Here is a 57671-nt window from a genome sequence, read left to right on the forward strand (position 1 = left end):
GCTCGATGATATTTCCGCGCAGTTACAAGGAATCTCTAAGCAGATCGCCAGACTGCAAGACGATACGAAAACCGCATTTAAGCGAGCAAGCTTCGATATCGTAGTACAGCCTCTTCAAGCGTTGATGGATGCGAACGATACGCTGAAGGACGACTATAGGCGGCTGTTTGTAGCGCTTGCTGGTGATAACGACCGAGACGTCGACAAGGCGCTGGACCAAATTCAAAAGGACCTCGAGATGGTAAGTAAGGGCCCAGAAACGTGGCACAATCATCTGATCGGAACTGTCGGAACCAGCGTGATCGTAGCCGCCAGCGGCATCGCGAGCGACAACCCTGAGTTCTACACGCAGAAGTCCGCTCAGACGTTCCAGGATACGTGGGACCTCTTCGATGCGCAACAGGCGATGACGCTCTTTTATTACATCGAATATCTTAATGCGACGACGGAACGAGACAGCGATCGGCCAGAAGGCAATCAGCCAGCCGCTGTGCTCGACACGATTAGAACGTATTTGCACCATCGGCAACAGCAATTGATACTCTTGCGCGGTCAGAAGCGTAATGTGACGCAAGTCATGACGCTTTCGATCAGCGGCAATCCGCGAATGTTGCACGGCTCGTTCTCGGGGCCGGCGCTTCCCCCGGATACGATTGTGGCGCTGAAACCGCCGTATACGATGTGGTCGCTCCAGCTGACCGGTCCCACGGCGCAGGGCAGCTCGACGTATGAAATTTTCTGCTCGAGCCGGCAAGACGTCATGCGGTTTCAGAACCCGGAGCGAGATTCGGTGCGAGCCGTATTTGAGAACACAAACCAACTCCAGATTGACGGCCTGTTGTTTGAAAGGCCCGTCGGCAAGCAATTCGAGGATCTGGTAACCGCGGCAAAAGGCACAAACGACGGATTCTACAAGACGCTGGGAGACTTAGGGTTTGTATTTCCGGCGGGCGCTGGAAGTATCTGGACGCTTCCGACAACCGACGAGTCCGATGAGTACCTCCGCATTACGCCGAACTCGAAGTTCGAGTGCCTGGCGAGCAGCACGACCGACGACATCCGTCGTTCGGGAATATTTTTCAGCGGTAACAATCTTTACCATGAGAACGCTCCGCCGGAGACTCCATGTACCGATCCGAATGCCTGGGGTCTTTCGATTTACTACCATGCCACCCAAGGCCAATACTTTTACACTTAATGCCGATGATCGACTTCAATGCCCTAACGGCGATCGGCTCCATCGTCTCCGCCGGCGTTCTGTTGATCGGCGGCGCGGTCGCCGTGTACCAGCTGCGAGAAACGCGGCGCGCCGCTCAATTCGATGGAACGCAGCGCATACTCGATCGCTTCCTCGAGCGCGACTTCAATCGCGCGCTTCGCTTCGTGATCAACGAGCTTCCGGAGCGGCTGCGCAACCCGGAATATGCGGGCGAGCTCGAACACGCGCGCGGGTGGGATCTCGATCCAGACCGCCATCCCGAGCTGATCGTCTTAACGCGGCTTGAGGAGGCGGGCATCTATCTTCGGCATCGATTGTTGTTGGGAGAAGCGCTGCTGGACTTCGACGCCATCCTCATTCTGCAGAGTTGGGAGCATCTCAAAGACGTCGTCGATCTCATGCGCAAGTCGCATAGAAATCCGAATGTTTGGAGTAACGCTGAATATCTATACGAGCGTGCGCGCGCGGTACGCTCAAAATGACGGAACGTATAGTTGAGGCAGGTGCGGTGTATGAAAGCAATCATCGAGGCTGCAGCTCGATGACGCATCATCAACATTCGTCGCCATTCGTAACGATCGTGTTGAGCGGTACGTACGTCGAAGTGAACGACACGGTGCCCGAATTGTGCCGCGATGGGGCGGTCGTGGTTCACCAAGCCGGGGAGGAGCATGCCGACCGGTTCGCGTGCCATACGCGTTGTCTCAACGTCGAACTGCCGAACGGTTTGGCCGCGCTGGCGCCGGACCAAACCTCAGCGCTCGGGTCGTCGACGGTTCGGGAGGCCGCGCGGCGTATCGTTACGGCTTTTCACCGAGATCAGTCGTCGCTGCAGACGGCGGTGCAGCATCTTCGCGTCGCGATAGAGTCGTCCGGCGCGGAGCGAATGGAACCGCCGCCTTGGCTGCAACGCGTTTTCGACGAATTCCCCTGGACCGAGGCTGTCCCGCTGCGAGAAGCGGCTGCGCTTGCTGGGCTGCATGAGACGCACTTCAGTCGCGCATTCCGTCAGCACACAGGCATCACCGCCAACGAATATCGGGCGCGGGCGCGCGTTCGCTATGCGTCGCAACTGCTGCTCGGGACTACGTCGGCAATCTCCCGGGTGGCTGCGAACGCCGGGCTATCGGATCAGAGCCACCTGACTCGTCTGTTTAGCGAAAGGCTAGGCGTCTCGCCGGCAGCCTACCGCCGGACCTTCGCGCGCTGAGCCCTGGGCCGACCTGCGATTAGGATTCGTTCTGTCTGGTGACGTGCGCGGCGAGTTGTGCGCGAGTCGTGAACGCAAGCTTGGCGTAGATCGACGTAACGTATTTCTCGATGGTTTTTTCGCGAACACCGAGCTGTTCTGCGATCCGGCGATTGGTAAGGCCGCGCGCAATCAAGTTCGCGACCTCGAGTTCGCGCGTGGAAAGTTGGCCCTTCGCAGTTCGAACGGCAGTCGACGGCGCGCTATGCAGCTCTAGGCGGCGGACGTCGCGCGCGCTCCCACATCGGCGAAAGATCTCAAGCGCCGCGTTCCCGTCTCCCGATCGTTCGAGCGACAGCGCCTCGTGGATCGGCCAGCCAAGCTCGCGATAACGTTCGGCCGCAGCCACACCGTCGCCGGAAAGCAGCGCCAGACACGCTTGCGCGATGCTTGCGCCGGGTCGAGCGGCCGCGACGGTGCAGTGTTCCAGTAGTTTCGATTGTTGTGACGGCGTCGCGTGCTGCGAAGCTAACGGCCAAAAGTGTACGACGGCAAATGGATGTTGTTCCGCCGCGAGGGATTCGTCCAGAAGAGCGCTTGCCTCAGCCTTTCGTCCCAACGAAAATAACAATAACGCACGCATACCTCTGAATGCCGATATTGCCGGTCCCATGCCGGCCTCTTCAAGCGCCGTCTCGAACTCTTTCTCGAGCAGCCGCTGCGCCAGAGCGTCTTGGCCGAGCGCAAGCGCCACCGCCGACGCTCCTATCGCTAACTCGATTCGGACGACAAATAGGCCGGACTGCTCGAGCGCCGCATCGATGCACGAACGCGCTGCGGCAAGCCGGCCGCGAGCGCCAAGAATGCACGCCTTCACGGCATTCGCGAACGCGAGCGCCCGAAATAAGCCGAACTCGTTGTCGATGGCGATCGCGGCATCCACAGCGCGCCCGCCCGCGTCGCTCTCGGCAAGGAGAATTGAGGTGCTCGCGATCGAGTGCAGCATCTGCGAGCGCATGAGCGGATACGTTTCCGGATTTCGCCGCTCGAGTGCATCGGCGGCGCGCCTCCAGCCGGGCACGTCGAGCGCGTGTTCGCTGGTGAAAAGTTGCGCAAGCCAATACACCTGATGGGTAAACGCATCGAGTTGCTGCGGATCGCGAATCTTCTCGAGCGCTCGCGTGGCCAAATCGAAATTGTCGCCGGCCGTCGCAATTCGGGCGAGGTTGGCGTTCACGCGATCGGCCGCCTCGCGCGGCAAATCGGCGCCGTAGGTTGCATCGTACGCGATAAGCCGTGCGAGCGCTTCCCGAATGTGGCCGCCGTTGGCTTCCTCTGCGGCGGCGCGCGTCAGCGCCGCCGAAGCGCCGCTATAATCGTGGCGATCGAGCAGCAGATCGTGTTGCGCTAAGAATGCCGGTACCGCGCGGCCAAAATCGCTTTGCTGCAGCCAAGCCTCACCGCTTTTCCCGAACAAACGAATCCGCATATCATCGTCTGTGGCCACTTCGAGTGCGCGCTCGAAATACGTCGCGGCTTGCGCGGCGGCCCGAACGCCGAGTGCGGCATCACCCGCGCATTCGCTATACTCCAACGTACGTTCGCGAAGATCTGCGCGCCACGCATGATAGGCAAGCGCATCGACGTCCGGTTGCGATTCGAGTTCGAGTAGCTCTACGATGCTTGCGTGCATCGAGCGTACGGTTTCGGTTGGAAGTTCCCCGTAGACGATCTGCCGCACGAGTGCGTGCCGGAAGTGCAAGTGTTTCGGAGCGGAGTCTTCGAGCAGCACGCCGAGATCTTGTAGGCGCTGCAACGCCTGCATCACTCGGTCCGAAGCCTGACCCGTTGCCGCGGCGAGGGTGGTTGCTGCAAAGCGCTGACCTAGCACTGCGGCGTAGTCAAGGACCTGACGGTCGGAAACGTTCAAGTGCGCCACGCGTTGCAGCGTCAGTCCTCGAATCGAAATCGGCATCGGAGCTGCGAGGCCGCCGCGCTCGATTTCAACGGCATGCTTGAGCATTTCTTCGATGAAGAACGGGTTGCCGTCGCAGCCGGCAACGACATCGCGGAGCCGATCCGGTGACAACGCAAACGCACCATCAAGCGCATCCTCGATAAGCGCCCGCACATCGTGATCGGCGAGCGGCTCGAGCCTGACGCTTCGAACGGTATGCTCGCGAAGCAATCGTGCCAGCGGTGCGAACAGCCGGTGCTCCGGGCGAATGTCGTCGTCCCGATAGGTGCCTACCAGTAGTAAACGCGTCGTTCCGATCCGCGGAGCGAGATGACAGAGTAGTTCGAGTGTCGCCGAATCGGCCCAATGTAGGTCTTCAAGCACGACGACGATCGCACGTTTCTCGGCAACCGCTTCGATGAATCGCGTGACACCGGTAAAGAGCTCTGCTTTTTCCACGCGAGCGCTCATGGGCACCGCGAAACCGGCTGCGGTTAACGCATCCGGAACGAGCGCTCCAAGCGCGCGGTGTACGATGGGCTGTGCCGCTCCAATAACGCTCGGCGAAGCGGCGACCAATGTTTCGAGCACCGAACGAAACGGCCCAAAGGGTCGCGGCGCATCCTCCAACGCCTCGCCTGCGGCGCGAAGCGGTGCGCGGCCACCGCGCAGTGTCGCGGTAAACTCCGCGAGCAGCCGGGTCTTCCCGATGCCCGCTTCGCCGCCGACGAGCACGAACGACCCGTGCCGGCTGGAAAGCGCGCGGCGGGCCTCGTGTAACAGTTGCAACTCCAGATCCCGCCCGACGATGCGTCGGCTGGAGATGCGCGGGGCGATCATTGATCCTGCGCATTCGCGGGTGGCCGACGTTTACCGCTGGCTTATTCCAGCGCGAGATACGAGTTTGCGCGTTCTGCGTTTCCGGCCGAACTCCAATGATGCGCCAGTAGTTCGGGAGAGGTTTTCACTTCGGCTAGCCGTTCGAGCGTTGCCGCAATCTTGGCATGCAGTGCGCGGGCGAGCCTCGGGTCGAGCCCGTCGCGAATCGCGGACCGGTAGAGGCCGTGCGCAAAGCGGTAGCGCCCTTTATCCGGCGACTCGCAAACCAGCAGCCCACAACGACAGGCGCGTCCCAGTTCGCGCGACACGATCCTCGTACTGCATCTGCAGCACGCAGCGAGAATGTTCGCATCGAAGCGGTATCCGAGGAGCGCGGCGCACTCGATGAGCCGCCGCACTCACGGGCCAAATGCGATGCCGGCCGGCAAGGTTAAGCCTTTTGTGATTGTGGTAAGCGGCTTGCCCTTATACGGAGACGCGTATTCGAAAATCTCGCTCATGCCATACAATCCGACGAACAGATTCTGCTTCGGATCGAATGCGATGCCGTAGGGCTCCGTACCCGAGCCCGTAACGATCGTCTGCACGGGTGCTCCGGTGTACGGCGCCGCGAAGACTTGCATCTCGTCAGTATAGAAGCTATCCACGTAGAGTTTATTGTTGGAAAAGGCCAGACCGGTCGGGCCGTTGAGGTAACCGCTGCCGATCGTAGCGATCGGTGCATTCGTGTAGGGCGGTGCGTATTCGGTCACGGTATTCGTAGATTGATTCGTAACGAAGAGGTCGCATTTGGTATCGAATGCCAGACCATCCGGACTGCCGATCCCCTTTGTGATGGCGATCTTGGGCTTTCCAGTATAAGGTGGTGCGAGTTCTACGACTTGGTTGCCGCGGAGATCGGCGACAAAAAGATTGTTGTGTGCGTCGAGCGCGATACCGTACGCTGCCTGGAACGCCGCTTTGGTTTCGGCGATCGGTTTGCCGGTGTAGGGGGCCTTAAACTCCAACACGCTGTTCGTGCCGGTTTGCGTCACGAAAAGATTTTTCTTGCTATCGAACGCGACGGCGACTGCGTATTGCACGGAAGCGAGCATCTTCGGCGCACTCTTATACGGGGGTGAAAACTCGAGCACATGACTCGACAGATCGTTGGCGGCAAACAAGTTGGTTGCAGTCTTCGGCGTGGGCTTGCAAACGGCGCCGGCATCGGGCGTCACGCCTGAAACCGGGCCATTGGCGCTGTTCGGCATTCGGGGTACCGTGCCGGGTGCCGAACAGCCGGCCAGATATGCCGCTATGACGAGCGTGAACAGCTTCCGAATCATCGAGTCCCTCCTCAGGTTGCGAGCACCACGAGCACTCGTCACTAAGGACCATACAAGAACGCGGCGCTTTCTAGTATTGGGGGAACCCCCACGCTAAGAATCTTCAAGACGCCGGGGGCGCGGTGGCATATACTTGTGGGATGCTTGCCCTGATCGCCGCTGCCACGATCTCGTGTAATCCGGGAGTCCTGTTCTCGCAGGTCGCCGCCGCGACGGGCGGCGCAGCGTGGAAATCCGTCGGGGAAGTCTCGGCAGTCGGGAACCTGCGCAGCTCGGGCCTGAACGGCACAGCCGCGTTCCACGACGACATGCGGGGTGGCCGATATACGAATCGTCAGACGTTGTCCGTCGCGGGTGAAACGCTCGAAGTGTACGACGGGCAAACCGACTGGGTCCGCGACATCTCCGGCGGCGTGCACGCCTATGATGCGTGGTATCCGCGCGCGCTCGCAGTGACACAAGCCTACCTCACGCGGCGCGCATATCTCGCTTCTAACCCGCAGGGGACGTTTTCGTGCGTCGGCACCGGATCGAGCGGCAGCGACACGACCCAACTCGTGCGAGTGCAGCCGCCTGGCGCTATTCCGGCCACACTGGCAATCAACAACCGAACGCATCTCGTCGAGTCGATCGCGATCCGAGCGCCGATCGAGACCGATATCACGACGTTCGCCGATTATCGTCAGGTCGGCCGGCTGGTGCTGCCGTTTGCGATCTCCCACGCAAGCTCGTTCGAACCAGAAAACGGCGATCGTACCGACGTAACGCGCTACACGGTCAGCGTCAACGCAACCGCGTCCGACTTTCAAAAACCGCGTGAAATCGATAACGCGAGAACGCTCGCGAATGCAAATTCAACTACGGTGCCAGTGGCACTCGAAGGCCGCCAACTGCTCGTTTGGGCGTCGATCAACGGCCGCGCGCCGATGCCGTTTATCCTCGACACCGGTGGTCACGCGATTCTCGATACCGCTGCAGCCAAAATTCTCGGCGTGCGGGGCTTCGGCGCGGGCGTCAGCGGAGGCGCGGGCTCCGGAACGATCGGACTGCAATATGCGCGCGTTCGTAGCATGCGCATCGGCAACGCAGAGCTACTCGACCAACCGATGTTGGTGATTCCGTACCCGTACGATTTCTACGAGCGCGGCAAGCGCGTTCCGCTCGCCGGAATACTCGGGCTTGAGTGGTTCGAACGCTATGCGGCTCGTATCGACTACGCCAAGCGCAATCTTACGCTGACGCCACTTGCGAATTTCACGTTCCGCGGAGCGGCGACTCGTGTACCCATTCGCTTCCAACAAGACATGCCGTTGGCGAATGCGGCTGCTGATGGCAACAATGGATGGTTCGGCGTCGACACCGGCAACGCCGGACTGCTGATCCTGTACGGCGATTATCTGCGGCGAACCGGACTGTTTGCGAAATACACGCCCGGTGCGACGATCAAGGGGAGCGGCACGGGCGGCTCCAACAGCGGCACGATTCAAACGCTGTCCAGTTTCGGAATTGGCGGCAGCAATATCCGCAGTCTCAAAGCGGACTTCACGCAGATGAAGACCGGCTCGTTTTCGTCGTGGACGGAGGCCGGCGATCTCGGTCTGACGGTGCTCTCGCACTTCACACCGACGTTCGATTATGCGAATGGGACGCTGTATCTCGAACCGGTGGCGCACCCGCTCGACATCCCGCCGAACCGCTCAGGAATCGCATTTACGAAGAATCAGTCGAGCACGATCGACGTCGAAGCGGTTCGCCCGAACTCGCCCGCCACAGTGGCCGGAATCGTGGCTGGCGATACAATCACGGCAGTCAACGGCAGAAGCGCGAGCGAATTCTCAAGCGCAGATTTTCTCGACCTCGTCACCGCGCCAGCGGGAAGTGTCGTTCGGCTGACCATTCGGCGCGGTGCGAACACTCGCGCGGTCGAACTAACGTTGCGCCACCCCTGAGGCTTTTCATAAAGCCTAAAGGCTTGCATATATTAGCCTTTATGCTATACTAGATTCATGCTCGATACTCGCGACCCGAAGCTTTTTGGAAGTTCAACACGCACCCGCACACTGCTGGCGATCGCCCTCCTGAAGGGTACTTACGTTCAGGAGATCGCCGGCATGCTCGGTGTTTCTACGCCGACGATATTCAAAATAGTTGAAGAGCTTGAGGCCGGAGAAATCATCATTTCGAAGTATGTGGGGCGGACCCGGACGCTTTCGCTTAACCCGCGAATGTTCGGCATCGGAGACCTAGAGAAGTTCTTGGAAAAGTATGCGAAGAGCACCGATATGGAGCAGCGCCTGTCGCAAATTCGACGTCGCCCTCGCCGCCGATCGAAAGCGATCTAAGTGCCAATCACCGATCGCTCGACCTTGGAGGACGTCTGCTACGAAGTTTGCACTGCCTTGTACAATGCTGCTACAACCGTCGTTCTGACGGGCGGCAGCGCAGCAACCGTTTACGCACCTGAATCGTATCAGTCGCCGCGACGCCGATTTCATCACTTGGCTACGAAGTTCGGGGAGGCGTCTACCACCATCGGTTTAACAAATTTACTTTAGAATTTCCGCGCGGCCCACTGCAAATCGCTGATGAAGTGATTACACGCTGGAAAACGCTACACCGCGGTGCTCAGCTATTGCATATACTTTCACCAACGGACTGCGTGCGGGATCGCCTCCTGTGGTTTTATACCGAAAACGATCGTAGCGCTTTGTCTGCCGCCGTAGGTGTCGCCTCTCGAGAACGTGTTGACTTGGAAGCCATCAGGGATTGGAGCGCCGCTATGGGCAACACTGCCGAGTTTACGATTTTTCGCCAACGGTTAAGGTGAAGGGAGCCGGTTTCAATTTGTCCACGCACGATGTGTCGGGCTCGCGATCCGGAGCGGCGTAGAACGAATCAACAACCGCGCGGGCGCACGGCGACCAGGCGGAGACGGAGTGCCCGACGCCTGGTATGCTGATGATCGTCGAGTGCGATAACCGCGTTGCCGCGGCCTTTGCCCACGCTAGCGACGTCAACGTGTCGAACGTTCCGGAAATGAGCAGCGTCGGAATACTGCTCGCGACAGGTTGGCGCATCGCCATCGGTGCCGTCGGCACGTTCCATACGCCGCAGTCTTCATTGACGTACGCCCAACTGCCGACAGCTTCACGTTGGATTGACGCAGGGTAGTTGGGGAACGCGCCTCGCCCGGCGGCCGCGAGCCCCTCTTGCGTCGCGAACGGATAGTCTTCACGGCACGTAACGCCGAATGTTAACCCGTCGCCGAGTGCGACGGCACCCGGATGATACTCCGGCGCTCGACCCGCCCGATGCAGCGCGACCGTTTCGATTGCATCGTGCTGCCCGGCAGCCAGACCACCAATCGTAGCGGGCGCGGCCGCAAGCGTTTGCAAACCGTAGGTTTGGTTGCGCAACCAGTCGATGAGCGCACCGCCGTCGATCACGACGGGGACGTTCTTCTTTGTGTAAGGGTCGACGATGGTTGGCAGGAGTGGATGTGCTTCGAGCTTGTTCACCAGTGCAGTAAACGTTCGTTCGAGATGCGGATGGGCCGCATTGCACGCGGTCTGCGCAGCGCAGGCGTTGAAGAGATTCTGGAAGCCGTAGCGCGCATTCCACCAGTTTCCGGGAACCGTGTAGGTTGCTGGCACGACCGAATCCATGACGACGCTGCGGATGCCCTCGGGGTGCGCGCGCATGAGCGTTTGCGCCATGTACGTGCCGTAGGAATTCGCGAATACGTTCCACTCAGAAATGCCGAGCACTTTGCGCAGGTCGGCGAGATCGTCGGCGCTTTCGCTCGAATTATACGCGCTGAGATCCGCGCCGGTCGCGATAAGCTCGTTGCGACAGGTTCGCGTCGCAGCGACATGCGCACGCTCTGTCGCCTCCGAATAGTAGCGCATGCCAAGAAGCTTTTGGGTAAAGGCGTTCGTCGCCGCACAGATCAGCGCCGGCTTCGACGACCACGTGCCGCGCTGACTCACGAGCCAAATGTCGCGGTCGCGGAGAAAGGGCGCTTTGATAATCTGGTCTGCCTCGAGCTGGGCGATGTCGCCCGGTCCGCCTTCGAGATAGAGAATCGGGTCCGGTTGTTTTTCCGCCGAGCGAGCGCTGATTTTTGTAATCATGAGTTGGATCGTACGGCCGTTCTGCTTCGAGCGGTTCTCGGGCACTACGAGATAGCCGCATGTCGCACGATCGAGCCAATCTATGCCCGCAATTTTTGGGCACGTTGTAGGCGTGTAGCGCGGGACCGCTGCGGGTGCCGCCGCAGCGCGCGAAACGACCGGTCCCGAGATGAACGATGCGAGGATGAGAGCCAATACGAGCAGAGGCCGGCGCAAGAAGTGCCGGCCTCTATGGTCGTCGCCTTGAAAGAGCGCGACGACTATTTACCTTTTGCCGTATTGCATGTTGCGGTGCCGCCCGATTGTGAGGTCATCGAAAACTCGATCGACGGATACTTCAGTTTCGTCACTTTCTTGGGCGCTTTCGTGAAGAACAGATTGTTCGTCTCACCGGTCGTGCCGCTATTGGACGGACAGGCGGGCGCCTTCTTGGAGCCGTCAACTGCCTGGATGTTTACGGAGATCTTCGATCCCGAATTGAACGTCGCTGCATCTCCACCGCCGTTACCGATGATGTTGAATTCGGCGCCTTGCCAGTGTTGCGACAGATCGGTGATGCCGTCGCCTTGCACGTTCTTCATGCCATACGCGTTCGTACCGACCGTTATATAGATGCTATCGCCGCTCGTGTCCGCATCGCCGGTCAAGACCGCGCTGCCGATCTGCGTGACGTTGATGTTGGGAAGATACACGCCAAACGGACTATTCTGCACGCAACCGATGCCAAGGTTTTGCCATCCTTTGTTCGGTGGGCAACTGCTGAAGCCGGATCGAGTCGTGGCGACGAGCCAATCCTGAATGAACAGCGCTCCCTCTTCGGTGCCCGGAGGGTTTTCATACACGAATTGCGACCAGCCGACGCAGTTCGAAAGCGTTCCGCATTGGGCCGTCGTGAAGAAGTTCGAGTTCAGCTGCATCGTGTACGAGTCTTGCTGTCCACCGCTGACCACGCTCGTCACGCCTTTGACTTTCGGGAACGCGCCGATCGCCGATGAAATGATGTTCGGCGTGGCGTCGAGTGTGAAGTCGTTGCCGTCGCCAACGCTTTGTCCCAGATGTGGCTTGCGGGAACGCGGAACTGGATACCAATTGCGCGGCGGCGTCCCGCAGGCAATACGGCTCCACTGGTTAGACGGATATGTCGCCTTGAAGCAGCCCGCGCTGGGCAGTTTGTTAAGGGCGAGCGAGTCATGCCAGGCGTCCATCGTACCTGCGATGGCCGCGGGATTGGTAACCGCACTCGCGTTGGTTCCGGCTGCCGGTAATGATTGCGTCGAGCTGGAGCACGCCGATAATGCAGCTGAAAGAACCGCTATGGCGGTTAGTCGTGGAAGATTCACTTCATCGAACCTCTCAAAAGGCACTCTTGCAATGGGGATTAAGGGATACGTCGCATGGGGATGCCTCACCTCGTCCCGCGAATCGGTTGCGTCGATCGGGCATTTCAGAGATACGGGATCGAGCGGCTCGCTTGGTTTGTGCCACTGAGTTTATAAGAACGCCTTGTTGCGCTCGTCCAAAGATGCGAACAAAAGTTGTCCCACTTCAACAGGGTTTTTACGAGTTACGTGGCCATGCTTGACGACTCGGGCAGGCTCTCTGCGTCGCTTTGACCGCGATGGTTCTCCGGCACATCGAAAACGTAGGAACGACCGTGCAATCCGGTTAAGCGTATTCGCCTACTCCTTACGATTCAAGGGGGATTTCATGCGCACGACGTTATCTTTTTTTGCGATCGGAGCCGGGCTGCTTGCATCGACTGCTTGCTCTCCAACCGTTTCGACACCAATGGGTGCTTCGCAGGCTCAATCGTCGATACTCGGTTCAAGCGCGGTTCCAAGGCCATCGGCCACCGCACTCGAGCATCCCAGCCGTGGAGCAAAGCCGCTCGGCTGGATGCAGAAGGGCGCTCCGTCATCGGTCATCTACGTCGCCGCCGGCAACCGAGTGATGGTGTACCCGGAGAATGGTTCCAACCCGCCGGCCGTTGGATCGATTACGAACCACGTAGCTAACGCGTGGGGGTTGTTCGTAGACGGGAGACGGAACCTGTACGTCGCCAATAACAAATCGATATCGGCGTATCACCCGCGTGCGTTGACCCCGTTTATCGTCTATTCCGATCCAGATCGCCCGATGTACGTTGTACTCGATCACGCGGGCCGGCTCTACGCCGCCAACCATAATGGAACCGTCACCGAATATCCGCCGCATCAAACCAAACCAGATCGTACGTTGCAGACCCCCGGAGTGGAAGCCGACGGAATCAATTTAGACACTGCAAATAATCTATACGTAGCGTATCGTGGCGGTTCGACAAGCGGTAGCATTGAAGAGTTTGCGCCGAATTCTACTCAAGGCCGTATTCTTGGCATGCAGCTTGTCGCACCCCAAGGCCTACAGCTCGACCGCGCCGGCAACATTCTCGTCGTGGAGACCGAAAGCAAGCAAGTCGTAGACATATTTCCGCCCGGAAGTACATCACCGTCCCAGGTCCTGTCAGAAGATTTTGGTGTCGAGCAAATCGTTCTTCGTGAAGGCGAAGACAATATGTACATTTCGAATTGGGCCTACGGTAGCGACGTCTACATCAGTCACTATCCTCCAGGCGAGTTCCAATCGAAAATCGACGCCAATTTAAATTATGTTCAGGGGATGGCGCTGAGTAACGAAGAGCGTTGAGTACGAACGAAGCACGGCTTGCTGGTGTCAAGGACCCGCGCTCTTCTCGCTGAAACAGCGGCCTATGAATGAAGATGTCGCAAGTAAGGTTGCCGAGCTGTTACAGCAGGTCGGCGAGACGCATCATATCGTGTTCTCCGATACCGAGGGCAACGATGACGACTGGGCGACCTTCTACTCGGATTGGCTGTTAACGCACTCCGAGCTACCGAAGCTGCTGGGTCACCGGCCCGTCCGCAGTCATCTCACGCACGATCTCGTCGAACTCGACGAGCTGTACAGCGCACAGCACCCGAGCGACCCGTGGCCGGCGTGGTACGCACAGCGCCTTATCGCAAAATACGCCTAACTGACGTTAAGCCGGGACCGGCGAAGCCGGCGACTCGTACAGATTGATCAAATCGTTGACGCGCCTGAGCGGTTCGGTGGCGAGGTCACGCATCGCGAATAACGGGCAGTGGAATCGAACTTCTCGTAACGCGGTACGCGAGCGGATCGCGGTCTTGTACGCGTTGACCGGGTCGCCGACACTGTTGTACGCGATGCTTAGGTCCGCAAGATCGACGCCCTCGATCTCCAGCGCTGCCCAATGCCAAAATGTGGTAGAGCGCCGGGCTAATGCGGCGTATCTGTCCGCGGCTGCTTTGCACCATCTGATCTGCCCGCTAGTGTCATCCGCGCGATACGCTGCACCGCAGCGTGCCTGGAAATCATGCGGCGTCTGCGCATTGGCTCCCGTGCTCGCGAGTGCGAGCAGTAACATCAGAACGCAAAACAACCGCATGCGCTTAATTATCGCTTGGTCGTCTGCCAAGCGTCTGGCAGGACGAATCGCGGTTATGCGTTAGCCAGCGGCTTCGATGAGGAATGCGCGGCCGTAGCGCCGGCCGAGTCGAAACGTTTCTTCCTCCGCGAGAAGAATGCGTTCGGTCAGGCCGTTGGGTGCGCGCGGAAGCCACGTCAGCATGAGATTGCAAAACGCGACGATGCCGGATGCCGCTTCGAGCACGGCGCCGTTGACGGCTTCCGGCCCGCGCGACACCATTACGTAACTGCTATACAGATCGCCGTGCAGCACTTTGCTGGCCGAGGCGTAGCGTCGAGCCGCATCGTCGCCGAGTCCGATGCGAATCATATCCGAGATCCGGACTTTGTTGAATGGCTGCTTTCCGGCCGCCCCTCGGGCTTCGGGCGTTAGCTCCGCATACTTACGGCGGGCGTGGCTGATTTGATGAATCAGCGCCGTGCGTTGTTCGGTCGTTGTGGCTTCGTTTTCGATCAAGACTTGCAGATGTTCGACCTTCGCGTACCACAGCGCGTGCTCGGGCTCATGCATGAAGTAGCTCGCACGCCCGTAGTATTCGATCGCAGCGCGTTCCAGAACTAACACCGCGCCGGTTGCGTCGTGATTGAGCAGCGTCACCATGCCGAAGGTGGCTTCCGACAGACACCGTCCGAGATTCAGCAGGATCACGCGCTGCGCTTCGGCGGTTTCGTCGCCGCCTTGGGCATTTTGCAACCAGTGGTAGCACTCGGCGAGAAGCGCGTTGCACACGTTGATGTGGCGCATGACGCCGATGTCGACGCTCTGATGCACCGGCACGCCGCAGGGCGGACGCGCGGCAGTTTTCGGGGGCAACTTGCGTCGCTGCATCGTCCTCGCTCCTCGGCTTAAAACTGCGCTAGCCCTAGCGTAAACGCTACGGTTGTCATGGACCAGGGGCACGCCAACCGTCCGGCAGCGCTGAAGGGCATAGTTAGGTCCGGCCGCTACCTACCCTGCTGGGTCTAGGAGCGTTCTAAGCAGATTATTATAATCCGAGGAGATTGTTACAATGTCCGAAGCGCTGTACTCGTCGCAGGCTCGGCGGAGGGCGACCTGCCGAGTTCACCGGAGGCGAGCCGGGTGGAAGTCGATCAGGGCTATTTAAAGATTAGCGTCGTTCGGTTTCTGCGCGGCGGCACGGCTTAACCGGTTCATGAACGTCGTAAAGATCAGCCCCGCGAGCGACAGCAGTGCGACGGCGATACCCGAGATCGAGGCGGCATCCATTCTCGTCGCCTGAAGATCCGGATCGACGACGATTCTTATCGGCTTCTCGATGTGCATAATTTGCGCTGCGCCAGGCAGCCGGAGTGTCCCGGAAGCGAGCAACACCAACATTCCATCGTGTTGCGGAACGACGATCCAGCTCCACTTCACAAAGCACGGATTATTATCGTCGATCGCGGGCTCCGTCGATGATGTGATGCCGACGCTCACGATGTGAAGTTGGGTCTGCTTCACAGCCTCGTGCAGCTTCGGATCGCATTGGTTGGTCTTCATGCCGGCGTCTTGCAGTTTGGCATCCAGAACGAACGCGCTTCCCACGAGTGCATGTTTGCCGGCGATGCTGTTCTCATTAAACGCAGAAAACAGTAAGCGCGGCGTCACGCGCGCTTCAGTATACTGCTCGTCTTGAAACTCGCGCGCTAGTTTCTGGGACTGGTGAAGCGCGCGATTCGAATCGACGTATACGCTCACCCAGTGTGCGCTCGCCATCGCTAAGATCAGCAACACTGCGAACGCACCCATGTAGTCGAGCACGCGTCCCGTGCGCCGCCGCAACTCGTAAATCCGCAACTGCGAAGGGTCGACGACGTGCTTTGCAACCTGCCGGCGCAGTTCGCTCGAAACGACGTAATAAACGACGGTCGCAACGGCGAACGCTACGATCACGAACCAAAAGACGAGCAGCATCGTCGACGGCATGGCAAAACCTCGACTGGAAAAATAGGTCTAGTAGTCTCTCCACAGGATCGCGGCGACCGTTCCCTCATCTTGGAACACGTTGGTGATGTCGAGGATCTCTTTGATGGGAATGTTGTTAATCGTCAATTCGAACGTTAGGTGGCGGCCGCTCTTCGTATTGATGTATCCGCCGAGCGCTTGCGCTTTCAGTTCCATGCCGCCGGTCGGTCCCGCGCCGACATAGGTTCCGGTCTTGGCGTGAACCTTTGCGAGAGCGCCGGCCAACGTCGGGTCCTTCGTGAAATCTTTGACGAAGGCCAGCGAACCATCGACGCCCAGGCTCGGCAGCGCATCTTCGAACGCTGCTGCAGCCGGACTCTTCGCCAGCTCCTCGAGCATCGTCGTCACCGCGATATTGGTGGCGGTCGTTTCGCCGCCGCCGCTACCGTCGATGAAGTGGTATTGATCCGCGTTGACGTTCCAATGCGCGGCCAAATCCTTGCGCTCCCATGCGAGTGCGGCCGGCATCGAATTCGCGCCATACTTCGTTCCAAGCAGAACCAGGCTCGTGTCGGCGCCGATGTTGTAGCTGATCTTCAACACGAACTTCGCGTCTTGTCCGTACCGCATGCCGGTGAGCTGCGCGACGCGATTCGCGACGCGGTACGATCCCCACGCCGGGAGCAGCGCAACGGGATTCTGTTGTACCGTCGGTGCTGCGACCGTCACGCCGGCCGCGCGAAGTTGTTCGATCAACACCGTGCGCGCGTAGTTCGACGGCTGCACGATGCGCACGGTCTGCACCAGCGTCGGCTTTCCCGTCAGGGGCGGTTTGAAGTCGCTGGGCAGCGACCCGGTAATCGTCGAGGCGCAGGCGGGATTGCCGATGCACGACGGCAGCTCGGGATCGATCTTGAGCGTGTCTTTGCTGTTGGCCGCTCCGACACGCAGCTTGTTTACGATTTGCAGCGCCGACGAAACCGGTCGCGAGGTCAGGTTCGCGGTCGCACCAGTCTTGCCGCCGGGAACGATCGTCATGTCGACCACGTCGTCGTTCACGAAAATCGGGCGCACGTTGAACTGATCGCGGAAGAACCACGGTTTGAAAAGGCGGTCGTCGATCACGACGTTGCCGGCGACCCGCTTGATGCCGGCCGCTCGAATCGCCTGCGCGAGGCGCGCGTAGCCCGCGAGCGGATTGGGCTTGGTGAGGATGGCGTTGCCGAGGCCATCGGCTTCGTTGTGATCCCAGTCGCTAACGGCGATCGTGCCGTCGGGATTCAAACGGCCGCCCATCGTTAAATCGCCGGACGCGACAACGATGAGGTTGCCATGCAGCACGCCGCCGCCATCGATCGTTCCGGTACGATAGATCGGCGTGTCGTAGGTATGGTTCGGCCCGACCGCGTTGAGCAGTTGGCCGATGCTGAACACTTTGCGCACCGATCCGATGTAGAACTTGCGCTGCGAGTTGAGGTCGATCAGGACCTTATCACCGTCCATCACGCGCAGTCCCCAAACGCCGCCTTTGTAGCGCGCCTTATCCAAGACCGCCTGAATGTTGGAAGGGACGGCGGTCGCAGACGTGTCTTGTGCAACGACCGTCGAGCGCGGCGTTAGCGCCGCACCAACAGCACCAGCGAGAGCGAGCGAAATAGCTACGTAACGAAATCGCGCATGACCAATCATTTACCAAGCACCTCCGACACTCGCGGGTTCGTTAGCATGGTTGGCTTGCCTGCTTGCGAAGGGTGGGTCGTCGGGCGACTCGAATTCACGCGTCCCGATTGCGAGGTCAAGTATTTGCCGTACGCCGACCCAGAGAAGTCTTTTGACGCCGCCGTCAATCATTTGTTCCGGCACTTAGCCGACGCTTCGGCGCTGCGCAAAAATCCGCTTACCTCAGCGTTTTTCACGGGTGCGAAAACGAAAACTGGCGACGCCGGTGCGTTGTTTGCCATTCGAAATCGGATCGCTTGTGAAGCCGATGCGTGTTGCTCGGATGCTGCGATTACCGGCTCCGGCGAAGGCGCCCGCCGGCAACGAGCGATCATCCAAGCCATTCTTTCCGGCGACGACATCGCGCCGGTCGCCAAACGCCTACAGCTTTCGCGCCGGCAATACTATCGCGAACGACATGCGATCTGTTCGCACATCGCGCAGCGTATGCGCCCGGCCAAGGACACGTCTTCGCGCATCTCCGCATACGACTCGAAGCAGTTGTTATTCAATCGCGCTTCCGCATTTTGCGATCAAGGACTCGGCACGCGTGCGGTTGCGCTTCTCGACCATGCTTGGACGGGTTTTTCTCCAGGTCACGGACGGTTAACGGCCGGCCTCGAACTTGCCGACGCGCTGATCGTCGCCGGCCAACTGCCGCGCGCACGAAAACTGCTAGATCGCAGCGCTGTCGACATCGAAACAAGCGCCGGCGACGAATGGACGGCGCTATCGGAACGCGCTGCACTCGTTGAGGCGCGCTACGCCCTCGCGCTTGGCTCGGATGCTACCGCTGCCGCAGCGCTCGAAGAGCTAGTAAACCGTCAGACGCACGCGCAACGGGTCGATGACCTCGCGCTCGACGCGCTCGTCGAATCCGGACTGTTGCACTGCGCGAACGCGCGTTTTTCGCCGGCCCGCAAAACATTGGGTCGCGCCAATGTCGTTGCATCGAAGATCCAAAACCTGGCTCCGCACCGCCGCGTGTCGCTTGCGCTGCTGAACGCCTATTGCGCTGAGGATTTAGCCGACGAATATCGAGGATCGTATCAGCGCTTCTCGTCGGCGCTCGAACTCAGCATCGCCAACGCGTCGGTACGCGGAGCGCTCGAATCGACGATCGGCCTGATGGGCTATTACGGCTCGGTCGGCCGCAACGATGAGATGTTGACGATGGCGGAGCGTGCTTTAGAACTTGCGCGCGCGACGGAGGGTCAGCGCTATTTAGTCTTCGCCGCGGCGTGGATCGCGACGACGCTTTTGAAAACGCCGTATTGGCAAGCCGCCGATCCGCTCGTCTTCGAAGCCGAACGCATCGCGCTACCCGGTACGCTGCACTGGACGTTCTTGAAGGAGGCACAGGCCGATTTCTTCGCCCACACCGCGCGCTACGCGAACGCCGAGCAATCGTTCGCAGAGGCCGGCAAAGCCGCGTCGACCTTGCAAAACAAGAAGTGGCAGGCGATCGTATTGCGCGATTCAGGACTCATGCTGAAACGGATCGGAAGCCTCGAGAGCGCCGACTCGATGCGGCGTGCCGTCGAACTTGCGGAGAGCGCCGCCGGTGCGTGGACGCTCTCGCTGACGTATCGAGCCGCCTCGGAAGTTCTGCCCGAAGCGCGACCAGCGCGTCAAAAACAGAAAGTGACAACGGCTGCCGCGGTGCAACGCAAGCGCAGCCCCGGTCTTTCGTTGCTTGGAGGCGTCGCTCGGTAACGTAAGCGCCGCTTTGTGCCACGCCGCTCTCCGTTGTGCCATGCACTTCGAAGGGGCGGCTTTTTTTATACGACGAAGGCGCGATTCGTACCGACTTCGCCATGACGTATTTGGGAGAACGACATGCTGCTTCGAATCAAATTTGCACTTCTCGCCGGCATTCTGCTCGGATCGACCGCGCTAACGGTAGACGCGCGCGGCGGCACATTGCGGAACGGCGAGCAACTCCGGCACAGCTGGATCTCGCAAAAAGAGTACGCACGAGCGAAATCGAGCGGCTTGCTGTTCGTCTCGGATTTCGGCAATCACGTCGTCGACATATTCGCAGCCAAGAACCCGAAGCTACCCATCGGCCAGGTGCAAGGGTTGTTGAGCCAACCGGCGGCGCTCGCAGTCGATAAATCCGATAATTTGTACGTCTACGATGAACGTGGGGGTTACATTCTTGAGTTTAAACCTCCGTATACGGGTCCATATGTAAAGAGGTTTTCGGGTTTTTGGGGACCAGCCCCGAGCATCACCGTCGACTCCAGCGGAACGCTGTATATCGCCGCATCGCTCAACCAAGTGTACGAGTTTCCGCACGGCCAAACGAACGGCAAGGGCATCAACCTGCCGGTAGCGCCGAACGGCGTCACGCTCGATTCGAGCGGGAACCTCGTCTGCACGTATAACGCCGCGGGCGCCGCCGGTGTATTCCAGCTAACAAAGGCTTCGCGCATTCCTACGAATTTGCTCATTCCGCTCGAGGCAAGCAGCGCCGACATTGCGTTCGACAACAGCGGCAACTTAGTCGTTGAGGACTCGGATGGAGCGTATATTAACGTCTATCCGCCGGGTTCAACGAAACCGTCCAAGACGTTCGATGACGGTTTTACAAATCCGAACCACATGGTTTTCGATTCGAGCCGGCAACATCTGTACGTTTCCGATTACGGCAATAACACGGTAAAAGTTATCGCGTATCCGTCTGGGACGGTGCAGTCACAGCTCACCGGTTTTGTTAACGCGACAGGCGTGGCCGTAAGCCCGGCTGCGATCCCGTAGCTCGATCGTAAGGAGAGAATAAACATGCGCTTCTTGACACCGCGAGCTCATGCGCTCGCCGCGGTCACCCTTATCGCTCTCGCCAGTGGTTGCGCCGGCCGAGCATCGCAGTTCGCGCCTTCCGTACAAAGCGCGGGGGCCGTCGCAACGAGCCGAGTGCCGCAGCGACTGCAGCGATACGTCCGCAACGGCCTCGTGTCGTTAGTCCCGCTCGACATCCGACGGCCATCGCCACCGAGTGGAATGCGCTTTAAGAGCCCAGGACACAACGATGCCGCCGAAGTTGCGTGGGTATCCGGCTTTGAGTTTCCGTCGCTGATCGGGGAGTTTACTATTCCCAACAAAAATAACGACGGTCCGATCTGTCAAACGCCGGGCGTGAGCGCCGTCAATAGCCTCGGTACCGACGCAAGCGGCAACCTGTGGGTTCCGGCGGGCAACAACGGGCCTCCGACCGGCTCGACGCAGCAGTTTACGTGCAGCGGTGGAGTCGGGCTCAGCATTCCCGATCCGTACGGCCAGCCCGGAGACGTCACCTTCGATAGTAAAGGCGACATAATCGTCGGGAACACCATCGACTACGCGCCCTTCAACGGCGGTTACTACATAGTTGCCGGAACGGCGAATATCTACAGCGCGAGCGGAGTACTGATCGGTGGGTTTTCCGACCCGTCATTCTCTGCACCGCATCCGCCGGGGTTCGATAACTTTAACGAGCTTATCGGCGTCGCGGTCGATGCGCACGATAACTGCTACGTCTCTCATTACGATTTGACGGGCGCAGGCGAAGTCGTCGAGTTTCCAAGCTGCAAGCCCGCAAACAAGGGCAAAATTCTCGCCGGTCCGCACCCGTGGTCGCCGGGTAAGCCCCAATTCGACGCGGCGGGCAACCTCGTGATTACGGATTTTGCCACGGCGGACTTCTACCACGAAGAATATGTGAGCATTTACGCCCCACCGTACGACAAGCCGGCGACGAAGACGTTTAAGCTTATTGGCGCATCTATCTCGTGCCCGCTTAGTTCGGATCAAAAAAGCCTATACTGTGCGAACGTTTACCTCGGGAGCGTCGACGTGTACTCATACCCCGCCGGTAAATATCAGTATAGCTTCAATAAGGGTCTGCAAACGTACGGCGCGACGGGCATCGCACTGGCGCCGGCCGGTTCGAAATAACCGCGAGTCTTGGACGATGTCACTCGACGCGAGTTTCTTCGCGGCACTATTCTTGGCGGAGGGGCGCTCTTGCTATCAAGTGCAGTCGCGGTCGCGGCGGATTCGCGCGTGGAGATTCTGCTCGACGAACCGATCGGGCGGATCTCGCCAAACCTCTACGGGCACTTCGCTGAAAACCTCGGCGGCGTCATCTACGATGGCATTTGGGTTGGAAGAGACTCGAAAATTGCCAACGTCGCTGGCGTGCGCCGGGCGTTAATCGAGCAAATGCGCAGCATCAAGGCGCCAATCGTGCGGTTTCCGGGCGGATGCTTCGCCGACAGCTATGATTGGCGCGACGGCATCGGGCCGCCCGAGCAGCGCCCGCGGCGCACCAACTTCTGGGCGTCGCAGTTGCCGGCCGGCGCGCCGCGCGATCAGCGCTACGATCCCAATCAGTTCGGTACCAATGAGTTCGTCGATTTCTGCCGCGCTACCGGGAGCCAACCATATCTAGCAGCCAACGTGCGCAGCCTTCCGGCTGAAGAGTTCGGCCATTGGGTGGAATACTGCAACGCGCCGGCCGGCAGCACGACGCTTGCCGATGCGCGCGGTTCACAGGGCGATGCCGCGCCGTTCGGCGTGCGCTATTGGGGGGTTGGGAACGAGCCGTGGGGTTGTGGCGGCACGTTCACCCCGGCAGAGTACGCCGAAGAGTTTTGCCGCTACGTCGCGGCCGTTCCCGAGTCCACGTCGCCGCTTTCGTTGGTGGCGTCGGGTCCCGATAAGGACGATTGGAATTGGACGTCCGGATTTTTCGACGCGGTCGCGCGACGCGGTCAAAGTGAGTTCGGCGCGATCTTCGGCTTCGCGTTGCACTACTACACCTGGAATCTGAGCCGTGGCCGTACGCAAGACTTTGTCGACGGCAAAGGCGATGCAGTAGCGTTCGACGCTGTCGATTGGTACGAGTTGCTGCGCCAGGGCGACCGGATGGAGACGCTGATCGACCGGCACTGGCAGATCATGGGCGAGACCGATCGGCAGCACGTTGTAAAGCTGGTGGTCGACGAGTGGGGCACGTGGTATCGCCCCGGCAGCTCGCCGACGCCCGAAAATCTCTTCGAACAGACGCCGACGCTGCGCGACGCGGTGTACAGCGCGATGACCCTCGACACGTTCAATCGCAACGCCGATAAAGTCGCTATGGCGAATTGCGCGCAGCTCGTCAACTGTCTCAACAGCCTGTACCTTGCGCACGAGGATCGGTTTTGCGTAACCCCGGTCGGCCACGTGTTCGCGATGTACGCCGACCATCAAGATGGCCAAGCCGTCCGAGCGATCTTCTCGGCGCCACGGGTCGCGTACGAGCGCGATGGCTCGGCCGCTTCATTTTGGGGGTTAAACGGTTCGGCCTCACTGCACGGAAAAACCGTCATACTGACCGTTACAAACCCACATATCAGCGTGGCGCGCGAAGCGACCGTCCGTATCCGCGGCGCGAACGTATCGAGCGCCGAGATGTCGGTGCTTACACACGCCGACATGCACGCCCACAATAGTTTTGACGATCCGAATAGCATCGTTCCCGCCGCTTCGACTGCGGCAGTATCCGGAAGCGAAGTCACCGCAATGTTTCCACCCGCGTCGGTTACAAAGCTGACGCTCCAGTTGGCATGAGCACCAGTTGCATCATAGGGAGAATATCGGCATGAACATTTCATTTGTAACGCGTTCGATTGTCGCAGTTTCTGCGAGCGCCGGACTGCTCGCGGGATGCAGCGGAGGGGCATCCGTTCCGAATGGTGCTGGTTCGAGCGTATCGGGAAGCAGCATCGATTCTAAGGCTCAGCGGCCGAATTTTTCGGTGCTGCGAACCGGAATGGTGGTGCAGCATCTCGACCGCAGCCCATCGCGGATGGCGAAGGGTGCGGCTTCGAAGACGTTGCTCTACATTTCCGACGTGGGCACGGGCACGGTTCAGGTTTTTACGTATCCGAAGGGTACCAATGTCGGCACGATCACGGGGTTCGGCTATCCGCAGGGCGTTTGTTCCGATTCGTCGGGAAACGTTTATGTTGCGGACGCCGGCTCGTCTCAGGTTTTCGAATACGCCCATGGTGGAACTGCGCCGATAGCGGTGTTGCCCGATCCGGGCGAATTCCCGGCGAGCTGTGCCGTCGATCCGAGCACCGGCAACCTCGCGGTGTCGAACCTGTTGTCGTCGACGCAGTTCGAGATCGGCAGCATCGCGATCTATCCCGCGGGTAGCACGACTCCGACCATTTACACCGATCCGGATTACGCCCGCGAGTATTTCCTCGCATACGATAACGCGAGCAACTTATACGTCGATGGCGTCGATTCTAGGACAGCCGCGTTTCGATATGCGGAGATGGCACCCAATGGCACGTTTACGGAGATCCCGATTAAAGGCGCAAAGCTCACGTTTCCTGGCGGCGTGCAAGTCGTAGGGAAGAACGTTGCCGTCGGCGATCAAGACGGTGCGTTGTGGGGAACGCCGGACGTGTATACCGTCTCGTCGAGCGGCAAGGTCGTGGCGCGTTCGACGCTGGCAACATCGAATGGAGGCCGGGTCGGCGATCTCATAGAGTTTACGTTGACGCCGGCGAATTCGCCCAAGCAGATCATCGCGCCGGACGGCATCGGCGCCGCGGCGTACGTGAACGCGTGGCCGAAAGGCACGTACGGTTCGAGCATCAGCGGCGGTTTGGTGAATCCGTTGGGAACCGCACTGAGCGCACCACCAAAGAAGTAGCAAGGCTTGCGCTATTCAGCGCAGTCGCCTGAATATTGGAAGGCACGGCTATTGCGGTCGTGCCTTCTTGCGTTTGCCTGCTCTCGAAGGCTGAGGCGGCGAGAACGCCTAACGCCTAGACGCTATGCGCAGTTTTTCAAAGTTAGCGATATTCATTGCTTCCCTAGCGCTCGCAGCTGGTGGATGTAGTTCCGGGAACTCCAGTCTGCCCACGACGACAGTGCCGCCGGCTTCAGATCAGGGAAGCCGTCATCAGCAGTCATGGATGCTACGTGGAGCATCGGCTGAAGACTTATTGTATATCATGGATCCAGGAACTGGGGGTATCGACGTCTATTCGGACACACCACCCAAGTACAAGCTGGTAGGATTTCTTTCACCTCCGAACGGCTACAATTATCTTTGCATCAACCGCGCGCAAGATATTTTTGCTACCGCCGGCTATTCCGTCGTGGAATACAAACACGGTGCGACCTCGCCGCTTCGCATTCTGGGGGGACTGCCTTCGGGAGCAAATAGCTGCGCAGTGGACCCGGTGACCGGCACCTTGGCCCTTCCAAACTATAGCCAAGCAGTCACGTTCTTCAAAAAGAACAGTGGACGACATACAAACATACCTGTCCCAAAACCGTATGCACTTGGCGGTAAATGCGCCTATGACGGGAGCGGAAATCTCTTCGTGGGAGCGCTCATCGGGTCTCCGTCCGCAACGTTCGCTTTGCTGGAAATTCCTCACAACAGTAAGCAGTTTGTCGAAATTAAGTTAGACGAACCGTTGGATACTGATATTAGTGGTGGAATCGTGTGGGACGGGAAGTACCTCGATATTGCTGATTCCAAGCAAGACATCATCTACCAGTTCGCCATCGCGGGAAACGAGGGGTCGCTTAAGGCAAAGATCGTTCCGCAAAAGTCGTACGATATAACCGGTTTCTTCGTCGAAGGAACGACGCTCGTCGTTTCCGCTTTTAACACGCCTACTACATCTTTTCCGCGGACCGGTGGAATAGTCAACTTCTACGACTATCCTGCGGGAGGCAAGAAGACCGGCGTAATCCGCGGAGTCGGCTATCCTTATGGTGTTGTCGTGAGCCTTGCGAAAACCAAGGATCCCGGGCGCTGACTGGGTCTGCGCTGGGATTAGCGGTCGAGCGTAGAACGGTCGCTCCATGAACTGGAGCGTTAGAGTCTTTCTGTTGCCTGCGCTATTCCTCGGTGCGACTGCGATCGCTGCGGCACAGCCCGCCCCGCTCGTCCACCATCAGGTGTCGTCGAACGCCGCCGCACAGGCGGCCTTCGATCGCGGACTACTGGATTATTACGCCTACAATCCCGAGGCGGCGGAGCATGAGTTTTACACTGCGTCCGACCTGGATCCGAAGTCGGCGATGGCGTGGTGGGGCATCGCGCTGAGCAACGCGCCGAATCTGAACGTTCCGGCCAACGGCGATCGCAATAATCAGGCCCGGGAAGCTATGCTGATGGCAAAGGATCTCGAAGCCACCGCCACCCCGGAAGACCGAATGCTGATCGACGCGGCCGCGCTTCGCTTCGCTCCGAAGACGAAGCTCGCTCCGTCGGCATTGTTGATTGGGTACCGCGATGCGTTGGCAAAAGTAGCGAAGGCGTATCCGGACGATCCGGACGTAGCTGCATTGTATGCCGAAGCAGCGTTGTATGTCGCGGCCGGCGATCGGCCCGGCGACGTCGATACGTGGGCGGCGCCTAAGATGGCGGCCTACGAGGGAAAGTTCGCCGCGTTACTGCCGCTGTTTCAGGCAGATCTCGCGAAGTTTCCGAACAACCCCGGCTTGTTGCACTTTTACATTCACACGGCGCAGTTTGCCGCCGATTCGAAGGCAGCCGTCGGCGCCGCGACAACCCTCGCAAGCTTCGGCCTCCCGTCGGAAGATTCGCACTTGACGCATATGCCGGGACACACGTTCTTCGACACCGGCATGTACACGCAAGCCCTCGACGTCGGCCAACGTTCCGTCGCGATGGATTACGCCGACTTCGATTGCTGTCATCCGGGATACTATAGCGGTCCGCGTTACTATCACTCGCACAACGTCGAGTTCTTGATCTACGCGCTGATTCAAAACGGTCGCGCGGCAGATACCGTGGCCGTCGCGCAGCGCGCGAACGATCCGGATTTGCTGGTACCGGCACTGATAGCGGCCGGCGATTGGAACGCGATTCTCGCGCTTCCATATGTGAAGGCCAACGGGCGGGTGATGACGTTTGCTCGAGCCCTTGCGTTGGCGAAGCTCGGCAAGGTGGCTGAAGCCCAAGCGGCAGTCGGTAAAATGCCGGTGGTACCCAAGTCGGAGCCTTCTCGATATGGGATCGCAACGGCAATGCGTTCGATAGTTCAGGCTCAGATTGCAATCGACTTGCACAAGAATGCCGCGGCGCTATTACTGCTCGAGGCCGCCTCGACCGATGCGGCGCGCGCGGATCGCCTACAGGGAGTTACCGAGATGCCAACGCTGTATTACTATTCTCCGCACTTGGCGCTCGCTGATCTCGCGATGAAAATGAACAACATCGACGTCGCCCGCGCCGCACTCAACGTCGAGCTTCAGGAAAGCCCCAAGTCGCCGGCCGCAACCGCAGCGTTGGCAAAACTGAACGGAGCATGATAAGCTAGCCCTGTAGGGCGAGTCAGCCTCAGTTGGGGGTTTCATGACTGTATTGATCGGTGTAATGGTCATTTGCGCCGTAACCGGCATCGTCTTGGCGATCTTGGTCGGCAGACTCGGTTCGGCCCTCACACAGCCCGGCCAATCTGGCATGCAAGCCCTAAGCTTCGAGTTTGCGGGTCTTAAAATATCGGCAGGCACAACGCTTGTCAGCCTGTATCTGCTCTGCGCTGCATGTATCTTGGTCGTTCCGCTCTACATCCTGTATCAGGACGGACCGTTGAAAGACCAGCAGGTTATTCTAACCGGCTCGTTTGCGCAGGCAAATCCGCTCTGCGTCCACCCGGAAGAGATCGTCGTTGCCAACAGACGCTTCTTTATTCCGATCCATCTCGCCTTACAAGACCAGCACTTTTTGGTGCAAGCTTCGGATAACAGTTTTCTGTCGGAAAATATCGATGTTACGACGGTTCCGCAAAATTCGCAGCTTACCGTGCGTGCCAACGGCGAGACCATTTATAGCGGAGGCTATACGAGCGGAAATTCGATCGATATCCAAAACCCCATCGCTCTTATCGATTCGAAAAGTGTCGCCAAGCTCGTCGATCAGCCGCAGACCGGCGGCGTCTCGCAGGCATTATCAAATGTGCAAGCGCCGCCTGGCTTAGAAACGGCCGCACATTGAAACGGCGAATCATCGTGCGCATGCGAGCATCGTATATGTTGGTAGTTGCCTTCGCAATGTTCCTCGCGCTGAGCGCCTTGGCTCAAGCTGAAACGTTGTCATTTTTCGGGCAAGCATTTTCAACCAGCGGTTCCGCGGTGACCGGCCTCAAGGCCTACCTCTATGGCGAAACAGGATCCAAGTGGTTCGGTCCGTCCATCAGCGATTCAAACGGACGTTTTTCGTTCTTCGGCCTCGCAAGTGGAAAATATCTACTTCGGATCTACGTAAACGGCAACAAGAGCCCGGCATTTCAACAAGAAGTGAGCGTTCCCGGGAAAATCAGTCTCCACATCAGTCCCGACAAACTTGAACCCAGTGGCGTACAACACTGAACTGATTAGCATCACATGACGCCGCAAGCGCCATTTTTCGTGTTGGCGCCGGTCCGTCCCGATGCCGTCGACGATCTGCTCGCCCTGCTGGAAACGATGAACCTCGAACCTGGCCGTGCGAATCCACACGACCCGCTCGTTCCGTTTGCCGACTTCGAGCGGCTGCACTTTGCACGCTTTTGCATTGTTCGCGACGACACCGTCGGCGACGTCGCCGTTTACGGTATGACGCCCGAGGTCTATCCGCCGTACCTGGCATTCGTTGGCGACGTCGACGGCGGCGAAGAAGCGTTTCTTCGCGAATTGGTGGAGCGCGCGACACCAGGCCTAGTGAAAATCTTTTCGCACTGCGAGAACTTCGACGGCACAACCAGCCTCTTCGAATGGATGAAGTCCCATGCGGCTCCTTCGTCGGCGTGGTATGCCAACTGGAAGGGGCGTACGATGCTGCAGATTCGAGAAGAAGCGGCATTACGCATGGCGATGGAGCGATATCTCGATGAAAATGCGGACTCCGTCGCGCCCGCCACACCGCTCGAGCTGCACGCGATGTTGCGGCGGTATGTCAGCGACGAAATTGCTGCCGCCCGCTTAACGATGACGCCGGAACCGCCAACGCATTTTGGCTGGTGGCTTTCGAATGCCGTCGCCGCCGTGTTACCGATCCTCATCGCCATCGTGCTTTCGCCGGTTCTTGCGGTGCTGGCGGTCGTGCTGCTGGTGCTCGTGCGAATCCGCGAAACGACCGATCCGGTGATCTGCCCGCAAGTAGATCCGGCGCACCGCGCGACCATCGCCGTAACGGAAGATCGCGACGTCACCAACGCATTTTGTGCCGTCGGGCCGGTCAAGCCCGGAATGGTTCGCCGCATCGCGAGCGTTGCCGGTTTTTTCATGTTAAACTACGCTTCGCGGCACGTCTTCACGCGAGGCCGCCTCGGGCGCGTTCGAACGATTCACTTCGCGCGCTGGGTGTGGCTCGATAATAAGCGCCGGCAAGCCTTTATGAGTAACTACGATGGAAGTCTCGAAAGCTACATGGACGATTTTATCAACAAAGCGGGATTCGGTCTCAACTTCGTCTTCAGCAACGGAATCGGCTATCCCAAGACGCGCTGGCTCGTTGCTGACGGATGTAAGGACGAGCAGAAGTTCAAGAATCTCCTCTACAGGCATCAGTGCTACACGCAGGTTTGGTACAACGGTCATTCCGGATTAACGACCGTAGACTTACAGCGCAACGCCGAAATTCGCGCGGGTCTAGAAGCGCCTGCCCTTACCGCCGCGCAAGCTCGACAATGGGTCGCGTTGCTATGAATTCGCACGTCGAAGGCGTCGACTTCGCCGACATTCAAGGCATCGTGCGGTTCGCTCACGGGCACTTAAAAGGCGCGTCGTACCTCTTGTTAACAGTGAAGGACGCACAGTCGGCGCGCGCGTGGCTGCGCGACGCTCCGATCACCGACGCCGTCGAGACGTCGCCGCTTGCATCGAGCGCAATGCACGTAGCCTTCACCGCGTCCGGACTTCGCGCGATCGGCGTGCCGGAGGCCGCGGTCGCACAATTTTCGCCGGAATTTCTCTCCGGTGTCGCCGGCGAGGATAACCGGTCGCGCCGCCTCGGCGACGTCGCTGCCAATGCGCCGCACTATTGGACCTGGGGAACCTTCGATCGCGAGCCGCACGTCCTCGTAGCGTTGTTTGCTGCGCCGGAAGCGCTCGATGCGTTTTTGGAAAAAGTGGGACGCCGCTGTGGGATCGAGCGTTCGAGTCGATCGCCGAGCTGAGCACATCGGATCTCCACGGCTTCGAGCAGTTTGGTTTTACCGACGGAATCAGCCAGCCGCAAATCGACTGGCAACAGCAGCGCGAGTTGCGCGGCGATAAACCGGCTTACGGCAACCTCATTGCGCTCGGGGAAGTGTTGCTCGGGTATCGCAACGAGTACGATCGTTACACCGATCGCCCGCTCTTGAGCAGCGGTGGCGTCAACGATCTGCTGCCGCCGGCCGAAGACGATGCGTCGAAGCGCGATCTCGGCCGCAACGGAACCTATCTGGTCCTACGCGATCTCCTTCAAGACGTACGCGCGTTTTGGTCGTTTGCCAAGACCGAAACCATCGCTAGTGCGTTTGTCGGGCGCACGCCAAAAGGCGACCCGTTGGTGCAGGCAGGCACCGATCAAAACGATTTCACGTTCGCACAGGATCCCGACGGAACGCGCTGTCCGTTCGGCGCGCACATTCGCCGCGCCAATCCGCGCAACGGAGACTTTCCCTCCGTTCCGACCGGCCCAATCGCGACGTTGCTCGCGATGCTTGGATTTGGAAAGCAACGCTTTCACGACGATATCACGTCGTCGGTGCGCTTTCATCGGATCGTGCGCCGCGGTCGCGAGTACGGCCCGCCGCTCGCGTCCGCGGACGCAACGTTGCCGGCGCCGCCGGACGATCCGGCGCGCGGTTTGCGTTTCGTCTGTCTCAACGCGAACATCGGCCGTCAATTCGAATTCCTACAGAGCGCGTGGTTCGCAAGCTCGAAGTTCAACGGGCTGGCCGGCGAGTCCGATCCGCTATTGGGTAATCGCGAACCAGGCCCGAATGGGGAATCGACCGATGCGTTCGTGATGAACCGCGCGGATGCGGCGCCGGCGCGGCTAACCGGCGTACCGCAGTTCGTCACCGTCACGGGGGGCGCGTATTTCTTTCTGCCAGGCCTGAGCGCGCTGCGCTACATTAGCCAATCCGCATGAGGTTCGACTAGCCCGCATTATAAGAAAGGATCCTTGACGAATGCCGTCCGTCGTTCTAGTTCATGGATACAGCGAAACATCGCTTGGTGCGTACCAGCATATTCCCGAGCTTCTGAGCGCCGCCGGATTCGATACCATCGTGTTGTCGGCATTCGATTCGCTCGACGATTTCGTAACGATCGACGACCTCGCGGGAGCGCTCGAGATGCGCGTCGCCGACCTCGAAGCAACAGGGTTCGACGTTCGGAGCGCGGCGTTCGTCTGCCATTCCACCGGGGCGCTCGTCGTGCGGCGCTGGATCTTGAATCGCCGCGCCGCCGCCGCAACGCCGGACGTGGCGGTGCTGCCGCAACGAATCGTCACCATGGCCGGAGCGAACCACGGATCGAGCCTTGCGGAGATCGGTAAAACGCCGATCGGCTATCTGCAGAAGCTGCTCTTCAGTCACGTGCTTTCGGTCGGCAAAGGCGTGCTCACCGATCTGGAATACGGCAGTGACTTTCTCTGGCGCCTCAACGATGAGTGGCTGACCGCCTGGAACGACGCGCAGCATCCGCTGCATGCGCAGATGCTGGCCTTCAGTCTGGGCGGCGACTGCATCGGCAACGATAAAGCGATGAAACTCTTTTGGGCAACGTGCGAGAGCGGAAGCGATAACACGGTGCGTATCAGCGGAGCGAATTTAAACTACACGTTCTTGGATGCGGACCCCAGTGTGAATCCGCCGAAGATCCAGCCGCGCTTTCTTAATCGACTCGTTCCGCATCTGATTCTGCATCGTTATTCGCACTTCGATAGCGACACCGGGGTTCTTCACGCGACCGCCGCGGGCGACGTAGCGTTTACGGCGCTGTTGACCGCACTGCAAACGGTCGCAGCCGATTACGATGACCTGGCGCAGCGATGGGCGGCACGTAACCTGGCGTGGACGAACGGCAATCCAAACGATGCGAATTCGACCGTGGTTTTTGGATTGAAGGATCAGGTCGGCCGCCCGATCGCCGACTGCATGATCGCCTTTTGGGACGAGCAAGACATTCAAGGCGATCCGCGCAACGTAACGTTGGCGCCGTCACAGCCGGCGGGCGCCGAGTTCGTGGCACCGGCAGCGGAAACCGCGGCCGAGGCGGCGACGCGTCAGCAAGTGATCGATGCGTCGCTCAGTTCGTCGGACGCAATTCTCGATCACTCGCCGATTCACAACGACGTCGCCGTCGGATCGTATTCGTTTTACCTCAACTATCCGAAGTGGTGTGGCCCCGATGGTCAACGCCATCACGCGGTCTACATCGAGGCGGTCAGCGAGAGCCAGTATATCGATTACAAGGCGACCATCTATCGGCCGTCGGTCGACATCAACCGCCTCATCCAGGCGAATCAGTTTACCTATGTGCGCGTGACGCTCAGTCGCGACTCCGACAACGAGTATGCGATGTACAAGTGGGATCCGGCCCTCGATGCCGCGGCGCGCAAAGCTGCCGTGTGGCGTCCGTTTCCGACGCTCCCCTCGGGGGTGCCGCGCCGGCCCACCTAAAGGTCGGCGTCCTTACGAAAGATGCGCAACGGATGTCGGCCGATGGGCATTCGTGAATCGCCGAAATCCAAAAATAGCAAATTGCGCGCTTAGGGGTGTCCTAACGTGCGATTGAGGAACGTTCGAACGTACCACAGCGCGATGCGGTCGTGAAAGCCGGTGGGAACTTCTTCGAAGGCGTGATCGGCCCACGGCAGCTCGATATAGGTGACGCTGACGCCATCGCTCCGCAATGTGTCGCGCAAGTAGCGCTCGCCGCGAACGGAGGCGATGTGATCTCGCGCACCCGCGATCATGAGGATTGGCGGCATACCCGAATGCACGATATATCGCGGCGACGCACTGCGATAACACGCGGGCTGTTGCTCCGGAGTTCCTCCGCACAGATCGAGTAGAACGTGGCGGATGTCGATCACATCCGGCTGGGACGGTTGCTCGTACGCGATCCGAAGATCCACCGGGCTTTCATACGTGATTGCGGCGCTGATGCGATGCGGGCGCAGAGCCGCCGCTATGATCGCTAACTGCGCGCCGGACGAATGTCCGAGCACCGCGATGCGTCCCGCCGGCAGTGTATCGATCTCGTGAAGAATCGCTTCGCGTTGCGCCGGCCATCGCGCGCCAGGCGCGTGCGGATAATCGAGCGCAATGACCCGATAGCCCCAGGATTCGATAATCGCGTCGAACTGTGCGTCGTGCCGCGGCGAACCATGTTCCCACGCGCCTCCGTAGATGTCGAGCACGGTCGGTGCTCCCGGCTTAGCGGTGGATTCACTCGCGCTACCGGATGGCGAGAGAAACGCTGCCAACGGAACGTGCGGTCCCCTGAGCAGATACGCGATCGGAGGGTCGAGGCTACACAACATTGCCGCAAGCGATATGATGACCGCTGCCGGTCGCGTCGCGTCACGTGATCGTAGCGCCAAGAACAGGACGATCGCGCTGAAGACGGTCAAGACCGGCCACAACTCGGTGCCCGCGACCGTCAGAATGAATAACGGGAGGATCGGGCCTGGAATCGCGATCCAAATTGCCAGGAAAAATACGGCTAACGCGAGCGCAAACGGCACGAAGCGAAGCACGCTCGAATTTTTGCGCATGAAGTGCGATATGCTACCATGCCGGTCTGCAGCCACCTGTCGCGAAGGGCTGCCTGACCGCCTCAGACCCGGAGGCGCAACGTCTCACCCGGCGCGGTAATCAACACTACTCCGTGCGTAGGATGGGCCGCGACGTACAGATGCAAGTCGACGTATGAGGTTCCACTTGCTGCGATCGTCACCGGTACATGGCCAACCGCACAAAGGCGGGCGCTGCAGAACGTCGCCGTCCAACCGGGCGGAGGCTGCGCCGCAACGGTAACGGACGATCCGGCGGGCCCGGACACCGCCACCCGATAGGCGTGCATTCCACCCACCGGCGCCAGCGTAGCCGCGAGAACGAGCGCGATCATCGCTCCGCCACGAGCGCGTCAACCGTCGCGGCGACATCGGCATCCTGGCCCTCGCCGATCACCGTCTTTCGAAGCTTCCCATGACGATCGAAGATCAGCTGCGTCGGTCAATACTGAACGCCGTACGCATTCCACAGCTTCTGGTCGTTGTCGATCGCAACCGGCCACGAGATCTGTTGCGCCCCGAGTGCCTGAACAACATTCGCCCGTACGTGTTCGGACGGCATCTCCGGAGTATGAATACCCACAAGGAGCAGATCGTTCGCGGAGTAGCGCGCGCGCAGCGAACGCAGTGCCGGAACGACGTGCTTGCAGTTAATACAATCGAACGTGAAGACGTCGACAACGACGACTTTCCCGGCGTACGAGGCGGCGGGCGGCCGCGGACCGATCCACTGCGAGGCGCCGACCAGCGGAGCGAAGGCGCTTTGCGCCAGCAGAACGACGGAAAGCAAAAGGTTCATATCAGTAGTACGATGTCGCTGCGCGTTCGGATGAGTGGGATCATCCGTTCGTTCCCAAAGGCAACGTCGTGATGCTCGCGACCGCGGCGCTGGCGAGGCGACGCTCTCATGGCGGAGCTGAATCATCTACGCTTCACTGGAGCTGCTCATGCCGACGAGCATGTTTTTCGTAACCGTGCAACCGGGTTACGCGCGGAGCAGCATGTCTTCTTCAAGTGACTTCTAATCTGGATGCAAAAATAGTCGAGGAAACATCATCTCGGCATCGTGCGCCGGGAATCGTAGCGATACGGGGCCTTTCGGAGTGTCCGAGCCGAGTAGGCCGGCGGCGATAGCCTCGTTAAGGACGCGTCGAGCCGTTCTTTCGGGGAGCCCCGTGATTCGCGGCGTGTCGCCACGCTCGAATTCGCCGCGTATCGCGGCTTCCTCGAGCAATCGACCCGTTTCAGGTTTGAAGCGCGCATCTCGCTCTGCCCACAAGCGAAGGCGATTCGCTAAGCTGTCGAGTTCGAACAGTCCGGTCATGAACGTCAGTTGATCGAGGCTCACTTCCAAAAACCAAATCGTAAATTCCGTCAAAGCGCGAAGCGAGAGATTGCCTCTGCCATCCAGATCGTTTTCTCGTGGGGAGTCGGCAAAATCCATCATGCGGTTGTATTGTGACCGATCCCCAAGCCCCCGTGCTAATCCCCTTGAAATGGACCATAGCCCGTGCGCCGCTATGTTCGCGGGGTACGCCATTGCGTGACTCATGAGACGGCTCACACGCCCGTTACCGTCCGGGAACGGGTGAATGTAATTAAATCGATGATGCGCGGCGGGAATTGCTAAAATGAACGTCGCCATACCGGCGCCGTCTAGGCGATACCTCTCAGTAAAATAGCGCATGAAATTCTCGACGTACGGACCCGACGGTGGCTGATGACGCCCGACCGCAACGTCTTGGGCCGATTCGCTTCGAAACTTGCCCGGTTTCATTACATATCGACCGTCACGCCCACGAACGTCCAGCATTTCGATCGGCTGTTCACGATAGAACTCGGCGTGAAGCCAACGGATAAAATCCAGCGAGGTGGGATTCGGTAACGATCCGTCAGAGGCGAGTTGGTCAATGCGAGCCTGCACTCGAACGTGGGCCGCGGCTTCGAGCTGAAGCTTCCGACGCGCTTCATCGGCATCCAGGTCTCCGGCCAAGGCCTTCACGATCTCGGCTGGTTTGGTATTATGTCCCTCGATAAGGTTGCTGTAATACGCGTTCATAATTCGGACGAGTTGCGCTAGACTTGCGGCCGTTCTAGGGTGGAGCGATCCAGCCAGATGCGACGAACGTGCCGAGATCGCCGCAACCAAGTCGGCGACCTGCGGTGGGATCGATTCGAGAGAGGCCGGCTCGATGCGTTGCGGGCTTTCGAGGCTCACTTTGGCCGATCCGTCACAGTCCATTTCACTCTGATTTTACGGCGAAATACTCTGTTTTTCCGCCCGAGTTGGCCGATTCTTTGGCCGATCTGCAGAGTTCGGAGCGGATGGCCTCATTGAAAGAGCTTCAGACTGGCGGAACGTTGCGGTAGGATTCCCAGATGCGGACGGTCATGATGCCGACGGAGCGTCCGATGCTCTCGCGCAACGCTTTATCGGCAAGCCATTCGCGCCGTTTGGGGTCGCTCGAAAGCTGCGCGATGATCCCGAGTGGTGCCAGCAGTTCTTTGCGCGATGGGTCGTTCAGAAACTCGTTCCAGCCGTCCGGGTTGAGGTCCATCGCTTGGCAAAAGCCTTGCTGCCAGTTGATCAGCTCATCGTCCGTCTCATCGCTGGTGGCGAGTCGAAGCGTTACTTCGTCGAAGGAATCGCGTTGCTCCAGCAGTTGCTGTGCGACCTCGTTGTGGGCGCTCATCACGATTTGCGCGGCGGCGTTCAACGCTTCGAGCGATTGGCTTTTTACGGAAAGAAAACGCGGCAACCATGCCGACGGCATCGTCATCGGACCAGACACGACCGCTGAAAAAAAACCGTGGGCGTAGGCCGAATCGGGTTCGACGGGCGACGCGGAGCGCGACGTCGCCGCAGTTCGTTGCGGGCGCCTGCTGCCGGCCTCGTGACGTTCGAGCTCGTCGTAGATCCATTCGAGATTACGCCGCCGGCTCGGACGGCTTTCACGGTTGATGTCGGCCGCCAACGCTTCGAGAAGCATGGTTAGTTCGTCTTCGGAAGCCGAGATGGTGATACTCCCGCTTTTGTACGCGGCCGAATACATCGCGCGCAGTTCGCCCGGCCCGTACGAAAGGAGGTCGCCAGAAATCCAAGACCCGTATTCCTGCGGGTCGACTCGAAGCTTTCGGCGCTTGCGTGCCGTGTCGGTGGCTGTGCTTTGGGCGCCGAGGTCGTTCGCCATCCCCTCGAAGCCTACGATGCTTCCACCGTCGCCGCACGCAGTGCACGTCCAAAGGATCATCGGCTCGCGATCCTGGTCGCGATGTACGGCAATAGTGCCGGGGCACGGCCGACGCGAGGGCCTGCGACGGCACGGAATCGGGCTAACCAAATCCGGTTGCGGTGCGGCCGTGGCGGCGCGAACGATCTGGGAGAAAAACTCCCAAATGCGCGGCGTCTTTTGCAAGCGTTCGAGCGCGGCCGAGCGGGGCGCTCGGTCTTGCATGTCGATGACGTGTCTCTGCGACATGCGGGCGTCTTTGAGTAGCGCACCGCGCGGACCTTGCACTCGCATGCACGCTTTAGGCTATCGATTCGCGAACGTGTTCCGAGTGGATGCATTGCAGCGATTTGGCGACGATATCTGGATCGCCGACGGGCCAACGGTGCACTTTTTCGGCGCACCGCTTCCAACCAGAATGGTGGTTGTGAAGCTCGGAGACGGGTCGCTCTGGGTCGATTCGCCCGTCGTAGCTACGGCGGAGCAGGTTGGCAAGCTCGCGCAAATAGGTCCGGTCGCGCATCTCGCCTCGCCGACGCGGCTGCACGACTGGCGTTTGGACGCGTGGGCCGAGTTCTTTCCGCATGCCCAGGTGTGGAAAGCCGCGATGCTCGATGACGAACCGCCGCCGGCTTGGAAAGGGCAGATCGACCAAACGCGTTTTCGCGGCAGCGCCGTCTTATCCGAAGTCGAATTTTTCCATCGCCGGTCGCGTACGCTCGTCGTGGCAGATTTCGCGCAGAACTTTCGGCTTGAGCCTAAGCATCCGATTCGGAACGCGCTCTTGCGTTTGGGTGGCGTCGTAGACGGAGGCGCGCCGCGCGACCTGCGCCTTTCGTTTTTCGGAGCGGGTCGCCGCGCGGGGCGCGAGTCGGTTCGAACCCTACTTTCGTGGGACTTCGACAAGGTCGTCGTCGCGCACGGTGACTGCGTCGATCGCGACGCCAAAACATTCGTCGAGCGATCGTTTCGCTGGCTCGGCATTTAATCACGCCGGTTGCCACCCGTTCGACATCCGCCTATTGGATAATAGATGCATGGATAACGATCAGAACGACCACAACTGGACGGATGTCACGCAGCCATTCCTCGTCCTTGCATGCGCCCCCATCAGCCCGAAGTGCCCTAAGGCGCTTATAACTACGGTGTTTCTCGTTAACCCCACCGAACTCGACATTGAGAACATCGAGGTTGAGACTGGGGGCCATTTTTCTGATCCGGATATGGGCGTAGTTGAGGCGACGGGAACGGTAAAGCGATTCGCTCGCCTCAACGCCCATGGCGCCGTGATTATCGAACAAGCAGATCCAGACGAGCTCTACGAGTTCGTGTGCACCTGGGATGTGAAATATGAAGGTGCCGCCGAGCTGCTTCGTTTTTCATTGACTCATGGGCGCGACGGTGTGGCGATTGCCGACGTTCCGGTTTTGGGTGGTCGCGGTGATTTGATTCAGCGGTGGTTCGCGAAGTAATTATCGGGCGGTCGCGAGAATGGGCCGGCTACTATGGCTGGCCGAAATTATATTCCCAGCGCGTTGATTTCCATTGCCGTGCTAGCAATGGCGGCCTGCGGCGGTTCGCGAGAAGTTCCACCGGTGTTGGGCTCTTCCGGGGAAATGCACGGCATGCGAAAGCCCAGTCCAACTGCCGGTGCGTCTGCGGTGCTGTATGTGTTGAAGGACATCATGTACAAAGGCATCTTGATCGTAGCGTACGACGCGAACGATCCATCCCGTAGGCCGAAGCCCATCTATACTATTGCGCCTGGCTACGCGAACGACTACAGTTCCCTCGTAACCGACGCGCGCGGCGACCTCTACGTCGGAGGCGGGTACGAATATGGAAGCTCGTTGTACGTCTTTCCAGCAGGCGCGAAAAAGCCGGTTACGACCTGCGCGCTGAACGCTGGAACCCTGTATAGCGCTAACAACACGCTCTACGTCGTTCCTCCTGACGGTTCCGATTCGATTGTGGAATATCGGGAGCCGCTACCGGCCGGCAACGATTGCGGCTCCCCTTTGAAAACACTAACCGATACGATCGCCGTGGAGAAGAAGGCTAGTAAAATCGGCGGTATCGTCGTGGACTCCGAAGGCGACGTGTTCGACCTGTATTCTACGTTCAGCTTCTATCCGCCGGTGCATATCGACGAGTTCAAAGCCGGCTCTAACACGGCACGGCATTTCGATACTCTCAAAGTACCCATGACACAAAACTATCTGGCCGCCGATCGAAATGACGACATAGTGAGCAACGTCACATCGGATTCGGCGGTCGACGACAACTTAGCCGTATTTCCGCACGAATCAAAGAAGCCGCAGTTGTACGATCCGACCGCCTACTACCGCTGGGGCGGGCTGGCGCTCAACAAGAAGCAGACGGAATTGATCGCCGCCCAATATGGTTCCACATCAAAGATACTCTTTTTTGCATTTGATTCGAAGAGCGGGACGATCGGCCAGCAAGAGCGCACGTTCGGCGACGTTCAGCCGGGTGGACGCGGGACAATCGCGCTGTACGAGAAGTGAGGTAATCATCCGGCCGGGTGGCGCCGGCGTTCTATAACGGATGGATAAAATCGACGGCGACGAAATCCGTGCTCACGATGCCTGCGCTGGAGGGAGATGAAGCTTTGGCGGCGGCGTTTGCGGCGCACGAGGGCTGGGCGTTTAGCGAGGCCTATCGGCGTTACGCGGCGCTGCTCTACTCGACTGCCTTCCGCGTTTTAGGCGACGCCGAGGACGCGCAAGACTGCATAGCCGATACCGTCACCAGATTGTGGCGATCGCGAGGCGCCTACTCGACGACGCGCGGCAATCTGCGAAGTTTTCTGGTCGTCTGCGTTCGCAATGAAGCGCTCTCGTGCCGCCGTCGCGAGACTCGCGCGGTTCGCTTGGTGGAGCGTCTTGGCTCCTTGCCCGTCGAGCACGATGAGTTGCAAATCGCCGATACGATCGAACGCGACCGGGTCCGCAGCGCACTGCTCGCGCTTCCGGAAGCGCAGCGCATCCCGCTCGAACTTGCGTACTACGAAGAAAAGACGCATACCGAGATCGCAGCAGAACTGCACGAACCGCTCGGGACGATCAAGAGCCGCATCAAGCTCGGCCTACGAAAAGTCGGCTCCGCATTGGCATCGAACGCGCCGTTAGGAAACGATCGCTCGTGAAGTACGATCACATCGAGGATCGCGCGGCGCTGTATGCGCTCGGAGCACTCTCGGACGACGAGCGGGCTGCAGTAGACGCGCACGTTCGCGAGTGTTCCGTTTGCGCGCAGGCAGTCGGTGAGGCCGAGAACGACGTCGCGCTGATGGTTGCGTCCGAGCCGCAAGATGAAGCGCCGGCGGCCCTCGACGCCCGCATCGGTCGCCTGTTGGAAGCGCGGCCGATCGAATCGGCGCGTAGCCGTTCTTACCGCCCGTCCTGGCCGTATCTCGCGGCGGTTGCCGCAGCGCTGGTGTTGGGGCTGTTGCCCTCAACGTATCTTTGGTCGGCGAACCGCTCGATGGATGGCACGATGGTCGCGCAAAGCGACGCGATGGGCCGTATTGCTGCCATGCCGCATCTCACGGCGCACTTCAAGCCGACGGGCTCGAGCGCTCCCGCGGATGTGATGTACGCGCCCGACGGCTCGTGGTACGTGGTTGTCGTACGTGGAGCTTCGAAGCCGCTTTCGGTTGCGTGGATGCACGACGGTAAGCAAACGATGCTGGGATCCGCCGTTCCCAAAGGCAACGTCTCGATGCTCTATCTTCCCAAGAGCCACCGCATGGATAAGCTCGCGCTCATGGATGGCGACCGCGTCGTTGGTGAAGCGGCGCTCTCATGGCAGAGCTAAGATCATAAGCGTAGTGTGTTTCAGGGTTCCTTCATGAGCGTCGTCTAGGCTCGCGGCATGCGCTTTCCACACATAGCCACCATCGCAGCCGCGGTTTTTATTCTGGCAGTTGCCGGCTCGATCGGGCCCGCCGCGGCGCACATGCGTAGCTACGGCGGCAGTTGGCCTGTAACCATAACCGGTTCGCAGCACAGTAATGGCACGGGTTGCCTGACGCTGGTAGGAAATGGCACCGATAAAGGCGCGGCGACGCTGGTTTTTGGCAGCCAGAAATACACGTACGGCACATACCAGGCGATAAACGGCACGCTGGTGGCGACCATCCAGGCACAGGGTTACGGCCAGAACGTCGGATTGGTATTCATCGGTTCCGCCAATCGCGGTAGCATTGGTCCTGGCGTATTCGACGATGTTTACGGGGGCGAAGCCTTCGACGAAGGCGCGTTGACGTTTGGCATGAAAGGCGGTTGCTGAGCTCGAGTCATCCAAGCTTCACCTGCGAGCGTTACAATTATGCGGAGCAATCGATTGCTCCGCGCAATTGCAAACGTTCCTAGGGAGAAACAAATTGAAAACTATTACAGCAGGCCTGCTCATGGCGACGAGCATGTTTTTCGTAACCATGCAACCCGGTTACGCGCAGAGCAGCATGTCTTCATCGGGTTCGATGATGTCGTCGATGCCCAAGTGCGCATCGGGTGACTCGGTCGTCGGCGTTAATATGACGACGAAGATGTACATGACCCAGTCGGAGATGAAAGCGAAGATGTCCGGCATGACCACGGCGCAAAAAGAAGCCGCGATGAAGAAGAACAACGTCAAGATGATGTGCAAGTCGCAAGCCACGGCGATGGGCGCAAAAATGATGACGCCGTCGCCGATGTAGCAATTGTAAGGGAAGCTCGCACGAATTGACTGGGCTTCCCTTCAAACACACAATGGAGGGACCGCCGATTGGCTTGGGGCCGTCTCGCGTCGAGAGATGGATGCTCGCAATCTCCTTGAGCTCGCTGCTAACAATTTGTAATATTTCGACAAACTAAATACACACCACGTCAGCATTCCATTCCGGCGACCTTCTTCAACGAGCTGCGAAGCGGCGTGATAGACGCGAGGTCCTCGAGAATCTCGCGGAGATTGAGTCCTTTCGATCGCTTTCCGACCCTACCGTCGACGTTACGCACAAATTGCGTATGTTTTCCCGCCCCATGCACCGTGATCTGAATGACGTTCCTTTGGAGCTCCGTACTCTAGGCAATCGGATATCGACTCTGGCTTTTGCCCCAGATCTTGATCTGAGGTCGATCGACCTGACGACGTATTCGCACCCGAGGCCGCGTTACTTAGCTGACGTCTTGGTCAACGAAGTCTGATATGAGCAAGTATTTCGAGCGCCTCGGACCGATCGCCAGTGCAACTAATTCGCCGCGGCGCATTGAGCGTTTCGATTGAGAAACCAAGGCGTTGATATAAGTCAAGGACGCGATCGGTTGCCTGATTTGATGCTAGCACGGGCACGGATAACCCAGACAGCCACTTGGCGAGCCTTACCTGGTCTTCCCATGAGAAGCCGTTGGCCGAGTAGGAGGTGAACTGTACATCGTACGGCGGATCCGCGTAAACTAGGTCCCCTCCAGATGGCGCCATATCTTGAAAGTCTCCGGTTTCGAACGTAAAATTCGAGAAAGCGTTCTTATATTCTCGAAAGTCAGTGCGATATGCTATGGTTGAGTAACGGCCGAATGGCACATTGAATTCGCCGCGGCGGTTAAACCTACAAAGGCCGTTGAAAGCGGTTCGATTGAGATAGTAGAAGAGCGCGGCTGCCTCCGCGCATTCTATTTTGCCTGAGCGCGCGAGCGCATTAAAACGTTCGCGATTCTGGTAAAATATTGACGTATCGTTCGTAAGCTGGATACCTAGTCCCGTCAAATCTAAGCCACGCTTCAGCCACTTGTAGAAGTTGATTAGGTGTGGATTCGCGTCGCGGAGAAGTGCCTTATGTGGTCGCAAGCCTAACGCAACGGCCAACCCGCCGACGAATGGTTCAACGAGTCGCTCGAAGTCGACGGCCGATAGGAGTTCCCTAAGCCGAGGAACGAGCCAGCGCTTTCCGCCGGCCCATTTCAGTGGCGGTCCCAAGTCGCCGACGGCAACACCTTCAAGCGGCAGTCTAATCATCTTACTAGAATTGCGGCGCATCGTAGAACTAGGCTGCCTCACGCACTGCTATATGTCGCAACGCTTGTGTCTCAGCATTTTGAGTTCCCGTAATCTAGCTTGGCGGACGCGAATACCGCTCAGCTGATCAACCGCGGCTGGTTTTGTTGAGCAGTCTCGTCATCTAGTCGTCTAATTGCAAGTTTGATGAACTGCTTGTCCTGCTCGAACCCGATAAATTTGCGTTTGTTGCGGACTGCGGCGACGCCAGTTGTTCCTGATCCGCTAAAGGGGTCGAAGACCACGTCCCCTTCATTAGTGGAAGCAAGAAGGCAGCGCTCCACCAACCCGACCGGCTTCTGCGTGGGATGTTTTCCGAAATATTTTTCGGCTGCGGTCGGTACCGGTAGACGCCAGACATTTTTCATCTGTCGCCCTCCGTTCAGCGTCTTCATCTCGTCGTAGTTGAAAGTGTAACGGTCGGCGCTCCCTTTCTTAGCTTTGCTGGCCCATAGAATTATCTCGGTCGAATGCGTGAAGCATCTGCAACCAAGATTTGGAGGAGGCGCCGGTTTTTCCCAAACGATGTCGTTGAGAATGCGGAACCCCGTTTCCAGAAGCGCCATGCCCACGCTAAGGTACACGTGTAGGGTGCCGGATACCCACATGGTGCCGGTCGGCTTCAAAACTCTGTGGCATTCCGCGATCCAAGTTCTGTTAAAATCGTGGTCCGCGACAAGACCTTTACTGCGATCCCAACTGCCCTTATCAACCTTGACCATCTTGCCAGCAACGCATGTGACACCGCCGTTGGAGAGTAGGTACGGAGGATCCGTCCAAACGCAGTCGACCGAGTCATCGGGCAAGGCAGAAAGAAGCTTCAAGGACTCGCCGCGGAAAAGCGTGGCGCTGCCGTCGCGAGACCGCCACGATGGCGACACGTCGTCCTTCGCGGGTTTAGAGCGCACGCCGAAGGCTCCTACAAATCATCAGCATAACCTACTCATACATAACACAAAAATTGGCAAGGGGTTCTGCGACAGGAGGGCGATCTTTCCCGAAAGGTTCCGAAAGACGCAGTATCTTACAAGGAGGGCATTTTATGGCTCGACGGTCCAAGTTCGCTACGGCAGCTCACGATTGGCTGCAACACAACGCAAAAGGCAAGACCGTGACAACCGACGAGCTTTGGGATGGTCTGACCAAACAGCACCCAGACCTCACCGCCGCGACGGAACAGCGCAAGACTCCGCGTACAACGTGTATGAGGGACCTACGAAAAGACGCAGCGTTCGAGATTGGTGACAGGAAGGTAAAACTCGCCGACTAACGCTGTTCCTATAACCAACGCGAGGCGGACTGCCGATGATAGGTCAGGCGGACGTCGGGGCTGAAATTCTATGGCTGCGGCTAGCCTATAAGTTTGATCGATGCGTAGGCTGACCGGATATAGGCTAACCCGCGGTGGAGACTTTGATTTTCGTCAATTGTTCGGAAGGAGCTCGAGAATGCCACCGGAACCTCAGAGCCATTCATTTTGCCTTTTGAAAGAAAATGATTGGCGAACATCGATTTCTATAGAAAACACTTCGGGATCACTTCCGTTGGCGCTGCTTTTGACAAGTTCGTCGAAACTTTAGCCAATTATTTCGACGCCAAGTACTACGTAGATTGGTCTAAGGTTCTTTCCAACGCAAAACGGCACGAAAAGTCATTCCAGCTGCTCAGTGAACTTTGTGGGAGGGGCGATGTAAAGGTCAAGGCTGCTGAACTATTTTTCGCGCACCCTGAGACAATCGAAGCTCTGCCAATTCTTATCGCATGTCGGCGAGGGCTTTCAATCTCAGATCCTTTAAACGTTTCAGCGATGATGACGTATAGCTTTGCACCTAATGGCGCCACCGATGACGAGAAAAGGATCGAAGCCGAACATTACGCGGAGTTCCTGGTTCATTCGGGACTAATAGACGTTTTTGCAATGATCCAAAATGCCGCGGATTTTGCGATCGGCGTAGAAGTAGGCCTAGACAGCAACGGCCGAAAGAACCGTGGGGGCAACTGCGGGATACAAGCTATCGCACCGGTAGTCGAATCGCTGCGCCAAACGATTCCGGGCCTTGTGATTCGCTCTGAAGCTGGATTCGCAGAACTCGAGAGAAATGGATTCCGATTGCCTGTCCGATTTGATGGCATCGTCTGGGATCTAGCATTCTGGAAAGAAGACGGTAAGAAACTCGTTGTCGCAGAGGTCAATCACTATGGAACGAGCGGATCGAAACCTCCCGCGATCGCACGCGAGTATACCGATCGAAGTGAAGATCTTGCTGCCGCGGCTGTAGGTTTCGTGTGGATCACCGACGGCCTTGGTTGGCTTAGCATGAAGAATCCCTTGAGATTAGCGTTTCAAAACATCGACTATATCGTTAATGTTGAACTGGCGAAAGAGGGTCAACTCGCTGCGGCCTTACTGTCGTTGTTCGAAAAAAACGTCGAGGGAAATGTAACTTTCTCCTAAACATTTGCCCGCCGACGAATGAATTTCGCCAGCCAACCCGCCCCGGTGACTGCTGTCAGACCATGCGCAATCGGTAGTACTACAGTCGTTGCGGCCGGATGTAGAATAGCCCTGTAATAGTTAGCTTAAAAGTCCGGCGCTCGCTCCGCGCCGCCCGACCACATCCAGCGCAGGCCTAAGTACGCCGCATTACGTCCCCGGAGATAGCGCGAGGCCGGTCGCGTCTCCGACAGATGCGACGGATCCAACCATTAGCCGATGATAGTCGAGCCGCATGAGCAGCTGGCAGTTGGTGGACGAAACGTAGAAGCGATCGGCGTCGCGCGGGAATGCGATGCCGTCGACGATGTCGAGGAGCGAACTCTCGTCGATCTTGCGCACCGGTTCGGGGGCTCCCGGCGGAAAGATCCCGAGGTACTTCGGCTCGTTATGGTTGAGCGGCTCGTAGGCCAGCGCGAGATTGCCCTCGCGATCGAATGCTAGCGCGTATGCGGGGAACGAACCAGCGGGTAGGTCGAGCCCGAGATTCGTGCCGGTCGACGATCGCGGCGCGTATTTCTCGATTTGAATGTATGCCGACGTCAACGAGTACCACGATACGTACAGATTGCCGGAGGCGTCGAGCGCGACGTTGATGGCGGCCATTCCGGGCAGCGTCAGCGTTTGGCTGGGTACGGTGCTGCCCGATGGGTATTCGGTCACCGTCCCTGCGCCACTCCCGCTGCCGGTGACGTTCGCGATGTACACGGTACCGTCGGTACCGACGCCGACGCCGTACGGCACGTTGACGCCGGTGGAATACGTGAGGCTGGGCGCGAGCGTCCCGGGCGCGTAGACCGTGACGGTGTTGTTGCCGCTGTTGGCGACGTAGAGGTTCCCTGCGGCATCCGTTGCGATCCCTTCGGGCGTAGAAATGCCGCTCGTAATCTCGCCAATCGGTGACTGACCTTTGGGCGCGAAGATGTCGACGAAGCCGTTGTCGTAGGCGCCCTGACCGGCGACGTAGACGACGTGTTTGTGTCCCAGCGCTTGCAGCGACAACCACGCCTCGGGAGCGCGTTTGGCTCGAAGCGAGACTGCGGGTGGGCGGTTTGCTAGCGGATTGAGAGCCGATGCAGATTGCGGCGCTAACGTACTCACGCCGGACGTGCAACTTTGCAGCGCGGCGGCCGCGGCGAAGGCCAGCAACGCGCGCGTGGCGGCATGACGGGAGTTCATTGTGGCCTCCTCGAGAGCGGACGAGTTCGTGCGGATCCCTGCAACGCGATGTTCGGGGCGAGGGCGACGCTCATCGTGCCCTCCGCGCTAAAGACCTGGCTGCCGATTTGTTCCAACGGCTGGTTCCCGTGCGGTCCGTAGGCGTACACTTCCGGGCACTGCGAATCCGTGCACGCGACCGGGACGTATACGTTGTCGTCGGGGCCAACGGCAAGCTTCAACGGGCCGCTTTGGAACCACGACGCTCGGTCGATCACGCGAAACGGCTCGGTCTTTCCGGCCTGGTATTCGAGCACGTAGTCCGACGTAACGGCGCTGCTGACGTAGAGGTCGCCTTCCGCGTCGATCGCGACGCTGTTGCGAATGATCCCGAGCAGTCCGCGTAGTCCGAGCGGGATCGGCTTCTTCGAGCCGGGCTTGAGTTTGAAGACGTCGGCGCCGAGCGAGTCCGGGTCCTCGTTGAGGACGTACACGTTGCCGTTCCGGTCGAGGGACATCCCGCCGAGGCTACCCAACAGCGGCGACGTAACGGCTGTCGCCGGCGACGTCGCGCCGGCCGGATATTCGAAGATCTCCGGCGTTTCACCGACGCCTGCGCCCCAGTTGGTGACGTAGACGGTGCCATTGGCGTCGACCGTGACGCCGACCGGATAGAATGTCTCGCCCTGCCACACCGTGTTGAGGATCGTCGGCGCCGAGTTGTACGGAGGCGCGTATTCCGAAACGTAGTCGTCGTTGCCGTACGGTCCGTTGTTCACGACGAACAGATCGCCGTGCGCGTCGACGACCATCTGATCTTGGTAAGCCTGCAGGCCGCTGATCTGCGCCAGCGGCTTGCTCAGGTTTTTCAATCCATAAATCTGGATCGTGCCGGTTTCGCTGGGGACGAACAAGAGCTGCGATGGGAGCTTTGTCGCCGGCGCGCGCACGGCACGCACGGCGCCCGGCGACGGCGCCGGAAGCACCGCCGCTACCGAGGCGGCGACGCAGCACAAAACGAGGGCCGAATAGCGCCGGATGCGCGAGGGTGACATTGCTCCTCCGATCTTCGAACGGCCGCGCGGCGAACGTTCATTGGCCCGCCCACGCACCTTGAGTATAGAAAGAGCCGCGCCGCCCTGACCTAGGCACATGCCTACCTTTGTTTTGCGCCGGCGCGGGGTGGCGTGCGGCCGGCGAGAAATCACACGACAAGTGGCTCGGACGCCGGTTTTCAATTCGCCGCAGAATCCGCCGCACTGCGTGGGTCGCCGCGCGGAACTCGCGCGCGTGCAAGATGCTCTCCACGACGTGGCGCTCGGCACGGGGTCGGCACTGATCTTCGGCGGCGATCGCGGCGTCGGGAAGTCGCGATTGCTGAGCGAGTGCGCCGCGCTGAAGTCGCCGGTGGCCGCGTTTAGCATGCGCTGCGCGGGCGCCGCGTTGGGCGAACGCGACCTGCGCGCGCAACTCGCCGGTGCCCTTACCATAACCGGAGCGCGCGCAACGACGCGTTCCGCGGCCGACGTGCTGTCCGGCATAGTAACCAGAGCCAAGCGTAAGCCGATCGCGCTGCTGGTCGACGACGCGCACGCGGCGAACGCCGGCGAACTGCGGCTGATCGACGGTCTGCTCGCGCTGACACAGCGGCATCGGCTCGTGGTCGTCGCCTGCGTGTTCGATCCCTCGGTCGAGGGCGCGCCGTTCGGCTGGGGGGCCGATCGCTGGCGGCGTGCGGGCGTGGAGTACCACTCACTCGACCCGCTCGGTGACGCCGATGTTGAACTGCTGATTCGCAGCGTGGGGCAACGGTGCGCGCATCCGCTTGGCAACGAAGATCTCCGCGAGATGATGCGGGCGGCGCAAGGCAATCCGCGTTTGGCGATCGAGTTCGCAGGCAGCCCGCCGCAGTCACGCGGCCTTCCGCTGGTTGCGGCGAGCGCGCGGGCCGAGGTCGCGTCCATTCGTCACAGTATGTCGCCGAGTGAGTTCGATACGCTCTTGGCGTGCAGCGTACTCGGCGAGTCGTTCTCCGACGCTGCCATCGCGCCGGTCGCCGGACGTTCGTGCGACGCAGTCGCCGACGCGCTGCAACACGCATGCGCGCTGGGCGTGCTGATCGAGGATCCGGGCGATCGCGGGCGGCTCTGCTTTCGCCACGCGGCGTTGCGTAACGTGTTGTACGCGTCGCTCGTATCGCTCAAGCGGCGGATTCTGCATGAGCGTGCGATTCAGCACTCGATCGCTGCCGGTGGCGACGCACAATCGCTTGGCCGGCACTGGGAAGTCCTCGGCGATCGCGAACGCGCCGCGGAGTGTTTCAGCCGCGCCGCCGACGAGCAGTTCGCGGTTGCGGCGTTCGCGCCGGCCGCGGATCTCTACGAACGAGCCGCAATGCATTTGCCGGTTGGATCGAATGAGTGGGTGCGGGCGCAACGGTTCTTCGTGAGCAGCTGCAACGGCCTGGGCGACTGGGAACGCATGTTGCCGGTGCTCGCGTCGGTGTTGGTGGCGATCGATCGCGCCGGCGATCCCGAGAGCGCAATCGAGTTCCTCTGGCACCTCTTTCTGGCGCAACTCAACAACGGTGATCTTGCGGCTGCCGAACGCGCCTCCGAAAAGTTGGCGGCGATTAATTCGCCCGCCGCGCGCGCACATGCGCAAAACGCGGTGCTGACGCTGGCCTATGGGCTTTGCTATCGCGGACAGCTCACCGCAGCGGCGCGGCTCGCCGACTCCGTCGATCCCGCCGAACTCGTCAGCGACGAGGCGCGCATTCGGTACGCGATTACGCGCGCCGAGATCGGCGCGCTGCGCATTCCGCTCGAGCGATCCCTCGAACGAATTGAGGAAGCCGTGACGATCGCTACGGCATTGGCCGTGCGCGGCACGGTGCTCTGCTACCGGGTCGGTGCGGAGATCGCCGAGCGATTCGGCGATTTGCCAAAAGCGCGGGAGTACGTCGATCGTGCTACCGCATTCGTTTCGAGCCGTACCGGCACGATCGACGACTCGCGTCTGGGCATCGCCATGGAGTTGATGCGCATCTGCTTACTCTCGGGCGATTTGCCCGCGGCGCGAGACTTGCTGCAGTCGACGAACGGCCGGCGCAAATCGGGCCGGCACAACGAGGCCTTTTACGCCGGAATAGGCGTGGCGATCGGCATGTGCGTCGGCGACCTGGCGTTAGTCGACGCGTTCTTCAACCCCGACTTGCTGTTCGCGTCGGCCGCGGCCGGTGACGCCGAATCGTGCGGTCTGCTGCTGCCGGGTTTTGCCGAGGTGATGCGCGCGCATGGGATGATCAAGGAACTGGCGGCTGTGTTAGAGCGCTGCGTCGACGCCGAACTGATCGACCCGCATGCGGCGGTGCAGCTGCACGCGGTTCGGTTTGCCGGTTTAGAATGCGCCAAACGCGCCGCCGAGCAGACGCAACGGCACTTTCGCGACGCGGTCGCGCCGGCGGCGGCGGCCCACATCGCGCTCTGTAACGCAACCCTGCTGCGGCGCTGCCGCAGCCATACGCGGGCGGCCGAGGCGGCGCGCGACGCCGCGGCGCGCTACGGGCATATGGGGTGGCGCCTGCATGAAGCGGCGGCGCTCGAACTCGCCGGTGATTCGAGCGGCGCCCGCCACGCGTACGAGCAGTGCGGCGCGATCCGAGACGCCGCGCGTTTGGCCGCCGGCCAGACGCGTAAGAGCCGGCGTGCGCCATTCGGTGCGCACCTGACGGCTCGCGAGGCCGACATCGTGCGCCTCATCGTGCGCAAGCGTTCCAATCCCGAGATCGCTCGAGCGCTAGAGATCAGCTTGCGCACCGTGCAGCATCACGTCGAGGCGGCCTTCAGCAAACTCGGCATCCGCGCGCGTTGGCAATTAACTGCGGAGCTGCTCGAAGCGTCCGGCATTGCAGAGTCACGCCACGCCTAAGACTCTCGGGTTTTCAAGTGAGGCCGTGGTAATCCGAACTATTAACCACGACAACAACGTGCAAGTGCACCGACCAGATGTTGGAGAGGATGCGTTAGCAGAGCAATAACGAATAGATCCACTAGTATCCTTTGGAGTGGAGCTATATCAATTTGAGAAATGCAATAACTGCGGTCGCTTCGGCTATACTTGTGGTGGTTCTGGCAGGGTGTTCCGGGGCGACCATCGTTCGTTCGGTCCCGGTGGCTCAACCGGCGGTGGGCTCACGTGCGACTACGACCACGTCGATGCTATATGTTTCGAGTTTCCACTTTATGTCCGGATTCGTGAGCGTGTACCCTCTCGGCCAGAAGAAACACGTTTTGCGCCTAAAGGCGGGACTAGACAATCCGAGTCGCATCGCTTTCGACTCTGAGGGAAATATTTACGTCGCCAACGACACCTCGGTCTGCGAGTTTGCGCCGGGTAGTAGGAAACGTCTCCGCACGCTCGATGGCGGCGTTGGTACGCACGGAGATCTGACGATCGATGCGGGCGGAACTGCGTATGTAGGATACTACTTTGGCCGAGCGTCGCGCATCTCTATCTACCCGCCTGGCAAAGAACAGCCGACGCTCGACATCACAAAGGGTGTCACCGCCCCTGTCGCGGTGGCAGTAGATAGCGCGGGAAATCTGTACGTGGCGAACGCTGGTAACCCGAGCAACGTCAAGGTGTACGCGCCCGGCGGAAAGTCACCCGTGCGATCTCTCGGCGGTCATTTTGTCGAGCCTACATCGCTGGCGTTCGATACGGATGGAAATCTCTATGTGGCCGATAAGGGAGATCAACAGTACGGCGTCCGCTCGAAAAATGCACGTGTAGCCGTGTATCCGCCAGGGAGTTCGAAGCCGTCACGCGTGATACGCGCCGGACTCCGCGGACCAGTTGCATTGAAATTTGACTCCGCTGGAAACCTCTACGTCGGAAACGTCTTTGTCGACAAAAAACCGGAAGCCCGCGGGTACGTTTCGGTGTACGCGCCCGGTGCGACCAAACCGATGTATTCGACCGACACCGTCAACACCTACGAGATACTGCTCGGGCTCGATCCGCAGAACAACCTGTACGTGGGCCATAGCGGTACGAACGGTGTCGTCTCCATCTATCCCCCAGGATCGTCGAAACCGTCCTCGCGCATTTCCTATGCGATTGATACGTTGCAAGGGATCGGGGTTTCTCCCTAATTATGCTTCAACTTCCCTGAAACGCGTCAGTTGCGTTCCGTTGGGAACGACGAGTTCGTGGTCGCCGAAGCCAAGGCTCGCACGGGCGTCGTTATAATAGGCGCCCCCTAGGGGTACGAGCGCTTTCTGCACGGTCGTGATAAACACGGTATTTTCGGCGACCACGGGCACAGAGCTGTAGCATAGTAACCGCTGCCGGACGCGATTTTTTGCGCTCACGGCAAATCCCCGACTGGAATTATCCCCGCGGACACGACCAAATCCGAATAAGACGATGGTCAGGCGGCCGCGCAAAACGTTTCGCAAGAAGCTCCCGCAAGTGCGCCGTCACTCGCAATATTCCGATTTTGGGGTAACGTGCCCGAACAGTCCGATCCCGAATACCCGACGGCGGCCGGTACGCAACTCCTCGCGCAACTCGCGGAGGTACCTAGGAGAAGAGGGCTATTCGGACGACCTTCAGTCCCTTCTCTTGACCGATATGCATGAATCCGCCATATTGATGCATATGAGAACGACCCTTATCATCGACGAGGCGCTCCTCCAGAGGGCGCGAGAGCTTAGTGGTATCCAGGAAAAGACGGCTCTCGTCCATGCCGGGCTCAAAGCGCTCGTTGCACGTGAGGCGGCAAAGCGTCTGTCAAGTCTCGGCGGCTCCCAGCCAAAGCTGAGGGCGGTTCCGCGCCGACGTCCGCCTTCAGCGCGATGATTCTCGTAGACACCTCGGTTTGGATCGAGCACTTCCGTTCGGGCAGTCCCAAATTGAGTAGAGCCCTGGACGACTCGCTCGTCTTGATGCATCCGTTCGTTGTCGGCGAGCTTGCGTGCGGCGGATTCAGGGATCGCGCGCGTGTACTCTCAGATCTGGCCGCGCTCCCCGCCGTGGATGCCGCCGAGCAGAATGAAGTATTACACTTGATCGGCGATCGCCGCCTCTGGGGTAAAGGCATCGGCTGGATCGATGCACATCTGCTTGCCTCGGCGTTGCTTTCTGGTTGCGGTTTGTGGACGCTCGACCGACGGCTCAATCGAATCGCCGGAGCGCTAGGCCTGACGGAATCGTGACAACTACGCGATCTTGCGAGCGCTGACGCTTGGAACTCATGACGTTGTTGCAGAACCGAGGAACGCGGCAACTGCGACCATCAAGATCTTCGTGAACACGTTATGGCGCGATCGGATACTCGTACTCGCTGTCGTACTCGCCGTTGATTGGAGACGACGATAAGGTATAGCCTCCAAGCCGCGAGCGTACGATACGCACGGGAATCGCCGGACTAATAGGCGCTTTGCGAATGAAATCGACGCGGCTAACTAACACCGCAGGGTACCTGTGGGCCGGTACCGCGATCACGGAATCTTCCTCGGCAGAGCTGTGCGGCGGCAGATAAAAGCTCGTCTTAGGATTTCCGCCGACGGCGCCGCTTCGCAGATTGACCTTCGAGAACAGCAGGGCGACAGGGCGACGTGGCATGTCGGCCCGCAGCTCGATAGCGAAGGGCGTCTTGGTCAACTGTACGTGGCCGCCCGACTTCACGATTTTTTCGCCGTAGACGCTCAGCGCCTCGGCCGCAATATCGATCGGCACGTTGCCGGTGTTCTCTAGGCGCTTGTGAACGGTTAGGAACACCACGCCGTTTACGGTTGGTCCCTGCGTCACGGTGGTCGGAACCGAGAATTCGGCCTGCTCGGAAAGTGGCTTGATGCGCTGCTCGTAGACGAACGTGTAGAGCGCCCACAAACCTGCCGCCAGGATGGCGACGATCTCGACTGCAGTGCGCACTTGCTCAGCGCGCGTTGGCACCGAGTGGACGTGTAGTTCGCGTTTCACCGATCGAGAATGGCGCCCAGCGTCTGACCGTTCGCAAAGTTATTTTCGGCCAACCATGTGCTGCTGAAGATTCGCGAGAGATATCGCGCGCCGCCATCGCAGAGAATGGTGACGACCGTCGAACCCTCGGGAAGTTCTCGTGCAATTGTGGCTGCACCAACGACGTTCAAGCCGCTCGAACCGCCCACGAAGAGTCCCTCGTGCTCGAGCAGCCAGTGAGCCATCGCGATGGCTTGCGCGTCGGTCTTGCGAATCGCTCGATCGATCGGCGCTCCCTTGAAGTTTGCGGTGACGCGCTTGATGCCGATTCCCTCCAGATCGGAGTCGCCCTCCGGCTTCAGTTCACCGCTGTTGACGTAGTTGTACAGCGCCGAGCCCATCGGATCGCAGAGCACGGTGAGGATGTCGCTGCGTCGCGCTTTCAGTGCGGTGGCGACGCCGGCGATCGTTCCTCCGGTGCCGGCCGCCGCAACGAACGCGTCGATGCGGCCTTCACATTGGTCCCAAATCTCCGGTCCGGTCGTTTCCTCGTGCGCGCGGCGGTTGGCAGTGTTCTCAAATTGATTCGCCCAGAACGCGCCGGGCAGCTCCTCGGCGATTCGTCGCGCGACATGATAATAGTTCTCGGGGTTGGTAAACGGCACGGCGCGAACGACGCGCACGTCGGAACCATACGTCCGCAGCAGGTCGATCTTTTCAATCGACTGATCGTCTGGCACGATGATGATGCTGTTGTATCCGCGTTCGTTCGCGACGAGCGCGATCGCGATGCCGGTATTGCCGGCCGTTCCCTCGACGATCGTGCCGCCGGGCTGCAGCGCACCACGCGCCACGGCATCGTCGACGATCGCCCGCGCGGCGCGGTCTTTTACCGATCCGCCTGGATTAAGAAACTCAGCCTTTCCGAGAATCCGCCGGCCAAGCTGGCGCGAAAGCTCGCGCAGTTCGATCAGCGGCGTATTGCCGACGGCACCGGAGAAGCCGTTGACGACCGTCACTTCACTTGAAACTCGGGGTCGCCTAACTGCCATAGCAAGAACGTCCACTCGTCCGCGCGCTCGTTCATTTGTTGCGTGCGGCTTGAGCCGATGCCGTGGCCGGCGTCGTAATCCACCCGCAGCAGAACCGGTTTTCCACTCGACGTCGCCGCCTGTAGGCGCGCGATCATCTTCGCGACCATCCACGTCGGAACTCGCGGATCGTTGAGTCCGGTCACTCCCATCACTGCCGGATAGCGCGTTCCATCCTTAACGTGCACGTACGCGTCCATGTTGTACAGGTACTTGAAATCCGCCGCGTTATTGACATCGCCGAATTCCGGAATGTTGGCCGCGCCGCCTTGCGTCTGCTGGAAGCGCAGTACGTTCGTCATGCCAACGTTGTCGACTGCGGCGCCGAACAGCTCGGGATGTTGCACGATCGAACCGCCGACGGCGATTCCGCCGGCACTCGTCCCACGCACCGCGAGATGCGCGGGCGACGTGTATTTCTCTGCGATGAGATATCGCGCCGTCGCGATCATGTCGTCGATCGTATGTTGTTTCGTCGCCTTCTGGCCGGCGAGGTGCCAGCGCTCGCCGTATTCTCCGCCGCCGCGCACGTGCGCGGTCGCGAGCACGCCGCCGCGGAGCACCCACTCGAGCGAGCTTGCCGAGAAGTACGGATCCGACGGACTGCCATACGAACCGTAGCCTTCGAAAAGCGTCGGATGCGAGCCGTCGAGCGCGATATCGTCGCGGTAGATAATCGATACTGGAACTCGCGCGCCGCCGGTCGACGGCACCATCGCTTCGCGAACCCGGAGGTGTGAAACGTCGAGCGGGTCTTTCGGGACGACTCCTGTATCGGCGACCGCGCCCGTCGCCGGGTCGTACGCGAATAGCGCGGGCGAACGAATCCACGAATCGATTCCGAAGCGCAGACCCTTCTCGAGCGGCGACGCGTCGATGCCGTAGACCGTGCCCTGGTACGGGAGCGTTACCTTCCCAGTCATGGCGCCGTTGATATCGATCTTAGAGATGTTGAATGTAATGCCGTCGCGGTACTCGACATAGACCCCATCGGCGGCGCCGAATACGCCCTCGATAATTCGGTCGCTCGTCGCCGCGATGATCACGGGCGCCGCCGACGAATTGGCAAGATTGTAACGAAGGATGCGGCCGTTGGGCGAATCTTGCAGAATCGCGTATAGGTTCGTTCCGAGAAATGCTAACGAACTCGATCCGCTGGTCGCCAGTTTGTCCGACGGCTTGAGGAGGAGCTTCCAATCCGCGCTGCCTTCGCGACCGACGTAGTACTCGCCGGGGTCGGTCGTGCCCGCGCTATGGCTCGCCAATAGAAGATCGCTTCTCGGAACCACCGTGACCTGATTGAAGCCGGCTGCCGGAACCGTCGTTTGCGCGTCGACGCCCGGACCGAAAACGGCTTTATCAGCGTCTGGGTTCGTTCCTAAGACATGCAGATACACGCGTTGATTGACGTAGATTTGATCCGATGAAGCGCCCGGGGCGAGCTGCTGCAGCCGGCTGTAGTAGAAGGAGCGACCGTCGGCGCGCCAGGACGGCGAACCGTACTGCGTGCGCGTGATCTCTTCCGGGAGCAATTTGCCCGTTGCGGTTTCGACGACGTGAATCGTATCGTTCTCCGAACCCGCCTCCGCCGCGCCGACCGCCACGTACGAACCATCTTGCGACGGCTGGAAGTAATCGATGGCGACGTGCGTGGTCGCCGTTGCAAACGTTGCCGGATCGAACAGCGTGCGCGTTTGGCCGTCCGTATCTTTCACGCGAACGACGGGTACTGACGCCGTCGGATCGAGTTCTTCGAAGAAGAGCTTGCCGCCGGCTTGTTGCCAAGCGGAGATCCGCGCGACGCCCGCCGACAGCGCCATCAGCTTGGCTTTTAACGCATCGCGTTGCGCCGACAGCGGCGCGAGCACCGAAGCGGTGTAGTCGCTCTGTGCCTTCAGGTACGCGAGAAATCGCGGATCCGCAGAACCTTGCTCCATCCAGCGGTACGGATCGACGATCGTCGTCCCGAACTGGGTGTCGGTCACCGGTTCGACCGGTGCGACGGGCTGGGTCGTCGCGGCGAAGACCGGGGCGATCGTCAGCGTCGAGACGACGCAAATTAGAAGCAGTCGGCGATACATACGAACCTCTTGGCGCTCCTCGGCGGCCAATCATTCTCTTGGGCCGAGCGACCGGGAAAACCCCTACGTATGATTGCCCTGACGGTGCGAAGTGGTCCGGGACGTCGCGGCCAAAACCGGTGTAGTGGCTAAGGCCGCGGCGATGGACGTAGAAAAGCGGTCGGGAAATGCTATTTTGCCGTGCTGATCACCGTCCCGACCGGTTCGTTTCCTTCATTGATTGTTTTCACTGTATCGCCACCGGCGGGATAGGCGTAAATGCCGACGATCCCCGACTGAACTGATGGCACGATAATGTTTTTGCCAAACACGGTGAATTGCGCGATCGAGGAAGCCCCGTTGAGCTGCATCGAGCTTACCGTCGTCGCCTTGTTACCGTGGATCTGGAATCGATAAACGAACGGGTTGGTATCGTTACCGTTTCCGGCCGCCAAATATTTTCCGTCCCATCGAATTCCGACCGGCCAGCTCATGGGCTCGTCCAGCTGCAACGTCTTAAAGTTTTTGGAGCCTTTGGGCAGTTCGACAAAGACGACCTGACTCGCTGAGTTGAACCCATTGACGAAAAGATTGCCCTTGTCGTCGTAGGTACACCAATAGTAGAAGAAGATGTCTGGGGAGGTGTACGTCACCGGATCGCCCTTGGCTTTGGTGTAGATCCCGATGTTTCCCGAAGAGTACTCTCCCGTCGCCGGAATTCTATTGGCGATGGCGAGGTTTCCGGTGGTCGGGTCGATGGAGCAGTCTCCCGGTGATTGATTCGCATCTTGCAGCGTTGCGATGATTTTGGTGCCGCCGTGGGCGTATTCGGTCATGTAGCCGGGCAAGTAGCCATGAAACTCGTAGTTGGTAACCCAGACGTTACCCGCTTTGTCGCTGCACAAGCCTTCGGGCCATTGCGTGTCCGTCAGCGCACCGACCTGTTTAAGTTTTGGATACGAGTAAATTTCGACGGCGCTGTTCCCCGCCGTCGCGACATACAACAGATCGC

At 59.5% G+C, this 57671-nt stretch carries 54 protein-coding genes (2 of these 54 only partly in view); 31 read left to right on the plus strand and 23 right to left on the minus strand.

The genetic code is table 11. The features are described from left to right. The 3 genes in view from VGF98_14170 to VGF98_14180 are tightly spaced (at most 5 nt apart) and all read left to right on the plus strand, a layout consistent with a single transcriptional unit that may run on beyond the window. On the plus strand, window positions 1-1198 hold the 3' portion of the coding sequence (locus VGF98_14170; GenBank protein HEY1682787.1) for a hypothetical protein. 140 nt of this gene lie to the left of the window's left edge; the window shows 1198 of its 1338 coding nt (coding positions 141-1338); its start codon lies beyond the left edge, outside the window; its stop codon occupies window positions 1196-1198. Window positions 1199-1203: 5 nt separating this feature from the next. Continuing rightward, window positions 1204-1701, plus strand: a complete 498-nt coding sequence (locus VGF98_14175; GenBank protein ID HEY1682788.1) for a hypothetical protein — start codon at window positions 1204-1206, stop codon at window positions 1699-1701. Beyond that, the gene (locus VGF98_14180; GenBank protein HEY1682789.1) at window positions 1698-2429 is read left to right on the plus strand and encodes a helix-turn-helix transcriptional regulator; all 732 of its coding nucleotides are present in this window, start codon (window positions 1698-1700) and stop codon (window positions 2427-2429) included. Before VGF98_14175 ends, VGF98_14180 begins: the two co-directional genes overlap by 4 nt. A gap of 19 nt (window positions 2430-2448) precedes the next feature. On the opposite strand, the gene VGF98_14185 is transcribed toward VGF98_14180, so the two are convergent. The 3 genes from VGF98_14185 to VGF98_14195 all read right to left on the minus strand — a co-directional run bounded on the left by VGF98_14185 (window position 2449) and on the right by VGF98_14195 (window position 6530). After that, window positions 2449-5205 (minus strand): AAA family ATPase, encoded by a 2757-nt coding sequence (locus VGF98_14185; protein ID HEY1682790.1) that lies wholly within the window; start codon window positions 5203-5205, stop codon window positions 2449-2451. 41 nt (window positions 5206-5246) lie between these two features. Further along, window positions 5247-5513: a hypothetical protein gene (locus tag VGF98_14190; protein ID HEY1682791.1), complete on the minus strand. Its 267-nt coding sequence runs from the start codon at window positions 5511-5513 to the stop codon at window positions 5247-5249. A gap of 90 nt (window positions 5514-5603) precedes the next feature. Next, on the minus strand, window positions 5604-6530 hold the full coding sequence (locus VGF98_14195) for a hypothetical protein (GenBank protein HEY1682792.1): 927 nt from the start codon (window positions 6528-6530) through the stop codon (window positions 5604-5606). A 140-nt stretch (window positions 6531-6670) separates the two neighbouring features. On the opposite strand from VGF98_14195, the gene VGF98_14200 reads away from it, so the two are divergent. Together VGF98_14200 and VGF98_14205 are read left to right on the plus strand one after the other, a co-directional pair. Next, window positions 6671-8479, plus strand: coding sequence for an aspartyl protease family protein (locus VGF98_14200; protein ID HEY1682793.1), 1809 nt, complete (start codon window positions 6671-6673; stop codon window positions 8477-8479). A 57-nt stretch (window positions 8480-8536) separates the two neighbouring features. Next, the gene (locus tag VGF98_14205) at window positions 8537-8872 is read left to right on the plus strand and encodes a hypothetical protein (protein HEY1682794.1); all 336 of its coding nucleotides are present in this window, start codon (window positions 8537-8539) and stop codon (window positions 8870-8872) included. 456 nt (window positions 8873-9328) lie between these two features. On the opposite strand, the gene VGF98_14210 is transcribed toward VGF98_14205, so the two are convergent. Both VGF98_14210 and VGF98_14215 read right to left on the minus strand, forming a co-directional pair. Next, window positions 9329-10879, minus strand: coding sequence for an alpha/beta hydrolase (locus tag VGF98_14210; GenBank protein ID HEY1682795.1), 1551 nt, complete (start codon window positions 10877-10879; stop codon window positions 9329-9331). Window positions 10880-10923: 44 nt separating this feature from the next. Beyond that, complete coding sequence (locus tag VGF98_14215) at window positions 10924-12003, minus strand: hypothetical protein (GenBank protein HEY1682796.1); 1080 nt, start codon at window positions 12001-12003, stop codon at window positions 10924-10926. Between the two features lie 367 nt (window positions 12004-12370). Between VGF98_14215 and VGF98_14220 the strand changes: the two genes are divergently transcribed. Both VGF98_14220 and VGF98_14225 read left to right on the plus strand, forming a co-directional pair. Beyond that, entirely contained in the window at window positions 12371-13345 is a 975-nt protein-coding gene (locus VGF98_14220) for a hypothetical protein (GenBank protein ID HEY1682797.1), read from the plus strand. 64 nt (window positions 13346-13409) lie between these two features. Beyond that, window positions 13410-13694, plus strand: coding sequence for a hypothetical protein (locus VGF98_14225; protein HEY1682798.1), 285 nt, complete (start codon window positions 13410-13412; stop codon window positions 13692-13694). 6 nt (window positions 13695-13700) lie between these two features. Here VGF98_14225 and VGF98_14230 read toward each other — a convergent pair whose 3' ends face one another. The 4 genes from VGF98_14230 to VGF98_14245 form a co-directional block, all read right to left on the minus strand. Then, entirely contained in the window at window positions 13701-14129 is a 429-nt protein-coding gene (locus VGF98_14230) for a hypothetical protein (protein HEY1682799.1), read from the minus strand. A gap of 60 nt (window positions 14130-14189) precedes the next feature. Next, complete coding sequence (locus tag VGF98_14235) at window positions 14190-14999, minus strand: hypothetical protein (protein ID HEY1682800.1); 810 nt, start codon at window positions 14997-14999, stop codon at window positions 14190-14192. A 273-nt stretch (window positions 15000-15272) separates the two neighbouring features. Then, window positions 15273-16097: a hypothetical protein gene (locus VGF98_14240; protein HEY1682801.1), complete on the minus strand. Its 825-nt coding sequence runs from the start codon at window positions 16095-16097 to the stop codon at window positions 15273-15275. A gap of 27 nt (window positions 16098-16124) precedes the next feature. Beyond that, window positions 16125-17765 carry a D-alanyl-D-alanine carboxypeptidase gene (locus VGF98_14245; protein HEY1682802.1) on the minus strand — a complete coding sequence of 547 codons (1641 nt, stop codon included), beginning with the start codon at window positions 17763-17765 and terminating at the stop codon, window positions 16125-16127. Between VGF98_14245 and VGF98_14250 the strand changes: the two genes are divergently transcribed. The 13 genes from VGF98_14250 to VGF98_14310 all read left to right on the plus strand — a co-directional run bounded on the left by VGF98_14250 (window position 17754) and on the right by VGF98_14310 (window position 32482). Beyond that, window positions 17754-19511 (plus strand): hypothetical protein, encoded by a 1758-nt coding sequence (locus VGF98_14250; GenBank protein HEY1682803.1) that lies wholly within the window; start codon window positions 17754-17756, stop codon window positions 19509-19511. The genes VGF98_14245 and VGF98_14250 overlap by 12 nt on opposite strands. Window positions 19512-19634: 123 nt before the next feature. After that, window positions 19635-20558 carry an NHL repeat-containing protein gene (locus tag VGF98_14255; GenBank protein ID HEY1682804.1) on the plus strand — a complete coding sequence of 308 codons (924 nt, stop codon included), beginning with the start codon at window positions 19635-19637 and terminating at the stop codon, window positions 20556-20558. A 156-nt stretch (window positions 20559-20714) separates the two neighbouring features. Beyond that, a complete protein-coding gene (locus tag VGF98_14260; protein ID HEY1682805.1) occupies window positions 20715-21734 on the plus strand; it encodes a hypothetical protein in 1020 nt (339 codons plus the stop codon). 69 nt (window positions 21735-21803) lie between these two features. Beyond that, window positions 21804-23393 carry an alpha-L-arabinofuranosidase C-terminal domain-containing protein gene (locus VGF98_14265; protein HEY1682806.1) on the plus strand — a complete coding sequence of 530 codons (1590 nt, stop codon included), beginning with the start codon at window positions 21804-21806 and terminating at the stop codon, window positions 23391-23393. Between the two features lie 31 nt (window positions 23394-23424). Further along, the gene (locus VGF98_14270) at window positions 23425-24492 is read left to right on the plus strand and encodes a hypothetical protein (GenBank protein HEY1682807.1); all 1068 of its coding nucleotides are present in this window, start codon (window positions 23425-23427) and stop codon (window positions 24490-24492) included. Between the two features lie 295 nt (window positions 24493-24787). Next, window positions 24788-25615 (plus strand): hypothetical protein, encoded by an 828-nt coding sequence (locus VGF98_14275; GenBank protein HEY1682808.1) that lies wholly within the window; start codon window positions 24788-24790, stop codon window positions 25613-25615. Between the two features lie 46 nt (window positions 25616-25661). Continuing rightward, on the plus strand, window positions 25662-27137 hold the full coding sequence (locus tag VGF98_14280) for a hypothetical protein (GenBank protein HEY1682809.1): 1476 nt from the start codon (window positions 25662-25664) through the stop codon (window positions 27135-27137). Window positions 27138-27180: 43 nt separating this feature from the next. Next, window positions 27181-27822: a hypothetical protein gene (locus VGF98_14285; protein ID HEY1682810.1), complete on the plus strand. Its 642-nt coding sequence runs from the start codon at window positions 27181-27183 to the stop codon at window positions 27820-27822. Between the two features lie 56 nt (window positions 27823-27878). Next, window positions 27879-28196 carry a hypothetical protein gene (locus tag VGF98_14290; GenBank protein HEY1682811.1) on the plus strand — a complete coding sequence of 106 codons (318 nt, stop codon included), beginning with the start codon at window positions 27879-27881 and terminating at the stop codon, window positions 28194-28196. A gap of 15 nt (window positions 28197-28211) precedes the next feature. Beyond that, window positions 28212-29513: a hypothetical protein gene (locus VGF98_14295; GenBank protein ID HEY1682812.1), complete on the plus strand. Its 1302-nt coding sequence runs from the start codon at window positions 28212-28214 to the stop codon at window positions 29511-29513. Then, complete coding sequence (locus tag VGF98_14300; protein ID HEY1682813.1) at window positions 29495-29983, plus strand: hypothetical protein; 489 nt, start codon at window positions 29495-29497, stop codon at window positions 29981-29983. Before VGF98_14295 ends, VGF98_14300 begins: the two co-directional genes overlap by 19 nt. An 86-nt stretch (window positions 29984-30069) precedes the next feature. Further along, window positions 30070-30948: a hypothetical protein gene (locus VGF98_14305; protein ID HEY1682814.1), complete on the plus strand. Its 879-nt coding sequence runs from the start codon at window positions 30070-30072 to the stop codon at window positions 30946-30948. Window positions 30949-30988: 40 nt separating this feature from the next. Next, window positions 30989-32482: a hypothetical protein gene (locus VGF98_14310; GenBank protein HEY1682815.1), complete on the plus strand. Its 1494-nt coding sequence runs from the start codon at window positions 30989-30991 to the stop codon at window positions 32480-32482. Window positions 32483-32571: 89 nt separating this feature from the next. On the opposite strand, the gene VGF98_14315 is transcribed toward VGF98_14310, so the two are convergent. From VGF98_14315 to VGF98_14335, 5 genes are all read right to left on the minus strand, one after another. Further along, entirely contained in the window at window positions 32572-33582 is a 1011-nt protein-coding gene (locus VGF98_14315) for an alpha/beta hydrolase (protein HEY1682816.1), read from the minus strand. 62 nt (window positions 33583-33644) lie between these two features. Continuing rightward, window positions 33645-33935 carry a hypothetical protein gene (locus VGF98_14320; GenBank protein ID HEY1682817.1) on the minus strand — a complete coding sequence of 97 codons (291 nt, stop codon included), beginning with the start codon at window positions 33933-33935 and terminating at the stop codon, window positions 33645-33647. Between the two features lie 107 nt (window positions 33936-34042). Next, window positions 34043-34399 (minus strand): redoxin family protein, encoded by a 357-nt coding sequence (locus tag VGF98_14325; protein ID HEY1682818.1) that lies wholly within the window; start codon window positions 34397-34399, stop codon window positions 34043-34045. A gap of 222 nt (window positions 34400-34621) precedes the next feature. Beyond that, window positions 34622-35818 carry a Fic family protein gene (locus VGF98_14330; GenBank protein HEY1682819.1) on the minus strand — a complete coding sequence of 399 codons (1197 nt, stop codon included), beginning with the start codon at window positions 35816-35818 and terminating at the stop codon, window positions 34622-34624. A 127-nt stretch (window positions 35819-35945) separates the two neighbouring features. Beyond that, window positions 35946-37079 carry a YecA family protein gene (locus tag VGF98_14335; protein HEY1682820.1) on the minus strand — a complete coding sequence of 378 codons (1134 nt, stop codon included), beginning with the start codon at window positions 37077-37079 and terminating at the stop codon, window positions 35946-35948. Window positions 37080-37122: 43 nt separating this feature from the next. Between VGF98_14335 and VGF98_14340 the strand changes: the two genes are divergently transcribed. From VGF98_14340 to VGF98_14370, 7 genes are all read left to right on the plus strand, one after another. Further along, on the plus strand, window positions 37123-37818 hold the full coding sequence (locus tag VGF98_14340) for a DUF4336 domain-containing protein (GenBank protein ID HEY1682821.1): 696 nt from the start codon (window positions 37123-37125) through the stop codon (window positions 37816-37818). A 49-nt stretch (window positions 37819-37867) separates the two neighbouring features. Then, a complete protein-coding gene (locus VGF98_14345) occupies window positions 37868-38302 on the plus strand; it encodes a hypothetical protein (protein HEY1682822.1) in 435 nt (144 codons plus the stop codon). Between the two features lie 33 nt (window positions 38303-38335). Further along, window positions 38336-39358 (plus strand): hypothetical protein, encoded by a 1023-nt coding sequence (locus tag VGF98_14350; GenBank protein ID HEY1682823.1) that lies wholly within the window; start codon window positions 38336-38338, stop codon window positions 39356-39358. A gap of 77 nt (window positions 39359-39435) precedes the next feature. After that, window positions 39436-39999 (plus strand): sigma-70 family RNA polymerase sigma factor, encoded by a 564-nt coding sequence (locus VGF98_14355; protein ID HEY1682824.1) that lies wholly within the window; start codon window positions 39436-39438, stop codon window positions 39997-39999. Further along, the gene (locus VGF98_14360) at window positions 39996-40670 is read left to right on the plus strand and encodes a zf-HC2 domain-containing protein (protein ID HEY1682825.1); all 675 of its coding nucleotides are present in this window, start codon (window positions 39996-39998) and stop codon (window positions 40668-40670) included. The genes VGF98_14355 and VGF98_14360 overlap by 4 nt, the downstream gene beginning before the upstream one ends. 57 nt (window positions 40671-40727) lie before the next feature. Next, window positions 40728-41144 (plus strand): hypothetical protein, encoded by a 417-nt coding sequence (locus tag VGF98_14365; GenBank protein HEY1682826.1) that lies wholly within the window; start codon window positions 40728-40730, stop codon window positions 41142-41144. Between the two features lie 94 nt (window positions 41145-41238). Further along, complete coding sequence (locus VGF98_14370) at window positions 41239-41556, plus strand: hypothetical protein (GenBank protein HEY1682827.1); 318 nt, start codon at window positions 41239-41241, stop codon at window positions 41554-41556. Between the two features lie 473 nt (window positions 41557-42029). Here VGF98_14370 and VGF98_14375 read toward each other — a convergent pair whose 3' ends face one another. Continuing rightward, on the minus strand, window positions 42030-42851 hold the full coding sequence (locus VGF98_14375) for a Dam family site-specific DNA-(adenine-N6)-methyltransferase (GenBank protein HEY1682828.1): 822 nt from the start codon (window positions 42849-42851) through the stop codon (window positions 42030-42032). Between the two features lie 119 nt (window positions 42852-42970). Then, window positions 42971-43798, minus strand: coding sequence for a site-specific DNA-methyltransferase (locus tag VGF98_14380; protein ID HEY1682829.1), 828 nt, complete (start codon window positions 43796-43798; stop codon window positions 42971-42973). A gap of 590 nt (window positions 43799-44388) precedes the next feature. Here VGF98_14380 and VGF98_14385 point away from each other — a divergent pair. After that, window positions 44389-45345: a DpnII family type II restriction endonuclease gene (locus VGF98_14385; protein HEY1682830.1), complete on the plus strand. Its 957-nt coding sequence runs from the start codon at window positions 44389-44391 to the stop codon at window positions 45343-45345. Window positions 45346-45534: 189 nt separating this feature from the next. On the opposite strand, the gene VGF98_14390 is transcribed toward VGF98_14385, so the two are convergent. Both VGF98_14390 and VGF98_14395 read right to left on the minus strand, forming a co-directional pair. Next, window positions 45535-46563 carry a hypothetical protein gene (locus VGF98_14390; GenBank protein ID HEY1682831.1) on the minus strand — a complete coding sequence of 343 codons (1029 nt, stop codon included), beginning with the start codon at window positions 46561-46563 and terminating at the stop codon, window positions 45535-45537. Beyond that, window positions 46560-47597: a hypothetical protein gene (locus VGF98_14395; protein HEY1682832.1), complete on the minus strand. Its 1038-nt coding sequence runs from the start codon at window positions 47595-47597 to the stop codon at window positions 46560-46562. Before VGF98_14395 ends, VGF98_14390 begins: the two co-directional genes overlap by 4 nt. Before the next feature lie 97 nt (window positions 47598-47694). On the opposite strand from VGF98_14395, the gene VGF98_14400 reads away from it, so the two are divergent. Beyond that, window positions 47695-50472, plus strand: a complete 2778-nt coding sequence (locus tag VGF98_14400) for an AAA family ATPase (GenBank protein ID HEY1682833.1) — start codon at window positions 47695-47697, stop codon at window positions 50470-50472. Between the two features lie 314 nt (window positions 50473-50786). Further along, entirely contained in the window at window positions 50787-51698 is a 912-nt protein-coding gene (locus VGF98_14405) for an NHL repeat-containing protein (protein ID HEY1682834.1), read from the plus strand. Here the strand turns inward: VGF98_14405 and VGF98_14410 are convergent, their stop codons facing one another. Further along, entirely contained in the window at window positions 51699-51845 is a 147-nt protein-coding gene (locus VGF98_14410) for a hypothetical protein (protein ID HEY1682835.1), read from the minus strand. It abuts the gene before it with no gap. 558 nt (window positions 51846-52403) lie between these two features. On the opposite strand from VGF98_14410, the gene VGF98_14415 reads away from it, so the two are divergent. Next, entirely contained in the window at window positions 52404-52763 is a 360-nt protein-coding gene (locus tag VGF98_14415) for a PIN domain-containing protein (GenBank protein HEY1682836.1), read from the plus strand. A 100-nt stretch (window positions 52764-52863) separates the two neighbouring features. Here VGF98_14415 and VGF98_14420 read toward each other — a convergent pair whose 3' ends face one another. The 4 genes from VGF98_14420 to VGF98_14435 all read right to left on the minus strand — a co-directional run. Beyond that, window positions 52864-53502, minus strand: a complete 639-nt coding sequence (locus VGF98_14420; GenBank protein HEY1682837.1) for a hypothetical protein — start codon at window positions 53500-53502, stop codon at window positions 52864-52866. Window positions 53503-53525: 23 nt separating this feature from the next. Next, window positions 53526-54527, minus strand: coding sequence for a cysteine synthase A (locus VGF98_14425; GenBank protein ID HEY1682838.1), 1002 nt, complete (start codon window positions 54525-54527; stop codon window positions 53526-53528). Further along, window positions 54524-56680 carry a prolyl oligopeptidase family serine peptidase gene (locus VGF98_14430; protein HEY1682839.1) on the minus strand — a complete coding sequence of 719 codons (2157 nt, stop codon included), beginning with the start codon at window positions 56678-56680 and terminating at the stop codon, window positions 54524-54526. The genes VGF98_14425 and VGF98_14430 overlap by 4 nt, the downstream gene beginning before the upstream one ends. Window positions 56681-56850: 170 nt before the next feature. Then, window positions 56851-57671: the 3' portion of a hypothetical protein gene (locus VGF98_14435; protein HEY1682840.1), read on the minus strand. The gene runs 250 nt beyond the window's last position; 821 of the gene's 1071 nt are visible here — the last part of the coding sequence; its start codon lies beyond the right edge, outside the window; its stop codon occupies window positions 56851-56853.

Origin of the sequence: Candidatus Tumulicola sp. (genome assembly GCA_036490475.1) — a bacterium.
Taxonomy (GTDB): domain Bacteria; phylum Vulcanimicrobiota; class Vulcanimicrobiia; order Vulcanimicrobiales; family Vulcanimicrobiaceae; genus Tumulicola.

What these genes read in the sequence shown, in the direction of transcription:
- VGF98_14175 (HEY1682788.1), top strand. Translation starts at nt 1,204, where the DNA reads ATGATCGACTTCAATGCCCTAACGGCGATCGGCTCCATCGTCTCCGCC.
- VGF98_14180 (HEY1682789.1), top strand. Translation starts at nt 1,698, where the DNA reads ATGACGGAACGTATAGTTGAGGCAGGTGCGGTGTATGAAAGCAATCAT.
- VGF98_14185 (HEY1682790.1), bottom strand. Translation starts at nt 5,205, where the DNA reads ATGATCGCCCCGCGCATCTCCAGCCGACGCATCGTCGGGCGGGATCTG.
- VGF98_14195 (HEY1682792.1), bottom strand. Translation starts at nt 6,530, where the DNA reads ATGATTCGGAAGCTGTTCACGCTCGTCATAGCGGCATATCTGGCCGGC.
- VGF98_14200 (HEY1682793.1), top strand. Translation starts at nt 6,671, where the DNA reads ATGCTTGCCCTGATCGCCGCTGCCACGATCTCGTGTAATCCGGGAGTC.
- VGF98_14205 (HEY1682794.1), top strand. Translation starts at nt 8,537, where the DNA reads ATGCTCGATACTCGCGACCCGAAGCTTTTTGGAAGTTCAACACGCACC.
- VGF98_14220 (HEY1682797.1), top strand. Translation starts at nt 12,371, where the DNA reads ATGCGCACGACGTTATCTTTTTTTGCGATCGGAGCCGGGCTGCTTGCA.
- VGF98_14225 (HEY1682798.1), top strand. Translation starts at nt 13,410, where the DNA reads ATGAATGAAGATGTCGCAAGTAAGGTTGCCGAGCTGTTACAGCAGGTC.
- VGF98_14230 (HEY1682799.1), bottom strand. Translation starts at nt 14,129, where the DNA reads ATGCGGTTGTTTTGCGTTCTGATGTTACTGCTCGCACTCGCGAGCACG.
- VGF98_14235 (HEY1682800.1), bottom strand. Translation starts at nt 14,999, where the DNA reads ATGCAGCGACGCAAGTTGCCCCCGAAAACTGCCGCGCGTCCGCCCTGC.
- VGF98_14240 (HEY1682801.1), bottom strand. Translation starts at nt 16,097, where the DNA reads ATGCCGTCGACGATGCTGCTCGTCTTTTGGTTCGTGATCGTAGCGTTC.
- VGF98_14250 (HEY1682803.1), top strand. Translation starts at nt 17,754, where the DNA reads ATGACCAATCATTTACCAAGCACCTCCGACACTCGCGGGTTCGTTAGC.
- VGF98_14245 (HEY1682802.1), bottom strand. Translation starts at nt 17,765, where the DNA reads ATGATTGGTCATGCGCGATTTCGTTACGTAGCTATTTCGCTCGCTCTC.
- VGF98_14255 (HEY1682804.1), top strand. Translation starts at nt 19,635, where the DNA reads ATGCTGCTTCGAATCAAATTTGCACTTCTCGCCGGCATTCTGCTCGGA.
- VGF98_14270 (HEY1682807.1), top strand. Translation starts at nt 23,425, where the DNA reads ATGAACATTTCATTTGTAACGCGTTCGATTGTCGCAGTTTCTGCGAGC.
- VGF98_14280 (HEY1682809.1), top strand. Translation starts at nt 25,662, where the DNA reads ATGAACTGGAGCGTTAGAGTCTTTCTGTTGCCTGCGCTATTCCTCGGT.
- VGF98_14285 (HEY1682810.1), top strand. Translation starts at nt 27,181, where the DNA reads ATGACTGTATTGATCGGTGTAATGGTCATTTGCGCCGTAACCGGCATC.
- VGF98_14290 (HEY1682811.1), top strand. Translation starts at nt 27,879, where the DNA reads ATGTTCCTCGCGCTGAGCGCCTTGGCTCAAGCTGAAACGTTGTCATTT.
- VGF98_14295 (HEY1682812.1), top strand. Translation starts at nt 28,212, where the DNA reads ATGACGCCGCAAGCGCCATTTTTCGTGTTGGCGCCGGTCCGTCCCGAT.
- VGF98_14300 (HEY1682813.1), top strand. Translation starts at nt 29,495, where the DNA reads ATGGGTCGCGTTGCTATGAATTCGCACGTCGAAGGCGTCGACTTCGCC.
- VGF98_14310 (HEY1682815.1), top strand. Translation starts at nt 30,989, where the DNA reads ATGCCGTCCGTCGTTCTAGTTCATGGATACAGCGAAACATCGCTTGGT.
- VGF98_14315 (HEY1682816.1), bottom strand. Translation starts at nt 33,582, where the DNA reads ATGCGCAAAAATTCGAGCGTGCTTCGCTTCGTGCCGTTTGCGCTCGCG.
- VGF98_14320 (HEY1682817.1), bottom strand. Translation starts at nt 33,935, where the DNA reads ATGATCGCGCTCGTTCTCGCGGCTACGCTGGCGCCGGTGGGTGGAATG.
- VGF98_14325 (HEY1682818.1), bottom strand. Translation starts at nt 34,399, where the DNA reads ATGAACCTTTTGCTTTCCGTCGTTCTGCTGGCGCAAAGCGCCTTCGCT.
- VGF98_14335 (HEY1682820.1), bottom strand. Translation starts at nt 37,079, where the DNA reads ATGTCGCAGAGACACGTCATCGACATGCAAGACCGAGCGCCCCGCTCG.
- VGF98_14340 (HEY1682821.1), top strand. Translation starts at nt 37,123, where the DNA reads ATGCACGCTTTAGGCTATCGATTCGCGAACGTGTTCCGAGTGGATGCA.
- VGF98_14345 (HEY1682822.1), top strand. Translation starts at nt 37,868, where the DNA reads ATGGATAACGATCAGAACGACCACAACTGGACGGATGTCACGCAGCCA.
- VGF98_14350 (HEY1682823.1), top strand. Translation starts at nt 38,336, where the DNA reads ATGGCTGGCCGAAATTATATTCCCAGCGCGTTGATTTCCATTGCCGTG.
- VGF98_14355 (HEY1682824.1), top strand. Translation starts at nt 39,436, where the DNA reads ATGCCTGCGCTGGAGGGAGATGAAGCTTTGGCGGCGGCGTTTGCGGCG.
- VGF98_14365 (HEY1682826.1), top strand. Translation starts at nt 40,728, where the DNA reads ATGCGCTTTCCACACATAGCCACCATCGCAGCCGCGGTTTTTATTCTG.
- VGF98_14375 (HEY1682828.1), bottom strand. Translation starts at nt 42,851, where the DNA reads ATGATTAGACTGCCGCTTGAAGGTGTTGCCGTCGGCGACTTGGGACCG.
- VGF98_14390 (HEY1682831.1), bottom strand. Translation starts at nt 46,563, where the DNA reads ATGAACTCCCGTCATGCCGCCACGCGCGCGTTGCTGGCCTTCGCCGCG.
- VGF98_14395 (HEY1682832.1), bottom strand. Translation starts at nt 47,597, where the DNA reads ATGTCACCCTCGCGCATCCGGCGCTATTCGGCCCTCGTTTTGTGCTGC.
- VGF98_14400 (HEY1682833.1), top strand. Translation starts at nt 47,695, where the DNA reads ATGCCTACCTTTGTTTTGCGCCGGCGCGGGGTGGCGTGCGGCCGGCGA.
- VGF98_14405 (HEY1682834.1), top strand. Translation starts at nt 50,787, where the DNA reads ATGTCCGGATTCGTGAGCGTGTACCCTCTCGGCCAGAAGAAACACGTT.
- VGF98_14415 (HEY1682836.1), top strand. Translation starts at nt 52,404, where the DNA reads ATGATTCTCGTAGACACCTCGGTTTGGATCGAGCACTTCCGTTCGGGC.
- VGF98_14430 (HEY1682839.1), bottom strand. Translation starts at nt 56,680, where the DNA reads ATGTATCGCCGACTGCTTCTAATTTGCGTCGTCTCGACGCTGACGATC.